The following is a 57671-nucleotide window of genomic DNA, read 5'->3' on the forward strand; positions in this document are numbered from 1 at the left end:
ATGTCCAATATTGTACCTCATCCAAATTGAATAAATCCGTCTGAGAATTATCCTGTACGAAAAAACATAGTCAGGAAATTTGCGATGGACTGCATTCGCCCGGTTAACCGGGTCATTCTTTTCGAGCCTCGGGCATTAGTACAAAAAGGGATATGTCTCTTTTTACGCGATCAGCAGTGTGAAATTGTTCACTGCTGGTCTTTGGAACAACTTTCCGCAGCGCTTTACGATCGTACCGATGCCAGAAAAATTCTCCTTGCAGGTATCGGCGGCCTTGGAAAGATGCTCCCTGGCTTTATCCGCACTTTGCATTATCCCCGGGCAATGCTTTTGACCTCATTTGTTTATTTGTCCTCCCGGGATGCGTTACTGACAAAGATGCTGTTGGGCGCAGGCGCCGATGTATGCCTTGACGAGGCTGAGCTTGAAAGCTCGCTGCTTGCACAGCTTGCTGCGCCTGTAACCGCTCAACGTCGCGATGAGCGGCTTACCGCATCAGAGCTTAATATACTGCTGGATTACGCCTGCGGCATGCAGGCCCGGGAGATTGCGGCACACCGCAAGTGTAGCTACAAAACGGTGTTCACTTTTAAGCGTAATGCTCGACTGCGGCTCAATATAGAGAACGGCTTCGGATGGAGACGTTTAATGCTGCATCTCTCCCTGCTCATCTCACGGTATGAATGAGGCTTCCATGTTTACATTTCAGATTCGCTATATTGCTCATCCAGGTATTTATCTGTCAGGTATACGAGGATGTCTGGACAATATTGTCCACAATCAATCGCACCGGGAGTACTGTTTTTCTCCATATGTTTTTAACAAAAAGGAAGAGATACACCTTCTGGTTATTGATGCCACGTGCCACGAAACGATTAATGATTTTCCGGTTGCCGTGTTGAATTTATTAAAGCGAAGAACCACGTTAATGCTGGTTAACGCGTTACAGAAAACGCTCATAGAACAGCTTGAGAAAGCGCATTGCTGCTCTGTGCTATGCGTCGATGAAATGACTTTCGACATGCGGGACATCCTGGAAATGACGATGCATAACAAACGATACCTGAGCCCTTTGGTGATGCGTATCGGGCAGCAACGCGATCCGGAAGATGAGATTGCGCTTACGCCTTCTGAATACCAGGTCATGAAATATTTCGGCAATGGATTGAGTGGCGTAGAAATATCGAAGCGCTTGTTTCGCAGTGAAAAAACGATCAGCAGCCATAAGCGCAGGATCATGAAAAAGCTTGGCGCAAGGAGTGACGTTGAGCTTTGCCAAAAAATTGATTCGCTGAAAAATAAGCTACGTTTTGCGAGCGTCAGAGCCGGAGAGAAATAGCGAAGGTGGGAGCGCCGGGTAACTTACTGCCGCCCGGCGCCGTTAATCAGTGGGTCGCTTCACCAATCAGCGCGCCCGTGCCCGCGCCAACGGCTGCACCTTTCAGCACGCTGTTGCCCGTCACCGCAGCCGCGCCCGCGCCAACGACGGCACCCACGGCACCGCCCTTACGCGCGTCTTTGCCTTTTTCGCCGTTTTTGAACATTGCCCCCGTGCCTGCGCCAACCACGGCACCGCCCACGGTTGATTTCAGATCTTTGCCCGTGGCTGCGCCAATAGCGGCGCCTGCTACCGCGCCGGCAGCGGTTTTGTCGATGGCCATTCCCGAGGTGGAAAACATGAGGGCGCTGATAACCAGCGTTGTTTTAATAAGTTTCATAACAGATCCTTTGTGACTGCTGTCAGTTGATACGTCATTTCTCACGCTGAGGCGAGAAAAACGTCCAGATAGTGCCAGCAATAGCCACTCAACCTTTAGGCTAATCATGCCCTGGTCAAGGTTCCTGATTGCCGGGCGGGGCTCCGCCCGGCGAAACGTTACGCCTGACGCTTGTCTTCCGTATTGGTATCGAAGTCGCTCGCCGCGTGGCGTTCGTGGAGCTGCTCGTTCAGCTCGCCGCTGGTGCGGTTAACGATGCGACCGCGCTTAACCGCATGGCGGTTCGCCACGTCCTTCGCCCAGCGCTGGACGTTGGTGTACTTCTCCGCGTCCAGGAACTCGGCGGCGTTATAGACGCTGCCCAGCGCCACGCAGCCGAACCATGGCCAGATCGCCATATCCGCGATGGTGTACTCCTCACCCGCCACGTAGCGGCCGCGCGCCAGCTGTTTATCCAGCACGTCAAACAGGCGCTTGGCTTCCATGGTGAAGCGGTCAATCGCGTACTCTATTTTTACTGGCGCGTAGTTGTAGAAGTGGCCAAAGCCGCCGCCGAGGAACGGAGCCGCACCCTGCAGCCAGAACAGCCAGTTCAGGGTCTCGGTGCGGCCAGCCGGATCTTTCGGCAGGAAGTGACCAAATTTTTCTGCCAGATAAAGCAGGATGCTGCCGGATTCAAATACGCGCGTTGGCGGGTTTGTAGAGTAGTCACGCAGCGCCGGAATTTTCGAGTTCGGGTTTACGTCAACAAACCCGCTGGAGAACTGATCGCCCTCGCCGATGCGGATCAACCAGGCGTCATACTCCGCGCCCGTCACGCCCAGCGCCAGCAGCTCTTCGAGCATAATCGTCACTTTCTGGCCGTTCGGTGTGCCCAGCGAGTAGAGCTGCAACGGGTGAGAGCCGACAGGAAGATCTTTCTCATGCGTTGCGCCGGAAATCGGACGGTTGATGTTGGCGAACGCGCCGCCGCCGTTCTTTTTCCATTCCCACACTTTTGGTGGCTGATACGTGTTGTCTGACATGTTGGCCTGCCTTTTCGGTGTTGTGTTGAGGCAGTGTAGCAGGAGATGAATGAACCGTTTAACGATGTGAGCGTAATGGACAGGGCAGGTGTATGATAAACCCACCTCTGTCAGGTTAATTACAACGTGCAGACGACGACAACCCTTCAAAAAATTGCCGCCTGCCTGTTTTAGGTTGGATACATGCGTAAAGGAAAGTTAAGCAGTGATGCGCCATTCGGGACGTTGTTAGGCTATGCGCCGGGTGGCGTGGCGATTTACTCATCAAATTACGGCAGTCTGGATCCGCGAAAATACCCGGAAGACGCGGATTTCCGCAGCTATATTGGCAACGAATACATGGGCCACAAGTGGCAGTGCGTTGAGTTTGCCCGCCGTTTCCTGTTCCTCAACTATGGCTTCGTGTTTACCGACGTCGGCATGGCGTGGGAGATCTTCTCCCTGCGCTTTTTACGCCAGGTGGTGAACGATAACATTCTGCCGCTACAGGCGTTTGCCAACGGCTCAAAACGCGCGCCGCGCGCCGGGGCGCTGCTGATCTGGCAGAAGGGCGGCGAGTTTCATGAGACCGGCCACGTGGCGGTGATTACCCAGCTTCTGGACGATAAGGTGCGTATTGCGGAGCAGAACGTCATTCACTCCCCGCTGCCGCTCGGGCAGCAGTGGACGCGCGAGCTGCGCATGACCGTGGAGAACGGCTGCTACACCCTTCATGACACCTTCAGCGATACCGAAATTCTCGGCTGGATGATCCAGACGGACGACACGGAGCACAGCATTCCCCAGCCTGAACCGGACGGTGAACTGCTGAAAATCCGCGGCGCGCGGCTGAAAAACAAACGTCAGTTCGACGGGAAATGGCTTAACGAGGACGATGCGCTTCAGCAGGCGTATATTCGGGCAAACGGGCATGTGATCAACAAAGATCCCTGCCAGTATTTCACCATCACCGAAAGCGCCGAGCAGGAGCTGATCAAGGCCACCAACGAACTGCACCTGATGTACCTCCACGCCACCGACAAAGTGCTGAAAGACGACAGCCTGCTGGCGCTGTTCGACATCCCGAAAATCCTCTGGCCGCGCCTGCGTCTCTCCTGGCAGTGGCGTCGCCACCACATGATCACCGGTCGTATGGATTTCTGCATGGATGAGCGCGGCATTAAGGTTTACGAATACAACGCCGATTCCGCGTCCTGTCACACTGAAGGCGGGCTCATTCTTGAAGAGTGGGTGAAAAACGGCTATCGCGGTAACGGGCATAACCCGGCGGAAGGGCTGCTGGAAGAGCTGACCGGCGCATGGAAGCACAGCCACGCGCGGCCTTTCGTGCACATCATGCAGGACAACGATGTCGAAGAGGACTACCACGCCCTCTTTATTCAGCGCTCGCTGATGCAGGCCGGGTTCGAGACCAAAATCCTGCACGGTCTGGAGGCGCTGAGCTGGGATGCCGCCGGGCAGCTGATTGACGACGAAGGCCGCCACGTCAACTGCGTGTGGAAAACCTGGGCGTGGGAGACGGCGATAGAGCAGATCCGCGAGGTGAGCGAAACCGAATACGCCGCCGTGCCGATCCGCACCGGACATCCCGAGGGCGAGGTGCGCCTGATTGACGTCCTGCTGCGCCCGGAAGTGCTGGTCTTTGAGCCGCTGTGGACCGTTATTCCCGGCAACAAAGCGATTCTCCCGGTGCTGTGGCAGCTGTTCCCGAACCACCGCTACCTGCTCGACACCGATTTTGAGGTTAACGACCTGCTGAAGCAGACCGGGTACGCCGTCAAGCCGATTGCCGGACGCTGCGGCAGCAATATCGATCTCATCAGCGCCCAGGACGAACTGCTGGATAAATCCAGCGGCAAGTTTGTTGACCGCAAAAATATCTACCAGCAGCTGTGGTGCTTGCCGAACGTCGACGGCAAGTACATTCAGGTTTGTACCTTTACCGTGGGCGGGAACTACGGCGGGACCTGCCTGCGCGGGGACGATTCGCTGGTGGTGAAAAAAGAGAGCGATATCGAGCCGCTGATTGTACTTAAGGATAAGTAACGTCCATTTGCGGTAAAAAAGCCCCCGCCGGGCATCCAGCGGGGGCTTTTTGTTACTGAGCTTCCTCGTCCTGCTGCGCGCTGGTTTTCAATTCGATAATGCGTCCAATCTGGTCATGATAAACCGTCAGCAGGTTGTGCTGGCTCATCTCCGAGATGAGCTGCGGTGAGACGTTAAAGCTGCGGGCAAGTTCGTCATGAGGCAACAGGCCCGGCTGACGCCGCCTTGCGTGCGTGCGGCGGCGGTTGTACTGATACCACAAAATCAGCAGCCAGCCGTTGAGCGCGGCGAACAGCAAATAGATCAACACCGTATTAAAGGAGGCAATAATCACGCTCCACCGGTGGTCGCTCTCCTCGGTTAACTGCATCCACAGCCTGGCATACAGGAAAAACAGAAATCCGCCCCAGGCCACCACGGTTAACGCGGCATCAAAAAGACGCGGCAGCAGCCGATGTTCAGTCAAAATTAAGGTATTTTCGTTCATTGAAGGCTTCCTTTTCCCCGGTCCGGACTGATCCAGCGCGCGCGGGCACGCTGACGTTTAAGCATGACTTTTGGAAATGCGACGAGGGTGGTGAACAGGCCAATCATCCAGTAGACCATCGGGAACCAAATCACCCAGAAAAGCGAGCTTGCCACCTTGCGCTCATAGCGCCGCTCGATGTACAAGCTGACCAGGAACTGCAGCAGGCACATCACGCCCAGCAGCAGCCCGGTAAACGCCGGGGGAAACAGGGTTTCAACGGTCAGCCTGGCGGGAATGGGCGCGACGTGGCTGATGATGTACAGCAGCACCGTTATCGCATACGCGAAGGCCCACAGCGTTGACAGCGCGTACTCCAGAAACAGAGGCCACATGCGGTGATGCTCCCAGCGCACCATCTTGCGCAGGTTGACCAGAAACACCTCCGCGCCGCCCTGGGCCCAGCGCAGGCGCTGCTTCCACAGGCCCTTCAGCGTCTCCGGCATCAGGATCCAGCACAGCGCCCGCGGCTCGAAAAAGATATCCCAGTGGCGCAGCTGGAGCTTCCAGCTGATGTCGATGTCTTCGGTGATCATGTCCGGGCTCCAGTACCCGACGTCCGCCAGCGCCTGCCGACGAAAGGCGGCGATGACGCCGGAGACGGTAAAGACCCGGCCATAGATCCGCTGCGTCCGCTTGATGAGCCCAATGATGGACGAAAACTCGCCCACCTGAATGCGGCCAATCAGCGTGGAGCGCGTGCGAATGCGCGGGTTCCCGGTAACCGCCCCGACGTGGGGATACTGAATCAGCGGCGCGACCAGATAGGCAGCGGTGTCGCGGTCGAGCAGGGCGTCGCCGTCAATGCAGACCAGCAGATCGCCCCGGGCCGCCGCCGCCCCGGCTTTGAGCGCCACGGCTTTTCCCTGGTTCTCCGCGAGGTTAATCACCCGCAGGCGCGGCTGCTCCAGCGCCAGCTGCTGCAGCACCTGCGCGGTGTTGTCAGACGAGCCGTCGTTGATGGCGATCACTTCAATATTCTCGTACCGCTGAGCCAGCGCGGCGCTGATGGTCTCTCTGGCGTTTCTTTCCTCATTGAAGCAGGGGATCAGAATAGAGATGAGCGGCTCGCCGGCGAGCGTCGGGGCGGGCGTGTCTTTATCCCACGACCAGCGGCGTTCAAGCTGAAACCAGAAATAGAGCCCGCCGGTGACCCAGAGCACGGACATAAACAGCGGCCAGAAGAAGACAAAATCCAGAATCAGCTCGCCGGTAAAGAGGGCTGCTACCCCTAACGGCAACCCGAATACCAGACATAAAATTGAAAAGGCGATTATGCGATCAGTCATTGTCAGGGTACCAGTAGGAAGAAAATACGGGCCTGATGCGCGAAATATCAGGCTGGTTGTTGATGAAATCGTCAGGGTAGTAGCCGTAGTTTTTGATGCCGTTCAGCTGGAGGACGCGCATCCACGCCGCAAGCTGGCTGTCGGAAACGGCGCGCTGCGGCTTCTGCTCCCAGTCTCTGGCCTGCAGCTCGAAAATGGTTTTATCCAGCGCGCCGGGCCGCGCGGCGACGGCCTTGATCAAACGCGTCAGCCACGCGTTGCTCTCGTTCGCCGGAACGGACTCCATCAGCGGCATCGCCATGGGCACCGTCCAGTCATAGGCCGCCAGAAAATCATCGAGATTCTGCGCAAACCACGCTTCGCTTTCGGGCTGCAGAATGGGCAGGACGAACATATTGCGCGCGGTTTTTATCTGCGGGCCGCGGATGTGCTTCACCGCCTGGCCCAGGGCACGGGTAAACCCGATAAGCCTCCGGCTTTTCTGACGCGTCGTGTCCTGCCCGGCATCGTCAACGTCCGTCAGCACCGCATCGTCATGGAACAGGATCCCGTTGAAGCTGGCGTAGCGGGCCAGATCTTCATAGATTTCCGTCACCTGCTGGCGAACCTGCGGGTCCCACGGGGAGAGCCTGATGTAGGGCTCATTGGCCTCGCGCAGCTGTCCTGTCCGATCGTCCCGGCGCTGAACGCGCGGCAGGGCAGGATCGAGATCGAACGAGAGCACCGGCATCCACGCGAAGACCTTCACCCCCGCCCGGGTTTGCAGCTGCCAGGAGACGAAGTTAAAGAGATCGGCCCGGACCGGAAGTCGGCTATTGGGGAAATAGAGCGCCTTGATCCTGCCGTCGCCCTGCGGGTCGGCAAACGCCTGCAGGAAGACGTGGCTGATCTTCATGTCGTAGACCCGCTGGATCAGCCTGTTGATGTTTTGGGTCTGCTGAGCCGGATCGGGATCGTAAACGTAGTCGAGATCGACGTGCATCACGCGCACGGGATCGCGCTCCTGAACCCGGCTGACCGTACTGGCAAACGCTTTGAGTGAGGGATTCCCGGCAATCAGCAGACGGGGAATGTTGCCCAGTTGATGAACGTCCCCCAGACCGTCTTCCAGGGTAAAAGCCAGCTGGTAGCCCTGCTGCCTGGCGATGGCGAGCGACGTACCGCTGGCGGCACCGTAAGGCCAGACCCAGGCGCGCGGCGCTTTGCCCGTCACCTGCGCGATTTTCTCTGTCACCTTGCGGACGTCATCGCCGATCCGCTGGCTGAACTGCTGGTCAGTTTCATAGCGCCCCGTCGCTTTATCATAAAAGCGGTTGGCGATAGCCGGTTCGCGGCTGCCCTGCGGGTTGGCGACGATCCCGTAATGCGAGGCCCAGGTATGCGATCCGATCTCAACCAGCGGAGACCGGCTGAGCTCGCGCACCATGTCCCAGGTCGCGAAGCGATCCCGGGGCGTCATCAGGCCGCCAAAGTTCACCTTCTGGTTTGCTGGCGTATCTACCCAACTGCCCACCGGCGCCCAGAGCGCAGGCACGTTCCAGGCCTTAAGCAGCGGCCAGACGCGGGTGTAGAAGCTGCTGTAGCCATCGTCAAAGCTGAGCAGAACGGCTTTCGGCGGCAGCGTTTTTTTCCCGTCACGCGCGTCCAGAATGTCCTGCACGCTGATGGCGTGATAGCCGTTGTGCAGCAGCCAGCTAATCTGCTCGTTTAGCGCGCTGGTGCGCACGGAGAGATAGCGCTGATCGGCGGCATCGTCTTCGACGTCGTGGTAGGCCAGCACCAGAAACTGGTTCTGCGGCCAGGGTTTGCTCGCCTCCGGCTGCGGCCGCTCGTTGGGCGCAACGAACGAGATCGCCTGCGCCCAGACGCTCGCGCTGAGGCATAGCCAGCCGGTGAGTATCAGGCTCACGGAAAAACGTGTGTTCAGCATATTCATCCTTAAAAGCGTAAAGTCGCGTCAAGCGTGACGGAGAGGTTGCTCTCGCGTTTGCCGTCGTAAGGGCGTTTGTCCCAGTTCAACATCACGCCGGTATCAATGACGTTATTCCACTGGACGCGTTGCCCGTAGCCCAGCAGGGCGATGGCGCCAGCGGACTGGTTTTTCTGCCAGTAGCTGCCGCCTCCCGCCACGAACTGCTGGCTCCAGAGGGTGTCGTAATGGCGGTACATCTCATGGTCAACGGACAGGACGGCCGTCACGGACAGATCCCGCGCCGGGTTGTAATAGAGCGTGTCCCGCAGGCTGTTTTTACTGGCGGCGATCCCTGGTTCAAGATCCAGCGTCAGGGTCGGGGTCTGCCAGAGACGCTCCTTACCCGTAAGGGTGTATTCCTGTCGGCGGTTATGGTCTGAGAAGCGGCTGACGGCGGCGCTGAACTGGTACTCGCGGCGCTCGTTTTGATACCAGCGGATCCCGCCTTCACCCCGGTTGGCGCTAATCCCGTTGCGTAATGCCCGGAGCGGCGTGGTGCGGGATAAGCGTTCAAGGCTGCCGCTGACCTGCCAGCTATCATTGAGAAAGTACGTGGTTGAGAGGCGAGCACCCGGCTTGTTTTCACCGTGATAGCGGTTGCTGGATACCTCGGCTTCGAGCTGAAGGTCGCGAGGACGCCACTCGACGCCGCCCAGGAGATGACGGCTGGTGCCTTTGCCTTCATCGAAATTACCCTGCGCATAGCGGGTACCCGCAAACAGCCGCCAGCTATCCGCTACCGGGGGACCATAGAGCGTGGCGTCCCCGTTCAGGTCGTGCGTCCCGCTGATGGGGTTATCGGAGTGCAAACCCTTGCTCGCGTTAAGGCGCAGCTCGGACATGTGGTGCACCGTTCTGAGCCTGTCCAGACGCCTGGCGCTGCGAGCGGTGGGCGCGCGGGCAAGCACGTCGTCGGCCAGTAAATCCATCTGGCGCCACTCCTGCAGATCCATGGCGACGTAAGCCTGCTGCTGCTCCAGCTCCAGGTTTGATGGCTCCAGCGCCTCCGCCCTTTTTAACGTTTGCTCCGCCGCGCGCGGCAGGCCCCGGGCCTGAAGCAGGGTGGCATAGTCAATCTGCAACCCCTGGTTGCCCGGCGCCGTTGTGGCCAGACGGTGCGCCAGCTTATCCGCGTCCGGCAGGGCGTTGGTTGAGAGCAAATAGTTAAATTTGAGCGACTGCCCGGTAAGCCACCGATCGTTGGGCTGCGGAGTGGGCGAGCCGAAATCGTAGCGGGTCCACGGAACGCTGCGGGTCTGGCGCTCTACGTACTGGCGAGCGGACTGATACTGTCCCGTGTCCAGCCAGGCGTAGAAAAGCGCGTGCTCCTCGTCCTGCGGGTCGGCGGCGTATTGCGGATAGCGTTGCAGCAGCGCGAAGGCGGCAGCCGCGTTTTTCTCCTGCAGATACGCGGAGATGACCCAGCCGATGGCCCAGCCCGGCACCGGATGCTGGGCTGCCGTAAGATCCTGATATTCGCTAATCACCCGTGGGTAATCAGCATGGGCGTACAGCGCGCCAAGCCTGTCGATACGTGCAAGGACGACGTCTTCCGCCGCCTGCGGTTCGTTTTTCCAGCGGGAGAGCAGCGCGTCGTAACGATTCAGTGCCGTTTGCGCCAGCTGAAGGCGCTCTTTTTCCGTTCTGCCAGGCACGTCGGCAAGGCGAACCCATTCGGCGGCGGCATTAAGCTCAAGACGACGGCGCTGCGCGGGAGTCAGCGTTACCCTTTGTGACAGCATCAGCGCGGGAGTGCTCACCCGGCTATCCGTTAGCGCGTCAATCTGCTCGCTAAGGAGCGCTTTATTTTCCGGCGCGAGGGCCAGCGCGCGCGTGTCCGCTAAAAGCCGATCCCAGCTTTTTCCCTGGCGAAACCAGACGTACGACAGCGCCTGAAGATGCGCCGGAGAGGGATCCTCCGTTACCAGCTGACGGGCTTCATGCAGAGCGAGCGTATCCATGCGGGCATCGGCCAGGGTTTTGATATAGCCGATACGATAATCGTCATTATTTGGCGCAAGGCTACGCGCCTCTTTCCAGAGCGATAAGGCAGGCTGCCACGCTTTTTGATTTCTTCTGGCCTGCGCGACAGCCGCAACGCCGCGAGCGGGCAGCGGCATATAAATGCCATAGCGCTGCCAGACCTGAATCACCTCGTCATCACGACCTGCCCACGCAGCCACCTGTAACCAGTCCGCCACTTGCTCGGGCGTCAGAGCATGCTGTTGCTGGTAACGCTGAAGGTAATTGAGGAACGGCGCGTAATTGCCGTTACGTGCCTGTTGAATCTGTTGCTCATAAACGGATTCCGTTGCCTGAACGAGAACAGGAAACAGAAATAGCAGAAACAATAATCCTGGGACGCGATAAAAGAATAACGTATTGAAGCGAAGCGATCTTTCCATATCTATTTGCCATTTGTTTATCATGAATCCATTGCATAACACGGCCGCCTTTTAACTCTGCGTTAAAGGCCATAAATGAGAACGTTAAATCTGAATGCAGTAGCGTTATGGGGTACTTACTTTAAGGTAATTATGGATCCTCCTCGTTGTGGACTGAATGGAAGGTAATGTACACCTGATATGTTGCCGGATAAATATGGTGAAAAGCGGATGGGTGGTTTTGGGATAATTCTGGAATGAGATGGCTTTGATGATTATTTTGAATTGAGAAGGTATTTGCAACTATATGATATTAATGCTTTTTGTTTATATTTTTTTGGGTTTGCTTATATTTTAAATGTGGTTTGATTGTAGCAATTAAAGTACTTTCTGGTGCATGTTTGGGAAGTTTCATGACAAAAAGTCTTAATGTTCAGCGAAGTGACTTTTCTGCGATTGTTTTTTATTTATAATTAACGCCAGCCATTGAATGAAAGTCTACAGGAAGTCTTACTCATCAATGTCAGTATTGAGGGATGTTCAACGCCAGAATACATATTGTCGTTAATATTACAGCGCTATAAAACGAAGGCGGCCTTCTTTCTGAAGGCGCGTTCTTGCTTTAATCTAAAAGGGATGGTTAGTGGCAACTTCAATAGTGTTAGTGACCCAGGATCGCTATCTTGTCAGGGGGATGAGGCTATTTTTCCCGGATATTATCCTGCTCGACTCGATTGACAGAAACATATTTGATAACGGCGCAGATGAATATTCTGTGTTGATTGATAGTCGTTCTCCGCTCCGTTTATATGATTACCTGATACGCCATCCGGCCAGAACAAAAAAAACGATCTGCTGCGTTATGCTGGATATGCGACATCGCGAGGAGAATCTACTCAGTATGAAGTTGTTTATGAACGCGTCGCTTACGGCGCCGGATATGGCGTCGTTATTTAACCTGGTGCTCAATATGAAGGGCAGGCGTCTGACCACCAAATGGCTGCTTAACTTACGGCTTAGCACGCACGAAGCGATCATGCTGCGGTTGCTGAGGGCAGGTATGTCGATGGAAGCGATTGCCGATGAGCTGAACACATCGGTGAAAAGCCTCTATCGCAAACGTACGGCACTGTCGGAACGCCTGGGGGCGGAGAACTTCAACGAGGCGTGTTTATTTATCTTTAAAAACAAACTGCTGGACGCAGATGGGAACGATCCCTGACTTAGTCAGAAGCCAAAAGCGAAAACCCGCCACGAGGGCGGGTTCATTAAATGGACATAATTCAGAATGACCAGCGCAGATTCGCATTAACCGAGTTGACGCGGGTATCCGCTCCATATTGCCCCTGATAACCCACATCCAGCGTTGCAGCACGAGAAAGCTGTACGCTCACGCCGATATCACCCACCATCACGTCCTCATCCACGGCCTGACCCTGAGTAATGAACGCGTCGCTGCCCGCAAACGCCATGCGCGAAGAGGTATTCTTATCGCCATAGGCGTGCTGCCAGCCCAACGAACCGTAGAGGTTAACGTTCTTCGGCAGCTCGGTCACACCACGAACCCCGAGGGTGGAGTAGAAGGTGTTCATCGTTTCGTTACGTACGCTCAGCGCTGCGGCGCCGCCGTCTTCCCTGAAGCTGTCGGTATGCAGTCGAACGTACGATAAATTGACGAACGGCTCGATATTCATATCAGGCTGGCCGAAACGGTAGCCCGCTTCGGTGAACGCCAGCAGCGAGTTGGCGTCGTAATCCGACTTCAGCCGGTCAGAAAAGCCGCTGAAATCAACGCTGCGCTCGCCTTCAATCTTGTGCCAGGTGTAACCCAGCGCGCCGCGAAGGGAGAACGCATCCTGTTGACCCGCCGCATACAGGCCAAGATGGTAGTTATCGGTATCCGTTGAGGAACGACGGCTATCGACGTCGTAATCACCGCGGCTGTAGCCGAAGTAGCCGCCGACACGCACGTTATGGTCCGCCAGCTTGCGATCGCCCCCCAGCAGGAAGCCGGTGGTGTTGCCGTCCAGCTTGCCCACGTTACCGTCGCCGCTGTTTCGGCTCCAGGAGCTGAAGGTCTGGCCCCAGACGCCGTTGTTTTGCGGCTCCGGCTGCTGCACCAGCGACATCGCCAACGGTGGTATCGGCAGGCTGTCGTTATCAAACGCGCGCTGCATGCGCTGGTTTAACACGTTAAACACCTGCGTGCTGCCGGCGATCAGGTTGGACTGTACTGATGGATAAACTTCACCGGAAAGCTGGTTGAACGCCTCGCGCGCTTCCGGCGCGCTCAGCACCAGCAGCGAGTTGTACAGCGCCAGCGACGGGCCGCTTTGCGTCAGCGTGGAGAGCGCGCCGGCGGTATTCCACTGGTTGCTGCTTTCGGCGACGGTCTGGAAAATCCCCGGCTTGCCGCTGCCCGGGTTCTCACCGCCAGGGTTTCCTCCGCCCGGGTTCTCACCGCCTGGGTTTCCTCCACCCGGATTCTCACCCCCCGGGTTTTCGCCTCCCGGATTCTCGCCGCCGGTCTCTTTCTGCGCGATGGTCAGATCGACGGCGTTGGTGCTCTGGTTGAGCGCCACGTCCAGGAAGGCGGATTTAGATATCGCCCCTGCGAACTGACCGTCAATTCCGCCGTCGGAGGTTAAAATGCGGTAGCTTTGGCCCGTTTTGTAGCTGGTTTGCGGATCCAGCGCGGTGACCAGTACCTGAGCCCGATCGCTGATGGTCGTTTTGCCTGCTACCAGCAGCTGGTCGCTGCGGCCATCACCGGCGATGTCGACGTCATAGAAAGACTCGCCCACAAAATTCAGATAACGTTTCAGCGTCAGCGTGCCGATATCGCCATCCCCGGGTGAGATATGCCCGCCGGACAGGATCTCGGTCTGGCCCAGCGTGCCGTTCCCCCCCAGCGTGCCGCCGGCCTTGATTGACGCGGCGCTGCTGTAGCCAAGCCCGTTGCTAACGTCGGATCCCGCCGTCGCGTTGAGGATCAGCGTCCCGCCGTTCTCGGCGCTAAGGGTCTGAATATCAAAAATATCGTCTTCTGGCTGGGTGTTGATGTTGCTGGCGATAATCACTTTGCCACCGCGCGCGGTCACGTTCGCCTGAAGGGCTGAAAGATCGCCGTTCAGCGTTGTCTGCCCGGAGGTATTGATCACCTCACCTTCGCCGCTCATCGTGTTGCTGAAGACGTAATTTCCGTCGGTATGGTTGAAGTAGACATAGCTGCCGAACAGCCCGCCGCGCAGGCTGATTGCCGTATTCGCATCGAGAGTACCCGCGCCGCCCGCCGCGCCAAGCGTTGGCTCAGTTAAACCGGTGCCGGTGTCCATATTGCCGCGGCTGCCGATGATGAGCGCACCCCGGTTAGAGCCGGAACCCGAGGTCCCCACGATCAGCGTATTGCTGCCAGCGGAAAATGAACCGCCGTCAATCACCGACAGCACGCCATTGCCATAATCGCCCACGCTCACGCTGCTGCCGCTGGTAAAGCGCGAGTCTTTGCCCGCAATAACCAGCTCGGCGGTTTTACCTGCCCCGGAGACGCCGGCTACCTGCACGCCGCCAACGTTAACCGCACCGCCGTTCAGCACGTCCAGGTCGCCATAAAGCGTCAACGTACGGCCAACGTTCCACTGTGAGCCGCCCCCCGTGACGGTGGCTTTCGGGCTCAGCGTGTCGGTTTCACCCGGCCCGGTACCGTTGCCGATGCGCGCATCGTAGGCGGTGCTGAGCGCCGCGCCGTCCTCAATCGCCAGCGTGGAGCGTGCCCCCAGATCGGTGCCTACGCTGAGAAAATTACTGGTCACGCGAGAGCCGGCGCCCGTGGCGATAAGGTGGCTGTCGTAGCCGCGGGTGGTGCCGACAACGATCTCCTTTGCGCTGGCCAGCGCGCCCTCTTCGACTCGTAGGGTGCCGAGGCCAAGATTCAGGTCGCCGCGCAGGACGTACTGATCGTTCACCGCGTTAAGCTCGGCGTTTGGCCCACGGACCGTGACCACGCTTTCATAAATTTGGCCGTCGAACAGCCGACCGATGTTGATGTTATAGGCGGTGATTTTGCCATTATCGATTAGCAGGTTTCCGGGTTGATTACGCCCAACGTAAACATCTCCGGTGTAACCCAGCGTTTCGGTAATACGCGAATCGCCATCAAAAATTGCATCGGCTGCGCGTGCGAAATCGGCAGGTGAAAGCAGTAACAGCGGCGCGGAAAATAGAGCGAGGTAAAGTCTGGAAAGCGGCGTCTTAACCGCTAAAGCATGCGATGTAGAGTTATTCACGGGCTATCTCCGTACTCATTAGCGTGATGTCTGGAAAATCGTTTTTATGAAAACTCAGATACGTCAGAAAATATAAAAGGCGTTATTTATGTACGCCTTTTATTTGCCGTTAATTATTTATGAGTGACAACAGGGGTACAGGTTGGCGCGCTCAGCGTCGGGGCGGATCCTAAAATCCCCGGCATCATCATTGATGAGCAATCGAAAATACGCCCTTTTTCCGTCGTCGCGCGATAAGACAGTTTTTGCCCTCCCAGTGCGTCCGGCTGGGCGCCATTAACATTGGTCACGGTTATTTCATCCGATGAGCCCAGCCCCAGCATTTTAGCGGTCTCCGCCTGCAGGAGTGGAATAGCCTGATCGGTTTTTAGCGTGGAACAACCGGCTAGCATCAACGTAACGGTTAAAAAGACGAGAGGTTTTTTCATAAATTATCCTTGATATCCAATCAGTTAATTTCACTGATTGTATTTATGTTTTCAATTACCCAAATCAGCGAATAATATATTTCCCTTTCCTAATCGTTAAAACCCTCCTAAAGTAGGGTGGGTAGATAATAATTCATCTGTACTCTCAGATATGCGAAGGTAAAAGGAGGATCCTTTGGGGCAGAATTATGCGTTGGTCGTTGATGACCATCCATTGGTAGCAAGCGGCATCGCCAATTTTCTGATTTCACATTGCCAGTTCAAGCAGGCGTGCGTGGTGACGAATGAGGAAGATTGCTACCGTCAAATTAGGGATAATGGCCCACCGCGTTTGCTGGTAATCGATTTTTGGCTTTCGTCCGGAACGGCATTGAAATTACTCAAAGAAGTAAAACAACTTTACCCACAGGTGCGGTTCCTGGTGGTCAGCGGAGATGACAATAATGACATCTGGCAGAAAGTTCACGCCGCCGGGGGACACGGTTTCGTATTGAAAAGCGAGCCACCTGAAATGTTCTCACGGGCCGTTTGTGCACTCCTTGATAATCTGACCTGGTTTCCTGAAAGAAACGATTTTTCCGCTGAGGCGAATAATGAGAAGTTAAGTAAATTTAACTTAACGCCGCGACAAATAGACGTATTAAATATGATTATGCGCGGCCTGCCAAATAAACGAATCGCCGCGCAGCTTTCAATTTCTGAGCCTACGGTCAAAGAACACATTAGCAATATATTGAAAAAGATAGGCGTTAACAGTCGAGTCGAAGCCATCACGCTTCTGCATGGCAAGCGGGAATCATCAGAATGAGGTTTTTCCAGAGCTTACAGAAAGATGGCATCTCTTCTCCCGCGCAGATCCGTTTGCTAAACAACACTTTTTTGCGGCTGGTGTTCAGCTTTAGCGCGGTACCATTTGTTGGTATTCCTTTCGCCATCTGGATTTATTTGCTGGGCGATAAACTTGGCCCAACCATTACCTGGATAATTATTTACCTGTTATGTGCCGTGGCAATCCGAATATTGCACCGACGCTACCAGCGCGAAGTGAAAGAGCATGATGAAGAGGACGTCCTGCGCCGCTGGCTTCCGCGCATAAATAAGATCGCTTTTATTCACGGGCTGGGAATTTCATCTCTCTATTTAATTACTCCGCAGACGCAGAACTTTGACTTTTTCCTGCTCCTTAATATCAGTATTGCCGCCATCGTCGCCGCCAATGCGACGCATCTGACGCCGGTCATCAGCACCTTTACGTGTTTTTTCTTCGCCTCCTGGGGAGTATTGAATATCGGCATCATCTGGCGGCTGGACGATCTGATATTCATTGTGCTGATGCTAAACCTGCTGTACGGCTTCGCCATTTACCGCCATGCGTTAACGTCGCACGCGTACTTCATTCAGCAAGCGCTGCTTGAGGAAAAAAGCTCACGCCTTGCTGAACAGTTTCGCCAGGCCAAAGAGGAAGCGGAGCAGGCGCTGCTGGATAAAAACCAGTTCCTGACAACGGCCAGCCACGACCTGCGTCAGCCGGTACACGCCATGGGCTTTCTGATTGAAGCGATTATCCACCGAAACCGGGACGACAGCCTGACGCCCCAGCTGCTTGACCTGCAGCAGAGCGTACGCTCGGTGCATTTGATGTTCAATTCTCTGCTCGACCTCAGCAAGATTGAATCCGGGAAAGTGCTCACTGCCCCTACCAAAGTGGACATCGGCGCTCTGCTCGATTCGGTGATCACGCTGTTTCGCGAAGAGGCCAACAGCCGCGCACTTAGGCTGTCCACTCGTCGGCCCAAACGCCGCATCCACGTGATGGGCGACCCGCTGCTGGTGCGACAATCGCTGATTAACCTGATCCAAAACGCCCTCCGCTACACGCAGCAGGGCGGCGTGCTGGTCGCCATCCGACCGCGCGGTGACGAGTGCCTGGTGGAGGTGTGGGACACGGGTGTCGGTATCGCCGATGACGAGAAAGGTAAAATATTCTCCCCTTACTACCGCCTCGAACTGGCCTGGAAGATCGATAGCGCCGGACACGGGCTGGGCCTGGCCGTGGTTGCCCGCTGTGCCAGGCTGATGAAGGTGAAGTACGGAATGCAATCCATTGAAGGTAAAGGCTCACGCTTCTGGATGCGCTTTACTCAATATGCTGGCGAAGAGATCGCGACGGACATCCCGCCCGCCGATAACAACACCTCTTCGCCGGTACGCTATGCGCCGCTTCGCGGTTCTTGCCTGGTCGTCGATGACGACCCGCTGGTGACGTCTGCCTGGGAGAGCCTGATGAGCGTTTGGGGGATCAACGTGCGCTGCGCGGCCTCAGCTGACGAAGCGTTCGCCATCATCGACGACGGCTTCACGCCGTTCGCCGTGCTGTGCGACCAGCGCCTGCGATCCGGCGAAAGCGGCTTCGACATCCTGAAAGCGCTTTTTGAACGTCTGCCGGACATGAGCGGCGCGATGGTCAGCGGCGAATTTAACTCGCCGGTTCTGCTGGAGGCGGAGCAGGAAGGGTATCTGGTGCTGCGCAAGCCTCTGGAGCCGGCTAAACTGCATGCGCTGCTGACGCAGTGGTCCGGGTGTCGTTGAGGGAATGAAGAAGTGTTGATTCTGGTGGGCTCAGAATGCAAAAACGGACCTCCGTGGAGGTCCGTTAATATGAATTTGGTGCCCGGACTCGGAATCATATCCACGACTAATATACTGTTTGTTATTGGTTTTTTATGGCGTTTGTCATAAACAGCGCCCCCACGAAGGCCCCATAAAAAATCGCTTTGTTTTTGTGAGAATTATCACGAAAAAAAACGTTATTTTGCGAATAGGAACCTCGTTATATGTGGAGTCAGGTCCACATATAACGTGTTCTAAAAACACCGACTCACTTTCTGTTAGTTCTCCACCATCAATCGGGCAAGCTTGGTGAAAATCGAACACTTACTGCTTTCGCCGCTCCTGAGCATATCTAGCGTGAAGCTATTGAGATAAACGCCAGTTAATGGGTGGTTAAATACATCTACGGTATTACCTTGAGCGTCCCATATCAAAAGGTTTTCCACAAGGTTAGGTCGTGCAATTGAAGGATTTGTAGGTTGAGCGTCGCTAATAAGGACAAACACACCATGCTCATGTGGTTGCAAGTATGTATGGTGGTGTCTCATTTTTTGCTCTTTGGTTAGCGGGTCGTGTTTCGAACGGCCTGGTGATATTAAATAAGGCAGTATATTTTGCTCCGATTTTGCCGAGCGAGTGATGGTGTACTCATCAAAATTATCTCCTTTACGTTCCGTTCGCGCCTTTTCACTCTCTTGGTAGGCGTACCAATCGACCGCATCAAATTTAGTCGGGCCAATCAGGCGGGGCACACGTACGCTGTTATAGGTGGTAAGCAGGACATCTGCGGCATGGTCGTAAAGATAAAAGCTTTTGTCGAATATTTTCTTAAGTCTTCCCAGCGGTGGATGTTCAACCAATAGCCAGTCCAGTTTACCTTCAGTGATACCTGTATCGACCACTTTAAGCTGACCATGTTCTACTTTCAGTTCAACATGCCCAAGTAAGGAAGTATTGCTTTTCGTACTACGTACCGCATAGGCGGTATAGTGGCCATCTGTTAGGTCTGGTAGTGGGATGTGATGTTGGTTGAGTAAGCTCTCTTTGAACCACAACTCGGTTTTTGTTCGACGGATCTTGCTGTTTAGTAAGTTAACTGCCGACTTGAGACGACTACGAGGCTTTGCAAGATCAATGTTGTATTGTTCGGGATTATTTACTGATAGCTCATTAATAAGGTCGATCGCATCCAGTAATTTGCAATCAATGTTCATACCTTGCAAGACTACAGGCAGCGGCTTCAGATTTAGCCACCCTTGCAAACGATCCAGTTTAAGTTGGGTATAGGTATCCCAATTGAGTTCAGGTTGTTTTCGGGAGTCGGCAAAGGCAGCATAGAAATCACCATACTCAACAGATTCATTCTCTTGCTGCCGGATGCTGTTGCTTCGTTCTTCATCTACCGCATTGAGTACCAGAATAGATGTATTGGCAGGCAGCTCAGCAAATCCGGTTTGTCGGGAATGTTTAAGCGATGCCAGAGGCCAAAGTTGATACCCGGGGAACTGGATAGCCAATGTGTCAAAGAAATAAGCTTCTTGCGTGGCGCTGAATTCGACTCCGTTATTAACCACCAACAGCGTATTAGCCAGCTGTTGATCGAGGTCGGTAGCAAACTGATTGACCTCGTGTGTAGCCTGAAATGGGATAGGTTGATGGGGGATCTCTAGTTCACTGAGCCGTTCGCAGGCAGCATTCATGACCACGTTATAGGTATAGGCCTGGCATTCGCCATAACCGCTGCGCTCACGAAAAAAATCCAGTTTGCTATCACGGGCATCAAGTTTGCGCCGAGCTTTAAGCCGACGATTATCGATGTTAAACCACACGCTGGTATCGTCCAGGGATAGGTGCATCTCATCCGCCGGTTCGACCAGGAATTTTCGTTTGCGCAGGGTAAAAGCGAGTTCATTATATTCTGAGGCATAAATGTCGAGCTCAAAGGCTTCCATCACCCCGGTGCCTTTTTTTTGTGTGACGGGCTGACTCAGGCGAGCGTTAAGGTAAAGCGTTGAGTTGAAGTAAGCTGGCGATACCGAAAAGCGCTCACTGGCTTTTTCCAGCATTACCATTTTCAAATGCAGGCTAAATAATCCCTGAATCAGGCGAGATAGGTCATGATTTTCAGCGGCGAGTTGCTGACAAAGCGTTTCAATACGTTCTGCCAACGTCCTATGAACCTGACTGTTCGGGTTAGTTGCAGGCGCCAGGAAAAAAAAGACGTGATGGTAATTTGGTAAGCAATGCAGCTCATATTTTAACTCCTGCCCGGCCTCCAGCCCAAGCTTCTGCCGCACGCAAGATTTTACCTCCTGATGAATTCGCGCATAGTAATCAGCGGATTTTTCTTTTCGCTCTTTAGTAAAGCGCTGAACCATAAAGTCTATCGTATAGATATTAGATACAGGGGCCAATAGACGCTGGATGGTCGTCAGCTGATCTTCTTCAAGCTTGATCAAATTGGTTCGGGCAATCGGAGTATCCGTCAGTTCATTCAGATTAGGGATCATGAGACTTTTCCTTTAGTCGGCAACTTTTCTACACCCAGTAGGGTTAGTAACATTGGGTTAATGTCCAATGTCATGCTCAGTTTCGAGTTTTCCTGAGCTCGCCCGTTCTCTCTATTTTTGGGCTGATAGTACTGGTAGTCGGTTTGCAACAGGTTAAGGTAGTGGATCGTGTGATCCACGTTATCTTGCCACATCAGATTATTGGGGTTCTGGCTGTAGGCGACGTTCAGATAGACAAATCGAATGCGTTCGTAACGGCCTGCCAGCACAGCCTGAAGCTGTTTCTGCCCCTCTGTGTCTGCCTTTTGGCTGGTAATATTACGGATCTGGCGAATCTTGTTGTTGCTTTTCTCAAGCGTTTCTTCTGCCCGCGTTAAATCGTCCAACTGTGTCGCCCAACGTTTAACGTCGATGCAGAGCAGGTCGTCACCCACTTCAATAAAGCGGTCAAAAAACTCATATACCAGCGGTTCAAGGCGTTCAAACACCTGTTGGTCGGAGAGTGGGGTAACGCCATAACTTTTTAGCACTTTATCGAAGAGATATTCACCAACATTGCCTTTGAGCAATGGAACTAGCCTGGGATTGGGCACCCATTTTTTGAATGCCGTTTCCTGGATGTTGTCACATTCACGAATCAACTCGCCGACCAGGTTGCCGGGGGTAAAATCGACATCGTTTCTATACTGCGGAAAGAGGGTGAGCTCTGGCCGGTACTCTCTTGCGCCGCCAGCGAAATCCGACAGGGCGGAATAATCTCTGTGGACAAGTCCATCCGGGTCGCGTTTGTGGCAAAGTAAAATAGTTTGGTTGCCCTGTTGGCGATCGATAAACAGGGCGTGGTGGATAGATTGCATTTGCCGATTGGCGACATACAAGGAATTAGCCTGAAGTTTTTCCAGCCAACGCAGGGGATCGGTAAAGGAGTCAGAATCACGGAATAAATTACACAATTCGAGATATTCAAGGTTGCCGGCGCGTACCTGATTTATCCAGTCGGTTTTCAGGACACGCTTATGAACAGCATCGATGCGGCGACCATTTTCTAAGATAGCCTGCTCAAACGCATGCCGCTGTTCAACATCACTAAATGACTGGCTCTGGCTCAGCTTTTCGCACTCCTTCATGAGGCGGTTGTTAAGCAAGGACATGCTTTCTGATATGACCTCGTTAGCGCCATCTTCACTGAGGGCGGCGAACTGGAATGCAACATTACGGAACACATCGCGGGGTAAAAAGATTTCTGTTTTCAATAGAGTGTCGCGACGCTCGACTCGCCCTACGGCCTGCACGACGACTTTGAATAAGCTCATATCATGTTCGGCCATTAACAGGCGATAGTTTTCGCCGTGGGCGAAATTAACGTTGATATCGGCCAACTTGTGGACGGTAATATCGTCATCGGCGTAGTGTTTAAGCACGGTAACGTAGTTAGGTAATGTATTGAGGTTACCGCTGTTGTCCTTTACTTCGCTGTAAAACGAGGAGTTGATGAGCACTAAGCGCTCAAAATCGACATCCAGACGTGATGCATTGATATCATTAATATCGCCGTCATGGTATTTAACAAAGTAGTTGAGGCCGGTGCCCGCACTTTTGTAGCTGCTCATAAATACCAGTACGGTATTGCTGTTCTGGAGATAGGTTTCTTGCCTGATATCTTCGACATTAGCCAGTGGTGAATCGAAAAAGACCAAATGGATGGTATGACGCCCTTTGAATGGGGTAAAGGTCAGGATCTGGTCATGTTTCTTATCGTTATCCGTTTTTTCATCGCACCGGGAGTGCATACCGTAATGCTTGCGCCAGGTTGTCTTATGCGTGCGCCAGGCGCTGATAAAGGCCCACTTAAACGTCCCTGAAAGTGACAAAATCAGGCTGTTTTTACCCTCGTAGGCGGCAAGCAATAACGCTTCCAGCTCCCGGCAGTACTGGCGTCGTTTATAGGTATTTTTCAGGGCGTATTCCAGCGGTTCTTTTAGCGCTTTGAATAAATCGTTATATACCTTTCGAAAGGTTTCGCTGTTCTGGCAGATATCGGTCAATTGCATCTGTTCATCATCAAACACTCTGAAGTCGACTTTGCGGATACTGGCCCTCAACCCGCGTAATGCTTTAAGTGTGTCGATATCTGCCTTTTCGCGTTCAACGATTCGGTAGCCAAGGTCGCGGCTATAGCGTGCCAGGAAGCGACGATTGAAGTTACCGTTTTTGGTGTGGCTAAAACCGCTGGTGGCGCTAAGCCCTATTACTTTATTGTGCGTACCGGTTAATAAACGCAGCAGCATGGCTTCGGGCAACTCTTGTACCAGATCCATTTCGAACGCCAGAATAATTGTGCGCTCGGCTCCCCTGTTCACGTAATTGAGTTCAGCTATCGGCGTCATCGTGAATACGGTTTTGGGTTGCAGGTAAGTGTAGAAATGATCAATCAACAAGTTTTTATCGGTGGTGCGATCGAAGATGTGGCGCACCAAGCCGGCTACGTTATTGGCTGCGTCAACAAACTGGCCCAAAGGCGTATTCTGGCTGCTGGAGTTATCCTGGCCGCCATTCTTTACCCAGCGCTTAAAGTGTCGGTTGGTAATATCAGAACAGGCGGAGAGGATGACGGAGACCAACTGGAACAGATCGTGCAGGGTGGGGTTGGTGTCATTGGCATCATTTTCGACTTCGTAATACAGCTCGGTGCGCGTTATGTCGCCTTCGCTGTTGCGCATACGAATGCGTTTTAGCCCCTCTTCATTAACGTACATTTTGGGGTTAAAGCTGAACACATTGCGGGTGATGGAAATGATGCGTTCGGCGGCGTCGCCATTGACTTCGAATGCCCCTAACTGGTCGCGAAACATCTCCAGGATCGATCCCAGTGTTGTACCTGGGGATAGTTCGCACTTTTCTGCCAGTAAATTGCGCAGAGTAGTGATGAATTTGACCATCTCTTGCTCAAAGGTCGTTTGCGCTTCTTTGGGCTTGTTTCGGCGCTCTAAGCTGAGTACCGCGTTGTGAATACGTCCTGCGACGGAAATAACGTGCGCCAGGTTATTTTCCTGTGTGATTAGCTTTACATGGCACGTTTCTTCAAGGCGGGTGTAAGCTTCATGCAGTTCATCGATTATCACCGTGAAGCGGATATTTTTCTGGCGAAAAGGGCAGTCTAGATTACGTTTGAAGTGTTCGTCGCGAAGATAGGCAACCTGCCCGATATGACCGGCTGCCGCAACGGTGCTGATCTGTGGATCTTTGGGGCTCCGCTTGCCGCCAAGGAGCAGGTCAAAACCTACGGGCTCAAAATTCACACCTTCGCCTCGTTTACGAGGTGTCAGGCGATAAGTTGATGTATCGAATTTTTTGGTGGTCATTAACAGCACCGATGGGCGGTACTGACACACTTCGAAAGGCAATACCTGCTTGATAAGCTCGAAGTAGACTTCATGTACACTCATTTTTGACGCAGGCTTTCCCAGCATTGCGTTAAGCTCTCGCTTTCTGCGAGCAAGCAGCCCGCAGCGAATATATTCTTGAATCGACGTTTCACCATTACTCCGTTCAAATAATGACTTGCATGCCGATACAATGGTGTTGCGAAGACTATGACGGTAGTTCTTTAGCTGGTCTTTGATTATTTCTATATCAAAATCCGTATGCTGACTATTAAATGTTGCCAGTTGTTCTTCACAACGATCAATCTGCGAAACCAGGTGATTAAGTGAACGCATCGCAACACTGATAAGGGAGTTGTTATTGGCATTTTTATACCAACGGGTATAGCGGTCGCGGTTTTTCAGGCCAGAGGCCCAGTCCATAAAATCAAGGTCGGCAATATCATTACGGGAGAGAACGCAAATGAACTCGCCACCAGCGGCCAGAATTTTCTCTTTCTGGTTGCTGTCCAGATCGATTTGTGTTTTTTGCGGCGACATGAACAACAGGTTGGTAAAGCCGCCTTCGGGAAACAGGTAATTTGGCTGCTGGGTTTTGGCGAAACGTTCCAGATATTCAACATACCCTTGAATCACGCCATAGCTTTTGCCGAACCCCGTGCCGTCGGAACTGAAAATAACCTCCGCGCCATCACGTTCATGTACGTGGTAAAGTTGAGAGACTTGGGCGCGACAGGCGTTAATCTCTTTAATCAGCGTTATGTCAGGAATTTGCCTGGAAATGAGATCTTGCAGATTATTATTGATAGTTTTCTCTCCAACACGCTCACACTCACGGTAACTATTGATGGTTATTTGGTCACTTTCGATCAGAATCTTTTCCACCTGCATGGGGGCAAGATGCAAGGCTGTCGCGATTTCATTTATAGTATTGGACAGTGGTTCGTGTGGATTGCTAATCGTGAAGTGGTTTAGTGCTGCCGCAACGGTATCTGGATGCAATGCTTTTCTGAGGGTGGGAAAGGTGAGGCTGTAATCGTATAGCGCCAAATCATCGTTTATCAGGCAGCGAAACGGTTGTTTAGTGGGATCGCCACCAGGACGGCTGGCAAATCCCAAGATTTTTGCCTGTTCGAGGCGATAAAGCAATGCTGCGGCATCGCGGTCAGGTGAGTCAAATGCATCGTGGAGCTGCTGGCTAAATGGCATTGTGGCATTCAGCCGGTTATGGCTGACCAGCGCGGAAAAGTGCTGACGCACCAAGGTTAGCAGCTTACAATCTTCCTCTATAGTCCAGTTTTTTCTCATTCTTCTTCCCCTTAATATAAATGCCCCTGCAACCACTCCTCCACGCGCTCAACATTAAAAGCACGTAACCCATACTCCTGCGTCAGCAACGCCTCCGGTAAATACTCATCATATTTTTCGAGGCACTTTTCAGCGATGCTTTCGGCAAGAAGGGGTTCGGAAGGTAGCCCTTCCTGAAGTGCGCTGAATAACGCTTGTTTAACCTCCGAGACCGTAGTTTTTTCTACTTCAACCACACCTGCAAATGAGCCCGCCTTGAAACCGCGTTGGATAAGTAATGCCGACAACGTGTTTACGGTTTGATCGCCTAGCCAGGGAAGAATGTAGACATGCTGCCCCTGCTGAATAAAACATTCCGAAGCCAGATTATTGTTGCGAAAACAGTGCAGCCCTTCATCAAACAGGTTTCTGGCCGTGGTATCGGCAAAATCGGCTTTGCGATCGCCAACGGTGATACGGTAGTCGCCTTCCCGATAAATGGTGAGCATTTCCTGGCGGACGACATCATGAATGGACATCCCTTGTCCGCCAAATAACGGCGGCTGCCCGCCCTTTGTCGCTTCGACATAAATAACTTTTTTATCACTATCGATATCGGTTACCTTCCAGCGTCGACCGCCGAAAATAATGTGTTGGTCAGGCATCAGTGGGGAATCAACGGGAATGGAGCCCAGTGTTTTGCTCCCCGCCACAATGCGAAATTCTTCCGGTGTGCTGAACACGGCGTAGAAGGTGTATTGATTTACCTGACGTTCGCCCTCGACGCCCAGAACCAGTTCGCCGCTTGATAGCTGGGTCAGAAACTGGTGCTCTCCCATATGCTTCAATAACGTTTTGAAGTCATCGATTCGGACTTTCTGAAATGGCCCTTGTTGACATAGCTGTGACCAGATCTGATCCGTACGCACGCCTCCCCACTGCGCCACGATCGCCAGGATCTGATGGAACAGGGTGGAATAGTGCATCTGCCGGGTATCAGCTGGCTCAAACCATTTGCTGCCGATAAGTAAGCGGATCATGGCCAGCGACACAACAAGCTGAAGCCTGAGCTGGTCGACAATGCCTGATGTTGGCGTCAGTTCATGTTCGGCAATCAGCATTCTCAATACGGCAGGCGAGTCGCGCCGACCGGAGCGTCCCATTCGCTGGCGCAGGCTGGCTACGGAATGGGGGGCGGTAACTTGCACAACGGAGCTGACTTTACCGATGTCGATGCCAAGCTCTAACGTCATCGTACAGATGGCGGTGGTGGGTAAGTTGCCTTGTTGAAGCCTCTGTTCCAGCGTTTCACGCAGATCTCTGGACAGCGAGCCGTGATGGGGGAAGAACTCATTGGGAACGATGCTAGCTTCACTCAGATCGCTAAGCGTAGCGGCAATGCTTTCGGTCCGTTTGCGGCTATTAGCGAACACCAGATGGGAGTCACCGCGACAGAGGCGAAAGATATCATGACAGATTTGCGTCTCTGCCGACGGCGGCGGTTGTTGGCCCGAGTTGGTTAGCGGTTCCAGAAAACCTTTCACCTGTACTTTTAGCGTGGCGTGAGTCTGACTGTCGGTAATAATGTCGCAGGGCAGACGTTGATTTGGCCGCAGAGATAACGGTACTCGCTCCAGTTCCCCCAGCGTTGCGCTGAGTGCGACTCGGGGGACTGGATTGTCGATTCTTCCGAGCAGGTGATCGATTCGATTTAACAGAGAGAGAAGCTGCATACCCCGCTCAGAACCGATGAAAGCATGGAATTCATCAATGGCGATATAGGCCAGTGGCGCGAAAGCCTGCTTTAACCATCCCGCATTGCGGATCAGCATCGCTTCCAGCGACTCCGGGGTGATAAGCAAAATACCGGCAGGGTTTTTCTTCGCTTTCAGTTTTTTGCTCTGCGCAACGTCACCATGCCAGGGCGTGACCGGCATCTCCAGCCCATCGCCGAGGCTTTCCAGCCGTCGATACTGATCGTTAATCAGAGCCTTAAGTGGGCTAATGTATAGAATGCCAAAACCGCCCTGAATATCCGCAATGGCAGAACAGGCGGGCAGGAAAAAAGCTTCCGTTTTACCCGCGGCAGTCGCGGCGCTGATCAGGACATCCCGATCGCCCGCTAATATCGGTGGAACGGCTTTTTTTTGCAGTTCCCGGAGATCGGCCCATCCCTGCCGGTATATCCACTTCTGTATCCGTGGATCCAGCCGCTGGTATTCGTTCATCATAATCTGAAGTCGGCCAGACCATCCTCATCGGCATCTTCTGCCGACGTTATTTCATCCATATCGCTGGGTTTTTCTTCCGCGATCGCGACACCGGCGATTAACTGTGACCACTGAATGGACGGGTTTTGTTCCAGCACGGCCAGCATATCCAGGAAGGCTTTAATCGTGTTTCGTGGCGTACGGAAATAGGCATCGCCAATAGTGTTGCTACAGTGGTGTAAAAATGCCGTCAGCGCATCATCAGGAACCAGATACTTATCCGCATCGCCGCCGGAATAAACGTGACGAAGGTTTTTCAACAGAATATAGAGCTCTTCCGGCGTTAAGCTGGCTAAGTGTAGGGAAGGGGACGAATAATCAATCACCCCGGCACGCTGGGCGAAGCTGTTTTCCGCCAGCCGAGACTGGAGCGCTTCGTAGCTGTATAGCCCCTTGCGCGGATCGAACAGGAACTCTGGCGTACCGCCAAGTAAAAAGCCAATATACTCAGCCGTTCCTTGCAGACAATCATTCAGAATACGCAGTATCTGTTCATAGTTCGCAACCCTGGCCTGCGTATTGCTTAGTTTGTACAGATTGACCATCTCATCCAGATTAACCAACAGACCCGCGTATCCGGCCTGACGTACAAACAGGCTCATCAGCTTTAGCGAATCGTAGAAAGAGGCATCAGAGATAATGGTGCGCACACCCAGATCGTTACTGGCGTCGGTTTTCGTGGTGTATTCACCTCTTAGCCAGCGGATGGCATTTGATTTCAGTGTCTCATTATCCTGCTCGTGGCCCTGCCAGTAACATTCAATGACTTTGGCGAAATCGTAACCGCCAACCATATCAGACAGGTCAGCGAGCTTTTGGTGAATAATCGTCGGAACCGTCACGTTTGTACTTTCTGCTTCTTTTCTGGCTTCCGTAATAAAGCGCTCAACCACGCTTAATAATGCATTTCCGTCCGGCTTATTGCGCGTGGACAGATTTTTCATTAGCTCAGAATAGAGGTTACGCGCCTGTCCACCCGTCGCGTGGATACGCCTATCCGGGGATAAATCGGCACTGATTGTCACCAGCTTTTTCTCTAGTGCGATTGAGCGCACAACGCTTAAAAAGAATGTCTTACCGGAACCGTATTCCCCGATAACCAGCCGGAATCCAGCACCGCCATCAGCGATACGCTCAATATCCTGATACAGCGCTTTTATCTCGTTGACCCGACCAACCTGAATATGCTGAATGCCAATTTTAGGCGTAACGCCTGACTTCAGTGACTGAATAATGGCGTCTCTTTCTTTGAGACGAATACGAATGCCAGACATAAATTATCCTTTGAGTTCTTGTGCAATTTCCAGGTCAACGTAAATATCATCGTCATCATCAAGCACCGGGGCGTCAACCTGTTCGAAAGACCAGTCATTAATTGCTTCAATCGCGCCGCTCAGCATCAAATTAAACTGCTGGCATAGCTCAGCGACTTCGTTTCGCGCCCAGCGCTCTTTTTCCAGCAAACGTTGGTAAAGCTGGTGATGTGCTTCATCAAGACCTGCGCCAGTATGTGACGGGCTCTCCGCCGGGGATTCGTCAGCGGGTTCATCTTCGGTGAAGATGGTGCTCAGCAACTGGCGTACGTCCGTGGTATCAGATTCATGACGGGCAAGGATCCGTCCATCAAGAGAAAACGCGCCGCTCGTCGCTGATGGGGTTTGTAACGTAGCAGTCGGTGTTGTTTCTGCGGTTGACAGGCGGTGGATATCGCTGGTGACAGTACTGCTGTCCAGGCCGAGGCTGGTGTAGATTTTTTCCAGTTGCTTAATTTCAGCCGGATCGATTTTTCCATCTGCGCAGGCGACGCTGATGATAACGTTGCCAATAGTGGATTTTTCTTTATCGCTGAGTTGCTCAATTTTACCTTTCAGGCCGGCCTGATTTGCAGGCGTATTGAGCCGCCAGGTGAGGTAGGCGTGCAGCGAGCGTTTTTCTGTTGGCGACAACGCATCATTGTGATCAATGGTTTTTTCCAGCGTGACCTGTTCAGCATCGTCCACGCGCTTGTCTATTTGTGCAATCATGGCGCCCAACCGAAGCGCCACCGAGACTGACGTAAATTCCGCCGACGGTACGTAGAATTCCGCATGTCCTTCGGGAAACAAAACAATATGTCCTTCTGGTTCTGGCCGGACAAGGTGATAGCGCATATCCGGCGCAATGCCGTAGCCTGCTCGCCTGGCGAAATTTTGCATCAGCTCGGCTTCTTTCTTATTAATCTTATCCGGTACAGGCATACCCAGTCTGGCCCAGAAATCAGCTACAGTCGCCAGTCCTGAATGTTCACGGATTTTCTCATCTGCCCAGTGTTTAAATTCAGCAAACAGGTGTTCTGCATCTTCGGTTAGTATTTCATCGGGAAGCAGCATGATGGCGGCGACATCACTTGGTGAGGCATCTTTTTTACCGAGATAGCGACTGTAGGCATCCAGCGCATTGATACAGGATTCTGCAACAGGAATTAATTTCTGAACAGGGGCTTTTAAAACGCTGGGATCGGGAAGATCCATCTGTTTTTTTACCTGAAGTTCCCGAAGCGTACCACTGGCGGGGGTATAGCTTAAATACAACCGTGTTTTATTGGGTTTGACGACAATACCGTCACCGTATTTTTGGGTATAACGCTGTTTGAATAACGCGGAAAATTCAGAATGACATCGACGGGCAGGCGTGCGCAGGGTGTAATCAGGAAAATAGTGTATCCATGCCAGTGCCAGATCGGCACAAACAGGTTGTCCTTTATCGACCACCGTCGCCAGATTTAATCTGAACAGTATTGAACTCCTCGACGAAAAATACTCGCTTTCGCTGTGCATAGATAGCAGCTTTGGTCTGAGAATGCTCATCATTTCCAGCAACTGCGTTGCATAATGCTGGAAGGAGCCGCTTGCCTGAAATACGGTTCTCAGGCGCGATATCTCTTCAAATAATGCTTTGAATTCATTGTCAGAAATGGATTCTTGTGTGCCATCTGCCAGTACGCGGCGTTCAAGACCATAAAAATAGATAAAAACATAGCCAACAGGGCAACTCGCATCGCTGCGATCGCTTGCCAGCCAGTCAAGATAGGCACCACGGCAGCGAGGGGAGAGTGTGGCAAAGGTGGGCCAATATCCTAGAGATTCATCATAATAATGGCGTGAAATGGGTTCGATGGGGAAAGCGTCGTTAACCAGCGAAGCATCGGAACCATCGTTATAAAGATAGCCATATTCTCCTGATGAATGTGTTTTTAACCGCCCGCCGAAATAAAAATGACCGTGATTAATAACGACGTTTTGAATGGTGATGCTTTCTCCCGGTTTGACCCATCGCGCTGGCGTGGTATTGCTACGGGCGGCGCTTTCTCGCGATGGCTGGCGGCTGGCGCTGTATTCAACCGCCTGTCCATTAACGAAGCTGAAGGTTGCTAGTTCATCATCATCGTCGACCTGAGAATGCATATTTATCACGCTGCTGTCTGGATTATTGAGGGATTTCTGTTTGGATGAATGATTTATCTTGGTGATAGTTTTGCTGTTTACTTTGCAGGGCGGCGACTTTTTCTTTTTTGTAAACAGAAGCCAGATAACAGCCAGCATAATAACAAATATCCAAAAACCCATTCCGTGCCCTTAATCGCTGATAACGCTTTCCGGCATTGTTCAACTATCGGCAAAGACGGTAAGCATAAAACTGGAAGAGAGATCGTAAAATGATACCGCGAATGGGCTGGAGTACAAGCATAAAAACCATATCATTCACAAGGTTTATGCCATATATATGGGGGCGTAATTGGGTGGGCAGGTTATTCCCGTGAATCATGCTTAAAACGATTGATTACAACTTGCTCATGATGAAGATGATCGGCAATTTCAGCAAATCCGTCAGGCTTAAGAAAGAACATCCAACTTCCACCGCCGTTTGATGATCCCTAGCAACCTCGGCGGGAGTATGTTCTCGATCCAGACTCAGCGAACCGCGAATCAACTCTCCCCCAGGCTGATTCAGGCAATGTAACCAACTATATGCTTTACGCTGGATCCGTATTAGCTCATTACCGACGCTTGCGTTTGCAGTTCTAATAGGTAAGCGGTTTCCAGCCCTATGAAGACTGACTCGCGTTCAACCCGGACCGACTACCAGACGGCTCATTACCTGTTTGGCTTTCCAGCTAATAAAAACAGCTGATGTAAAAGGGGGGGCACGCATTCAGCGATAAACCTGTTGGCACTTGAAGCAGATAGAGTCAACACTGATTTGCTCTACAAACAGGTAGGATATTACACCGACACCATCAAGGCACCTTGTGAGCTAAGGACGGAAACAGGGGCGTATCAAGTTGCTGAATTAGCCAAAAAGCAAAAACCCGCCTTTTGGGCGGGTTTTTTAAATAGTGGTGCCCGGACTCGGAATCGAACCAAGGACACGGGGATTTTCAATCCCCTGCTCTACCGACTGAGCTATCCGGGCAACGGGGCGCATTAAACCCGATCTGCCCGTTGCCGTCAACGAAAAATGTTGTTTTCGTTACAGACTGCGCAATCTCTCACCATTTCGCCGCATCCTTAAGCGAAAAAGTGCGTCCAGAGCGCGGAGAGCGGCATGGCGAGCAGCAATGCGGGCAGCATATTCACCACCGCGAACATCTTGATCCCGCAAATACGTAGGCCCGTCGCCAGCAGCAGCAGGCCGCCGACGGCGGTGAAGTCCGCCATCATCGCCGGCGTGGTCAGCGGAAGAATCAAGGTGGCGCAGGTGGCAAGCGCCAGCTGGATCAGCAGCATCGGGACGCAAATCGCCGCTACGGCAATGCCGAGCGTGGTGGCGAAAATAGTGGCGGTGAAGAAGTCGAGAAACGCTTTTGCAATCAATATGCTCGGGTCGCCCGTCATCCCTTCCTGCATCGAACCGAAAATCCCGGTGCCGCTGGCGCAAAACAGAATAATGATGGCAACGTAGTTCTGAATAAACGACTCGTGCGTGCCGTGCTTCGCCTTGCCCGGCCGGGCAATCAGGTTTTTGGCTTTGCCTACCGCGCTATTGATGCCTTTTTCCAGATAGCAAAACTCGCCAATCAGCGCGCCGAGCAGGGTGGCCAGCACCATGACGGGCAGGTTGGCGCATTTGATCACTAAAAGGATGCCGATGCCTAAGGATGCCAGGCCGAATATAGAGGGCATGGATGAGCGGATACGCTCCGGCAGCCGCTGACTCAACACTGCGCCCAGTACGCCGCCCAGCAATACGGCTCCGGCGTTAATAAATGGCCCGATAACCACGGTTAACTCCTGTTATTTACTCATTGATATTGCATTATTATGGCACGTCAGGGCTGCGCGGGCCTTAGCTTTGGGTGGTTTCGTGCATACTGATTCCTTCTTGCGCCTAAAAATAAAAGGTGACATGATTGCGCGAATTTTCTCCTCCCTGTCTCACCGTTCGGTGAGGGTATTTGCGCTTATGAAAACCATGAAAATTGCCGTCAGCCATGAGCTGGTATCCAAAGTTTCTACGCACCGTGAAAAGGTGACGCTGGATAACACCGATTTCACCGATGTGGCGGCAGTCGTCATTACGGTTGTTGAAAGCTACAGCGGCATTCTCGCATTGCTGAAGCGTACGGGCTTTCAGCTACCGGTGTTTATGTTCTCGCAAGAGCCTGGAGAGATGCCTGATGGCGTCACGGCGATTATCTCGGGTAAAGCTCAGGAGTTTCTGGAACTGGAGAGCGCCGCCTGCCGTTACGAAGAGGATCTGCTGCCGCCTTTTTTCGACACCCTGAGCCAGTACGTGGAGATGGGCAACAGCACCTTCGCCTGTCCGGGCCACCAGCACGGGGCGTTTTTCAAAAAACACCCGGCAGGGCGACAGTTCTATGATTTCTTCGGTGAGAACGTGTTTCGCGCCGACATGTGCAACGCCGACGTAAAGCTGGGCGATCTGCTGATCCACGAAGGCTCCGCCAAGCACGCGCAAAAGTTCGCGGCGAAAGTGTTCAACGCGGACAAAACCTACTTTGTGCTGAACGGTACGTCAGCGGCCAACAAGGTAGTGACCAACGCGCTGCTGACGCGCGGGGACCTGGTGCTGTTCGACCGCAACAACCATAAATCTAACCACCACGGGGCGCTGATCCAGGCGGGCGCCACGCCGGTGTATCTTGAGGCAGCGCGCAATCCGTTTGGCTTTATCGGCGGGATTGACGAGCACTGCTTTAATAACGCGTATCTTCGGGATCTGATCCGCGAGGCTGCGCCGGAGAAGGCCGACGAGGCGCGCCCGTTCCGCCTGGCGATCATTCAACTTGGCACCTACGACGGGACGATCTACAACGCTCGTCAGGTGATCGACAAGATCGGCCATCTGTGTGACTACATTCTCTTTGACTCAGCCTGGGTGGGCTATGAGCAGTTTATCCCGATGATGGCGGAAACGTCCCCGTTGTTGCTGGAGCTGAACGAGAACGATCCGGGCATTTTCGTGACCCAGTCGGTGCATAAGCAGCAGGCCGGGTTCTCGCAAACGTCGCAGATCCATAAAAAGGATAACCACATTCGCGGTCAGGCACGCTTCTGCCCGCACAAGCGGCTGAACAACGCGTTTATGCTGCACGCCTCCACCAGCCCGTTTTATCCGCTGTTCGCGGCGCTGGACGTGAACGCCAAAATCCACGAAGGGGAGAGCGGGCGCAGGCTGTGGGCGGAGTGCGTCGAGCTGGGCATTGAGGCGCGCAAGGCTATCATTGCCAACTGCCATATGATCAAACCGTTTATCCCGCCGGTGGTGGCGGGACGGCCGTGGCAGGATCATCCGACTCACGCTATCGCCAGCGAGCTTCGCTTCTTCAGCTTCGAGCCGGGGGCCAAATGGCACGGATTTGAGGGCTATGCGAGCGAGCAGTACTTTGTCGACCCGTGCAAGCTGCTGCTGACCACGCCGGGCATTGATGCCGAAACCGGGGAGTACACGGATTTCGGTATCCCGGCGACGATTCTGGCGCACTACCTGCGTGAAAACGGCATCGTGCCGGAGAAGTGCGATCTCAACTCGATCCTGTTCCTGCTGACGCCTGCCGAAAGCAGCGAGAAGCTGGCGCAGCTGGTGGCGATGCTGGGGCAGTTTGAGCAGCATATTGAAGACGACACGCCGCTGGCGGACGTGCTGCCGACGATCTTCCAGAAATACCCGGTGCGCTACCGGGATTACACGCTCCGCCAGCTGTGCCAGGAGATGCACGATCTCTACGTCAGCTTTGACGTGAAGGATCTGCAGAAGGCGATGTTCCGTAAGGAGAGCCTGCCTGCGGTGGTGATGAACCCGCAGGATGCGAACCGGGCCTATATTCGCGGAGAGGTGGAGCTGGTGCGCATACGGGATGCCGCAGGGCGCATTGCTGCAGAAGGGGCGCTGCCCTATCCGCCGGGCGTGCTGTGCGTGGTGCCGGGTGAAGTCTGGGGCGGGGCGGTACAGCGCTACTTCCTGGCGCTGGAGGAGGGCATCAACCTGCTGCCGGGCTTCTCGCCGGAATTGCAGGGCGTGTATAGCGAGAAAGATGCCGACGGGATCAAGCGGCTGTATGGGTATGTGTTGAAGTAGTGTGGGACGTTGCCCCTCACCCTAACCCTCTCCCCAAAGGGGCGAGGGTGAAAAGACGGCTCCGTGCCATCCCCTCTCCCCTTTGGGGAGAGGGTTAGGGTGAGGGGGAGAATTTCATCAAACCGCACTACGCTTGTACATCCTCCTCGGGTGCCCAATCTTGCCGTACAGCATCTCCACGCTCAGAAAACCCGTTTCCACGCAGTGTTCCAGATAGCGCCGGGTGGTGGTTTTACTCAATCCCGTCTCGCTCACCACTTCATCTACCGAAAAGCAGTGGGTTGCCTTGTCGTTAAACAGCGCCTGAACCCGCGCCAGCGTATTCTCCTCAATGCCCTTGCTGCCGCTGTCCTGGCGGTAGTTTTTCGCCTGTAGCTGATAGAGCGAATCGACGTTCTGCTGGTCGACAATCTTCCAGACCCGCTGCTGTTCGGCAAACTGCACAAAGCGCTCCAGCGACTGGCTGAGCCGCTTCCAGGAAACCGGCTTGAGGATATAATCAAACGCGCCGTTGCGAATCGCCTGGCTGCAGGTGTCCATATCGCTGGCGGCGGTGATGAAAATCACCGAGCAGTTGGCGCGGGTCAGCATCGGGTTGCTGATAAGGGTGATGCCTTTGCCGTCAGGCAGATAGTTATCCAGCAGCATCAGCTGCGGCTGTTTACTCTCAAGCTGAACCTGCGCGTCGGCCAGCGACGAGGCAATCCCGACCAGCCGCAGGCGCGGGTGTTTACCTATCAGCTCCGCGTGCAGCTGTGCCAGTTCGTTCTCGTCTTCAACAATCAGTACGTCGATAAGTTCATGTTGCATAGTCGGTATCTTCCAGTTGCCGGACGGTTCCCGAGGCCGGGATAAACAGTGAGAAAATGGCACCGTGCGGCGTGTTATCGGCAACTTCTATTGTGCCGCCAGCCTGCGTGACGTAGCTTTCGATCAGATACAGGCCAATCCCGTGATCGCCCCGCGTTTTGGTGGTGATGCCGCGTTCAAAGATCCGATCACGGATCGCCGGTGTAATGCCAACGCCCTGGTCGGCCACTTCAATAATCAGCTCCTGTTCGCTGAGTTTTATCAGCACTTCCACCGGCGCATGGGGAAGCGGCGACCGCTGTGTCGCTTCGATGGCGTTATCCAGCAGGTTGCCAATAATCGAAATCAGCTCTTGCTCCCCCAGCGGCAGGAACGGTTTGTCCAGCCGACACGCCGGATCGAAACTCAACTCGACGCCTTTCTCCCGCGCGCGGGCGGCTTTCCCCAGCAGCAGGCCGCAAAGTGTCGGGGAACTAAAGCGGGAGGAGATAAAGTCCAGCAGCTCCTGAGCATGCTCCGACTGCGCCTGAATGTAGCGAATGGCCTCTTCATAGCGGCCCATATGCAGCAGGCCGGAGAGGGTGGTCATCCGGTTTAACTGCTCATGGCGCATAATGCGCAGGTTATCGACGTAGCGTTTTACCTGGCTGAGCTGGGCGCTCAGCGAGTCGATCTCGTTGCGATCGCGGAAGGTGATCACCCAGCCCTGCAGCGACCCCTCAAGCATGATGTGTACCCGGCTGGCAATGACCGTGAGATCGTTAAAGCGGCAAATCTCGTCATGGGTATCTTTCGCCAGCATCGTCTGGGTGTCGAAGAACGGGACCGGATCGATCACCTGGCTTATCAGCTGCCCGCGCAGTTCCCGGGCCGGCTGGCTCAGGCCCAGCAGCTTGCGCGCCGCCTGGTTGATCACCTCTATGCGCCGTTCGTTATCAATGGCGATCACGCCTTCGTAGATGGACTCCATCATCGCCTTTTGCTGGCGCACCAGCAGGCCGATCTCTCGTGGCTCCAGGGAGAAGATCTGCTTCTTGATGCTGCGGGTAAAGAACCAGGAGAAGACAAAGAGGGCGACCAGCAGCAGCACGGCGGCAATAAGGATATTGACCACTTTACTGACGGTAATGGTGTCCAGGTAGCTGGTGAGATAGCCCACCGAAACAATGCCGACTACCTGCCCGGCGTCGTTGAAAATGGGCGCTTTACTGCGCAGCGAAATGCCCAGCCCGCCTTTACGAATGGTTGTCGTGCTCTTTCCATGCAGCACGGCTTCATTGTCGCCGCCGACCAGCGTCGTGCCCACCCTGTCGGCAAAGACGGAGTGAAAAAGATGCCGTCCCGTATTATCGCCAATGACAATAAAGCTGGCGTCGCTGTGTGCGGCCATTTTCTGCATAAAATCATGAATGGCGTTGATATCTTTTTGTTCAACTTCAGTACGCAATGACGGAATAAGCGCAATCTCTTCCGCCTGTATTTTGGCGCGCGCGCTCATTTCCTGATATAGCTGTTTTCCGACATCGGCATAATAATATCCGCCCAGCAGCGCAAAAAGCACTGAGAAAAAGGCAACCAGCGAAATAAACAGCTTAATCTGGAAAGAGACTTTCATAACTATCACGCAAAGTAGCGGCAAAGATCGTCAATATATCATCTTTTTTCATGCGGATGTCCGCTTTGCGGGAAACTTGTGATCCCTTGCACAGCAAGGGCTGTAAATGATTTATCCTGAAGGCTTAGGCTCTTCATGCCGCTAAGTTAAATGTTATTTGCTTGTTCACTTCAGAAAAGAAACCATAAAAACCACGATAATAAATAAGGCATAAATCACATTAAATAAAAGAAACCATTAAAACCATAGCTGCCATTAAAACTTCGCTTTTAATATGCCATTCCTCACATAAAGTAAGCCTTTGTGACTCTAAGCTGAACGCACAAAATAACTAAGGGGCTTATTATGAGCACAACTGACGATTCTTTCTCTGTTACCCACGACCCGATTGAAATTCAGCGGCCTTCGCTTAAGGAGCGCTGGTGGCATATTATGGATACCTGGAAAATCGGGATTATTCCTCTGCCGCTGTTCGTTCTGGCGGGCGCGCTGATTGCGATTGACTGCCTGGGCGGAAAGCTGCCGAGCGACATCGTGGTGATGGTCGCGACGCTGGCCTTCTTTGGCTTTGCCTGCGGCGAGTTTGGCAAACGTCTGCCGATTGTCGGCAAGCTCGGCGCGGCGGCGATTTGCGCCACCTTTATCCCTTCCGCGCTGGTCTATTACGGCCTGCTGCCGGACGTGGTGGTCGAGTCCACCACTAAGTTCTACAAATCCACCAACATTCTCTATCTCTACATCTGCTGCATTATTGTCGGCAGCATCATGAGCATGAACCGCACCGTGCTGATTCAGGGCTTCCTGCGCATCTTCTTCCCGATGCTGTGCGGTGAAATCGTCGGCATGCTGGTGGGGATGGGCGTCGGCCTGGCGCTGGGCCTTGAGCCGTTCCAGATCTTCTTCTTTATCATTCTGCCGATTATGGCGGGCGGCGTCGGGGAAGGGGCAATTCCGCTTTCCATCGGCTATGCCACCCTGCTGCACATGGACCAGGGCGTGGCGCTCGGCCGCGTGCTGCCGATGGTGATGCTCGGCGGCCTGACGGCAATCATCATCTCCGGCTGCCTGAACCAGCTCGGTAAACGCTACCCGCACCTGACCGGTGAAGGCCAACTGATGCCTAACCGCGCGAATGCCGATGCCACCGTCTCGCAGCCTGCGTTTTCCGGCAAAGCGGACGTCACCACCATCGCCTCCGGCGCGCTGCTGGCGGTGCTGCTCTACATGCTCGGCATGCTCGGCCACAAGCTGATTGGCCTGCCTGCTCCGGTCGGCATGCTGTTTATGGCGGTGCTGGTGAAGCTCTGCAACGGCGCCTCTCCGCGCCTGCTGGAAGGCTCGCAGGTGGTGTACAAATTCTTCCAGACCTCCGTGACCTACCCCATCCTCTTCGCCGTTGGCGTGGCCATCACCCCGTGGCATGAGCTGGTGGCGGCCTTCACCGTCAGCAACCTGCTGGTGATCGTCAGCACCGTCTCCGCGCTGGTGGCGACCGGCTTCTTCGTCGGCAAAAAGATTGGTATGCACCCGATTGACGTCGCCATCGTCTCCTGCTGCCAGAGCGGGCAGGGTGGTACCGGCGACGTGGCGATCCTGACCGCAGGCAACCGCATGAGCCTGATGCCGTTCGCCCAGATTGCAACCCGAATCGGCGGGGCAATTAACGTCTCTATTTCACTGCTGATTCTGGGCAACTTCCTCGTTTAAGTATTCAGGAAAGAACAATGAAACTCGCAAGCTTTTTATACCAGGGAAAACGCAGCTACGGCATCGTCCAGGCCGACGGCGTGATTGATTTAGGCCGCCGTCTGGGCGACCGCTACGGCGACCTCAAGGCGCTGCTGCAGGGCAACGGGCTGGCGCTGGCCACCCGTTACCTGAACGACGCGGTGGACGTGCCGATGAGCGCCATCACCTTCTTGCCGGTGATTGTGCAGCCGGAAAAAATCCTCTGCGTGGGCATGAACTATGCCGACAAGCGCAAGGAGTTTGACCAGCACAACCCGGCCCCGACGCTGTTCGTCCGCTTCCCGGATTCACAGACCGGCCACAACGAGCCGGTGCTGAAGCCGCGCCACTCCAGCGAATTCGACTACGAAGGCGAGCTGGCGGTGATCATCGGCAAAGGCGGGGAGAACATCAGCCGCGACGACGCCCTGCGCCACGTGGCGGGCTACAGCTGCTACATGGACGGCTCCGCACGCGACTGGCAGCACACCTGGTTCACCGCCGGAAAAAACTGGCGCCAGACCGGGGCGTTTGGTCCGTGGATGGCGACGGCGGATGAAATTCCTGACCCGCACCAGCTGGCGATCCGCACCTGGCTGAACGGCCGCATGGTGCAGGAAGACAATACCAGCAGCATGATCCACAAGGTCGCGGAGCTGATCGAGTACATCAGCACCTTCACACGCCTCAGCCCGGGGGACGTGATAATCACCGGCTCCCCTGGCGGGGTGGGTAAAAAGCGTAACCCGCCGCTGTTTATGAAGGAGGGGGATCGCATTGAGGTGGAGATCGAGCATATCGGTCATCTGAGCAACGTGATCGTGGAAGCGCCAGCCGTCGGGCTTGCGGCGGCTCACTGAGAAAGGCGGCATGAACAGTCAACCCATCGATTTTCGCCACACCCTCGTGGCGAAACACCCGGAACGCTTAAGCCAGATCCGCTACCTGCTGGCAGACAGCGGCCTTGGCCTGGACAACGACATCACGCTGTTTGTCGAAGCCTGGTCCGGCGCGCAGCTGGTGGGTTGCGCAGGGCTTGCCGCCAACGTCATCAAATGCGTGGCGGTCAACGAGCAGCTTCGCGGCGAGAACCTCAGCGCGCGGCTGCTGGCAGAGGTGGAAAATGCGGCGCTGGAGCGCGGCCATTTTCACCTCTTCCTCTGCACCCGTCCGTGCAACCGGGAGCGCTTTGCCCGCAGCGGCTTCTGGCCGATTGCCCAGAGCGGGAACAACGCGGTGCTGATGGAGAACACCCCGCAGGGGATCGAACGCTACTGCCGTTCCCTGCGCGCGAAGCGCAGGTGCGGGGAGAACATTGGCGCGATAGTGATGAACGCCAATCCGTTCACCCTCGGGCACCGCCATCTGGTGGAGCAGGCGGCGCAGCGGTGCGATACCCTGCATCTGTTCGTGGTGCGTGAAGACGCCTCGTTCTTCCCGTTCAGCGCGCGTCTTGAGATGGTGCGCGCGGGCGTGGCGCATCTGCCAAACGTGGTGGTGCATGAAGGCTCGCAGTACATCATCTCCCGCGCCACCTTCCCGGCCTACTTCCTGAAGGAGACCGGCAAAGTGCAGCAGGCGTGGAGCGAGATCGACGTGCTGATCTTCCGGGACTTCATCGCCCCGGCGCTCGGCATCACCCACCGCTTCATCGGCTCGGAGCCGTTTTGCGATATCACCCGCCAGTACAACCAGACGCTGCACGACCTGCTTGCCTCGCACATCGAAGTGGTGGAAATGCCGCGCATCAAGGCCACCGGCAACGCCATTTCGGCGTCCGAAGTGCGCCGTTTACTCAAGACACAGCAGTTTTCCCGGATCCGCGAGATCGTCCCGGACTCCACCTTCACGCATCTTGAAGCACATTATCGTGCGAGTGCGGAAGTCGCATAACTATCAGGAATTTATCATGAAAATTGTAAGGGAGGCGCTGGCCGGAACGCAGGAGTCCAGCGACCTGATGGTGAAAATCGCTCCCGCTCACGGCGAGCTGGAGATTGTCATCCACAGTGAAGTGATTAAGCAGTTTGGCGAGCAGATTCGCCAGGTGGTCAACGACACGCTGTGCGCCATGAACGTGCGCCAGGGACTTATCATTATTGAAGACAAAGGGGCGCTGGACTGTGTGATCCGCGCCCGCCTGCAGAGCGCGCTTCTGCGCGCTGCCGATGAGCAGGCCATCAACTGGGGGGCGCTGAAATGAGCAAACTCCGCCGCAGTATGTTGTTTCTGCCGGGCGCCAACGCCGCCATGCTTTCCACCGCGTTTATCTACCGCCCCGACTCCATCATGTTTGACCTTGAGGACGCCGTCGCCCTGCGCGAGAAGGATACCGCGCGCATGCTGGTTTTCCACGCGCTTCAGCACCCGATGTATCAGGATATTGAAACCGTGGTGCGCATTAACCCGCTCAGCACGCCGTTTGGCCTGCTGGATCTGGAGGCCGCCGTGCGCGCGGGCGTGGACGTTATTCGTCTACCGAAAACCGACACCCCGGACGACATCTACGAGCTGGAAGGCCACCTCGAGCGCATTGAGCGCGAGTGCGGCCGGGAGGTTGGCTCCACCCGCGTGATGGCAGCGATTGAGTCAGCCGTTGGCGTCATCAACGCCGTGGCGATTGCCCGCAGCTCTGTGCGCCTCATCGGCATTGCGCTGGCCGCCTTTGACTACGTGATGGACATGCAGACCGAGCGCGGCGACGGCACCGAGCTGTTCTACGCCCGCTGCGCCGTGCTGCACGCCGCCCGCGCGGCGGGCATCGACGCGTTCGACGTGGTGTGGTCAGACGTTAACGACGAGGCCGGGTTCCTGCGCGAGGTCGATCTGATCCGCAAGATGGGCTTCAACGGCAAATCGCTGATTAACCCGCGCCAGATTGACCTGCTGCACAACGCCTACGCCCCGACTCAGGAAGAGGTGGATCACGCCAAAAGGGTGATTGAGGCGGCAGAAGAGGGCGAGCGTAACGGCCTGGGCGTGGTGTCGCTCAACGGCAAAATGGTGGATGCACCGATTATTAACCACGCGCAGGTGGTGCTGGAGCGCGCGGCGGCCTCAGGCGTGCGTCGGTAAGGATGAGATGATGAATCAGACAGAACTTCTCCACGTGAATTTTCCCCATCTGCGGGATCTCAAACCCTTTGATACCGCCCACAGCGCCACGCCGTGGCTGGCGGACAGCGACGCGAAGCACGGCCGCAAGCTCTGCGCCTCCATTGAAGAGGCGGTTAAGCGCTGCGGCCTGCAGGACGGGATGACCATTTCCTTCCACCACGCGTTTCGCGAAGGCGACCGGGTGATCAACACCGTCGTGGCGCTGCTGGCGCGGATGGGATTCAAAAACCTGACCCTGGCCTCCAGCTCGCTGATGACCTGCAACGACGCGCTGATCGAGCATATCGAAAGCGGCGTCATCACCCGGATTTACACCTCGGGCATGCGCGGCAGGCTGGCGGACGCCATCTCCCACGGGCTGATGGACGAGCCGGTGCAGATTCACTCCCACGGCGGGCGCGTGAAGCTGCTCCAGGACGGCGAGCTGAATATCGACGTGGCGTTTCTCGGCGTGCCGTGCAGCGATGAGTTTGGCAACGCCAACGGGACGCACGGTAAATCGTGCTGCGGTTCCCTGGGCTACGCGATGGTGGACGCGCACTTTGCCCGCAAGGTGGTACTGCTGACCGAAGAGCTGGTGCCGTTCCCCAATATGCCCGCCAGCCTGGTGCAGGACCAGGTGGACTACATCGTGCAGGTGGAGAGCGTGGGCGACCCGGCGAAAATCAGCGTCGGCGCGGCGCGCGTCACCAGCAACCCGCGCGAGCTGATGATTGCCCGCTATGCGGCGGACGTGATTGAACACTCCGGCTACTTCAAACCGGGCTTCTCGATGCAGACCGGCTCCGGCGCGGCGGCCACCGCCTGCACCCGCTTTATGGAAGAGAAGATGGAGCGCAGCGGCGTGAAGGCGCGCTTTGCGCTCGGCGGCATCACCGGCAGCCTGGTGGATCTGCACGAGAAGGGGCTCATTGAAAAGCTGCTCGACACCCAGTGCTTTGACGGCCAGGCGGCGGCCTCGCTGGCGCGCAACCCGGACCACGTGGAGATCTCCACCAACGTTTACGCCAACCCCGGCAGCAAGGCGGCAAGCTGCGACCAGCTCGACGTGGTGATCCTCAGCGCCCTCGAAATCGACGTTGATTTCAACGTTAACGTTATTACCGGCTCCGACGGCGTGATGCGCGGCGCGTCCGGCGGACACTGCGACGTGGCCGCCGCGGCGAACCTGACCATTGTGGTCGCGCCGCTACTGCGCAGCCGTATTCCGACGGTCGTGAAGCGGGTTACCACGCGCCTCACGCCGGGCGAAAGCATCGACGTGCTGGTCACCGACCACGGCATTGCGGTCAATCCGGCGCGCGCGGAGATCCGCGAGCGGCTGCTGGAAGCCGGGCTGAAGGTTGTGGACATCACCGCACTTTACGAGCGGGCGATTTCCCTGACCGGCGTACCGAAACCGATTGAATTTACCGACAAAATCGTCGGGGTGATCCGCTACCGCGACGGCAGCGTTATCGACACCGTGCGACAGGTGAAGGAGTAGTTATGACAATAGCGACACCCGTGCGGGCGGGTGTCAGCCTGGACGAACTGCTGGCGGCGAAAGAGCGCCGCGCAGCCCGTCAGGCTGACGTGCTTGAGCACTATAAACAGCCGGTGATCTCCCTCACGCTGGTCACGCCGGGGGAAATTAAGGACAGCCTGCGCTATCGCAATACCATGGGCGTGGCGCTACAAACGTGCGACCAGCTGCTGTGGGAGAACCGCTGGCAGGTGCTGGATCGTCAGGTGCTGTGGCTGCCCACCGGGCCTGAGGCCATCTGGTGCGTGGCGCATCCGGCGGTGGAAATCAAAGCGCACTGTGCGGAGCTGGAGCAGACGCACGCGCTCGGCAGGCTGTGGGATCTGGACGTGATTTGCCCTCAGAACGGCCACGTCGGGCGCCAGTCGCTGGGGGCGAACCTCAGACGCTGCCTGATCTGCGACGAGCCCGCTCACGCCTGCTCCCGTTCACGAAAGCATCCTGTTGAGGCGGTGGTTTCCCGCGTGGAGAAGATGATTGATGACTGGTTTGCTCGCGACTAAGCCGCGCCCGGCTGACGTGCCCTCGCTTGCCGAAGCGGCGCTGTGGCAGGAGCTGGAGCTGACGCCCAAGCCGGGGCTGGTGGACACGCTTAACAGCGGTTCCCATCGCGATATGGACCACGCGCTGTTTTCCCGCAGCATCGCGGCGATTGCGCCCTGGTTTTCACGCTTTGCTGAACTCGGTAACGCGCATGCGGATAAGCCCGCTGACGCACAGCTACGGATTATCCGCCCGATGGGGATGGCCTGCGAGCAGGCGATGTACGCCGCGACGAACGGCGTGAACACCCACAAGGGCGGGATTTTTGCTCTGGGTTTACTGTGCTTCGCCGCCGGGCGTGTGAAAAACGTCTCGGCAGACAGTCTCTGCTGTGAGGTGAGTAACATCTGCCGCGGGCTGGTGTCGCGGGAGCTGGCCGCGCGCAGCGGACGGGCGACGGCGGGCGAGCGGCAGTATCAGCAGTACGGCTTAACCGGGGCGCGCGGCGAGGCGGAGAGCGGCTTTGCGACGGCGCGTAAGGCGCTGAGGCAGTGGAACGGACGGTCGCTTCACGGCCTGCTGTTGCGCCTGATGGCGGTCAATCAGGACAGTAATCTCGTGTCGCGCGGCGGCATTGAAGGGTTGCGCTACGTGCAGGGCTACGCGCGGGAACTGCTGGCTAACGGCTGGGACCGCGAGGCGTTGCGTAGAATGGATAATGCATTGATCGAACGGAATTTAAGCCCTGGAGGCAGCGCGGATTTGCTGTCGGTGGGGTGGGTACTTGCTGCAATAAAATAGCCGGGCGGTGGCTTCGCCTGCCCGGCACAACAATTAATGCGCGACTGGCTGTACGCCGTGCGGTTCGCGTACATGCTTGTACTGGAACAGCACGATAAACGCGAAGAACAGCACCAGCGAGTACCCCGCGAAGATCAGCCACACCGGCTGCCAGTTGGTGATGCCGTTGGTGGTGTACATCTCAACCACTTTTCCGCTCACCACGCCGCCCAGAATACAGCCGAAGCCGTTGGTCATCATCAGGAACATACCCTGCGCGCTGGCGCGGATTTCAGGCTTCACCTCTTTTTCCACAAACACCGAACCGGAGATGTTGAAGAAGTCGAAGGCGCAGCCGTAAACAATCATCGACAGCACCAGCAGCACGGTACCGAACGCGCTCGGGTCGCCGTAGGCGAACAGGCCGAAGCGCAGCATCCACGCGGCGATACTGATCAGCATAACGTTCTTGATGCCGTAGCGGCTCAGGAAGAACGGGATGGTCAGGATGAACAGCGTCTCGGAGATCTGCGAGATGGACATCATCACCGACGCGTGCTCAACGATAAAGCTGCCGGCAAACAGCGGATCGTTATCGAAGCTGTGCAGGAAGGTGTTGCCGAACATGTTGGTGATCTGCAGCTCCGCGCCCAGCAGCATGGAGAAGATAAAGAAGATCGCCATGCGTTTGTTTTTGAACAGCGCGAACGCGTCCAGGCCGAGCATGGTGCTCCAGCTCTGGTTTTTCTGCTGGTTAGACACCGGAATGGTTGGCAGCGTCAGGGTGAACAGCGCCAGCAGCACGGAGAGCGCCGCGCCGATGTACAGCTGCATATGGCTCAGCTCGAAGCCCGCGAAGCTCACGCCCCACATCGCCATGATAAAGCCGATGGTGCCCCAGATACGGATTGGCGGGAAATCGGTGACGATATCCAGGCCGGCAGATTTCAGGCGGTAGTAGGAGATGGTGTTGATCAGCCCAAGCGTTGGCATATAGGCCAGCGAGTTAAGCAGGATCACCATAAACATCGCCCCCGGCGTGGTCACTTCGGCCGCCATAAACAGCGTCCCCGCACCCACCAGATGGCAAAGCATGTACAGCCATTTCGCGCTTAACCACTTATCCGCCACGATACCGAGCAGCGTTGGCATAAAGACAGCCGCAATACCCAGCGAGCTGTATACGGCACCGATTGACGCACCGTCGAACTTGAGCGTCACAAACATATAGGAGCCGAGTGTAGTCAGCCAGCTACCCCACAGGCAGAACTGCAGAAACGACAATATTTTAAGCTGCAGCTTAAGGTTCATGTTACTTTCCTCACAAGTGAGCGGGAGATATGTTGTTTTGGGAACATTCAGGGTTGTTATTTGATGCAATTCTATCAGTTGGCAACGATATGTTTTGTTACCTCCCGCAAAAAAATGCAATCCACATTAATTTGCAGTTTGGATTGTGATGCAAATAACATTTTCGTATGGGTGGGGAAAAGCAGAACACCTTCTCCTTGCAGGAGAAGGTGTGTTGATTATCGACGACGATAGTTCTTCTGCGCCGTATTCACCTTGTACAGATAGCGGCGGGATTCCGCAGACGGGTGGCGGGTGGTGAGGGTTGAGTAGACATCCCCCGGCGCCATGCTGTTAATGATGTTCGCGGCCTGCACTTTGTCATTCGAGAACACGCGCAGCACGCTGCCCGCGCCGCCGTTGTAGGCGGTGATTACCGCGTAGCGGCGTGAGGTCGGGTTATCAATTCCGCCAAGATAGACATTGTTCAGCATCGCCAGATAGGCCGTGCCGGTATCAATGTTGCTTTGCGGGTCGAACAGGTAGCTGCGGCTCGGCGTGCCGGATTTGCCCTGCGAGCGGAAGACGTCTTTACCGGCGCTGTGCTGGACAACCTGCATCAGCCCCAGCGCGTCAGAACGGCTGACCGCGTATGGGTTGAACGACGATTCGGTCTGCATAATCGCCAGGATCAGCGACTCATCCACGCCGTACTTGCGCGAGGCCTGACGCACCATGCCGAGGTACTTGTGCGCACGCTTGTCGAGGTGGTTCGGCACGAGATTAATGGTGACGCTGTAGATAATCTTCAGGCCGTTAGAGCGGCTTTTCAGGCGCGTCTGCAGCAGGTAGTCGGCAAATTTCGTGGCGCGGCCTTCCCAGCGGATCGGCTGTCCGGTCTGGTCAACTACCTGACCGTACAGGAACGGCTCTTTTGAGATGGTGATGTCGTCCGCATCGGAGTAGAGATCGATAGATCCCGGATCGTCACCCATCAACAGGGTTTTGACGATCGCCTGACGCAGCCGTGCCGCAGGGTCGGTGCCTGCGATGGTTTCAATGGTGATCGTACCCTCATCAAAGTTGATGTGGCTACGGGTCAGATAGGCGTCGGTGTACTTAACGTAGTCCTTCGGTCCGGCAATAAGAACTTCGTTAAATCCCCATATGTTTTCGATGTTATGGGCAAACTGCCCCATCAAAATGTCAAAACCGTTGGTGTCCTTGACCCAGGCTTCGTTGTATTCATCGCCTTTTTTGGACGAACACGAGACCAGCAACGGCGCAACAAGGGCTAGCGCTAAAAGTTTTTTCATCATTCCGGGAGTGCGTGTTGTGTTTGCTTTAACGGCGGGGTTTCACCCGCACGCTGTTATTTTTCCGGCGGCGTATAGCCTTCGATGTGTACGTCTTTGCCTTCGAACAGGAAGCTCACCATCTCCTGCTCCAGCAGCTTGCGGTGCTCCGGGTTCATCATGCTGAGCTTTTTCTCGTTGATCAGCATGGTCTGCTTTTTCTGCCACTGTCCCCAGGCTTCTTTGGAGATCTCGTTGTAGATGCGCTTACCCAGATCCCCTGGATAAAGCTGGAAATCCTGGCCCTCAGCGTCGCGCTGCAGGAAAGTACAAAAAATGGTTCTGGCCATACGTATTCCTCTTTTTTAGCCGATGCTAAACCATTGCACCGGCACGTAATTGCTGTAACAGGCGCTCCACGGGAGCCGCCAGCCCGACTGATGGCGGTTGCGCTAAGTTATACCAGAGAGCGGTGCCTTCATCCATGCAGGAGGTGAATGAGGACACGGGAAGCCACATAGGCACAATATCCAGATGGAAATGGCTGAAAGTATGGCGGAACGCGTTCAGCTGCGTCAGGGTATCTGCCGCAATGCCGCGCTGTTTAAGCCATTCACGCAGCAAATCTTCATCTTCAAACTGTGGGAAGCAGTATAGACCACCCCACAGGCCGCTTGGCGGACGCTGGGCGAGGAACACCTCGTTGCCGTGCTGCATCAGCAGCATATAGCCGGTGCGCTCCGGCAGCGTCTGTTTGGGTTTTTTACCTGGATACTGCGCCCATGAATGGTTGGCGTAGGCCACGCAGAGGTTATTCACCGGGCAGAGTTCGCACTTTGGTTTTGAGCGCGTGCAGACCATTGCGCCAAGATCCATCATCGCCTGGTTGAAACGCTCGACGCCTTTCGCCGGAGTGACCGCTTCGCCGATCTCCCACAGCCGTTTTTCTACGTCCTTCTTCCCCGGCCAGCCGTCGACGGCATAGCAGCGCGCGAGCACGCGCTTCACGTTGCCGTCGAGGATCGGGAAATGTTTGCCCAAAGACAGGGAGAGAATGGCGCCTGCGGTTGAACGCCCGACGCCGGGTAAGTCCGCCACCTCGTCGAAGGTTTCCGGGAATTTACCGTTATGGCGCGTCGCGACCTGCTGTGCGGCCTTGTGCAGGTTACGCGCGCGGGCGTAATAGCCAAGACCGGTCCACAGGTGCAGGACCTCGTCCAGCGGGGCGTTGGCCAGATCGGTCACCGTCGGGAAGCGCGCCATAAAACGCTCGAAGTAAGGGATCACCGTGGCGACCTGCGTTTGTTGCAACATCACCTCGGAGAGCCATACTTTGTACGGCGTTTTTTCAATTTGCCAGGGCAGGGTTTTACGCCCGTATTTGTCGTACCAGTCCAGCACCTGGGCTGAAAATTGAGAGGCTTGCATGGTCATCGATTCGCATAATCAGGGACGCAGATTGCAGCACAGCGTCAATCTGCTGTAAACCGGATCTTTCCCATGCTTGCATAGAAGCCTTAACTTTGGATAATGCCCGTTTCCCGAACACTCTCACAAGCAGACAACTCTTTTATGAAAAACGACGTCATTTCACCGGAATTTGATGAAAACGGCCGCCCGCTGCGCCGTATTCGCAGCTTTGTCCGTCGTCAGGGCCGCCTGACAAAAGGGCAGCAACATGCGCTGAACAACTACTGGCCGGTGATGGGCGTTGAGTTTAGCGAGCAGCCACTCGACTTTACTGAGCTGTTTGGTCGCGACGCGCCCGTCACGCTGGAGATCGGCTTTGGTATGGGCACATCGCTGGTGACCATGGCGAAGGCGCGTCCTGAGCAGAACTTCCTCGGCATTGAAGTACACTCGCCGGGCGTGGGCGCCTGTCTCGCAACCGCCCATGAAGAGGGCGTTGAGAACCTGCGCGTGATGTGTCACGACGCGGTGGAAGTGCTGCACAAAATGATTCCTGACAATTCTTTGAACATGGTTCAGCTCTTTTTCCCTGACCCGTGGCACAAAGCGCGTCATAATAAACGCCGTATCGTTCAGGCACCGTTTGCCGAGCTGGTGAAAAGTAAGCTTAAACTGGGCGGCGTCTTCCACATGGCGACCGACTGGGAACCTTATGCGGAACACATGCTGGAAGTGATGTCGTCGCTGGATGGTTATAAAAATCAGTCCGAGAGCAACGACTACGTACCGCGTCCGGAATCGCGTCCGGTAACGAAATTTGAACAGCGTGGCCATCGTCTTGGTCACGGCGTATGGGACTTAATGTTCGAGAGGGTGAAATAATGGCAAAGAATCGTAGCCGTCGTCTGCGTAAAAAGATGCACATCGAAGAATTCCAGGAAGTGGGCTTCTCCGTTGCCTGGCGTTTCCCGGAAGGCACCAGTGTAGAACAGATCGATCGGGACGTGGATGCGTTCATCAACGAGGTAATCGAGCCGAACAAGCTGGCCTTCGACGGTAGCGGCTACCTCGCGTGGGAAGGTCTGATCTGCACCCAGGAAGTGGGCAAATGCACCGAAGAACATCAGGCGCTGGTTCGCAAATGGCTTGAAGAGCACAAGCTGGAAGATGTCCGCATCAGCGAACTTTTCGACGTTTGGTGGGACTAATAAAGCAGTAAGCGGGCCAGCATTAGCTGGCCCATTTTGTCTGAGGGAGTGTTTAAGATGCGCAAAACGTTGCTGGCTGTTGCTTTGATGGCAACCGGATTCACCGCCCATGCGGATTATCAATGTAGCGTCACCCCGCGCGATGACGTGGTGTTAAGCCCGCAAACCGTGCAGGTCAAAGGCGAGAACGGCAATCTGGTGATTACGCCGGAAGGGAACGTCACCTTTAACGGCAAACAGTACACCCTGACTGCCGCACAGCGTGAGCAGGCGAAAGATTATCAGGCCGATTTGCGTACCGCGCTGCCATGGATTAACGAAGGCGCCCTGACGCGCGTCGAAAAGAGCCGCGTCGCGCTGGACAAAATCATCACTAAAGAGGTGGGGGAGAGCAGCAACATGCGCTCCCGCCTGACCAGGCTCGACAAGCAGCTCAAAGAGCAGATGAACCGCATTATCGAGACGCGCTCCGACGGCATGACGTTCCACTACAAGGCGATCGATCAGGTTCGCGCTGACGGCCAGCAGCTGGTGAACCAGGCGATGGGCGGCATCCTGCAGGACAGCATCAACGAGATGGGCGCCAAAGCCGTGCTGAAAGGCGGCGGTAACCCGCTACAGGGCGTGCTGGGCAGCCTGGGCGGCCTGCAGACCTCGATTCAGAACGAGTGGAAGAACCAGGAAGATGATTTCCAGCAGTTCGGCAAAGACGTGTGTAAACGCGTGGTGTCGCTGGAAGATAGCCGGAAGGCGCTGGTGGGGACGTTGAAGTAGCCCTCTGCGCGCTGGGCCCCCCTCACCCCGGCCCTCTCCCCAAGGGAGAGGGAGTAACCAGTTCCCTCTCCCTGTGGGAGAGGGTTAGGGTGAGGGCATCAGGCATTGCAATCTTTGCAGAATTTCCATCAGCATCTCCTCCTCATTAGTCCTGAACTCATGATTCCAGAACCGTACGACTTCCCAGCCGTTCGCATTTAAAAACTCGGTGCGACGAGAGTCATAGGCCTCTTTATCCTGATGTTGCCCCCCGTCCAGCTCAACAATCAGCTTCGCTTTAAAGCAGGCAAAATCCACGATGTACGGTCCAACCGGCATCTGTCGGCGAAACTTATACCCAAAGAAGCGGCGACCTCTGAGCAGATACCAGAGGCGTAATTCTTCGGGTGTCATTTGTTTGCGGAGTTGTTTTGATTTTTCCATCCCCACACTCTGCCAGCCTTTCCCTCAGCCGGCAGAACGGGATGCAAAATCCTGAATCAGGCTTCAGGAATCTTCGGCGAGGAACAGCTCAAGAAGGGAGTTTAAGAACAGCTTGCCGTGCTCGGTGATCTGCCAGTACTCATCACACTCGGTCAGATACCCCTGCGCCAGCGCCTCGTCAATCTGCGGGCGAATCACCGACTCCGCCAGCCCGGTGTACAGCGCAAACTCCTTGCGCGGTGCGGCTTCCAGAAGGCGGAAGCGGTTCATAAAGAACTCAAACGGCTTATCCGCCGCCTCAACGTCGTGCTGACGCTCCAGGTAGCGGCCTTCCATATACCCGCGCGGGTGGCGGGTTTTGGCGGTGCGCAGAATGCGTCCGTCCGGGAAGGTCACCTTGCCGTGCGCGCCGCAGCCAATGCCCAGATAGTCGCCAAAGCGCCAGTAGTTCAGGTTGTGCTGACACTGGTAGCCCGGCTTTGCGTACGCGGACGTTTCATACTGCTGATACCCGGCAGCGGTCAACAGCCTGTGGCCCTGCTCGAAGATATCCCACAGCGCATCGTCATCCGGCAGCACCGGCGGGCGGGAGCCGAACAGGGTGTTGGGTTCGATGGTGAGCTGATACCACGACAGGTGCGGCGGGTTCAGTTCAATTGCCTGGCGCAGGTCGTCCAGCGCCTCTTCGAGCGACTGATCCGGCAGGCCATGCATCAAATCAAGGTTAAAGCTGCGCAGGCCAAGCCCCGTTGCGAGGTTGGCCGCTCGCTTCGCCTCTTCCGGTCCGTGAATACGTCCCAGACGCTTCAGCTTCGGCTCGCTAAAGCTCTGCACGCCGATGGAGATGCGGTTCACGCCCGCGCGCTGATACTCAACAAAACGGTCGGCCTCAACGGTGCCGGGGTTGGCTTCCATTGTAATTTCGGCATCCGCCGCCAGGTTCAGGCGCGCGCGCACGCCGTCAAGCAGCGTCTGCATTGCCGGGCCTGACAGCAGGCTCGGCGTACCGCCACCAATGAAAATGGTCTTAACTTCACGTCCCTGTGCGTAAGGTACATCGGCATCCAGGTCGGCCAGCAGATGCGCGACGTAGTCATCGTGCGGCACTTCGCCCTTCAGCGCGTGCGAGTTGAAATCGCAGTACGGGCATTTCTGCACGCACCACGGGATGTGAATATAAAGACTCAGAGGCGGCAAATTAGCCATTACGCAGTGCTTCCAGTAACAGTTTCAGCGCGCGTCCACGGTGGGAAATCGCGCTTTTCTCTTCGCGGGTCAGTTCCGCAGCGGTTTTGCCCTCGGTCGGGACAAAGAAGATCGGGTCGTAGCCAAAGCCGCCGCTGCCAGCCGCTTCACGGGTAATCACGCCCGGCCAGCTGCCGTGGCAGACGACAGGCGTTGGGTCCTCCGCGTGGCGCATATAGACCAGCACGCAGTGGAACTGCGCGGTGCGCTGTTCGTCCGGCACGTCTTTCAGGGCCACAAGCAGCTTTTCCAGATTCTGCTGGTCGGTGGCGTCCACGCCGGAATAGCGCGCGGAGTAAATTCCCGGCGCGCCGCCGAGGAAATCGACGGCCAGACCGGAGTCGTCGGCAATCGCGGGCAGGCCGGTTACCTGCGCCGCATGGCGCGCTTTCAGGATGGCGTTTTCGATAAACGTCAGCCCCGTCTCTTCGGCGGACTCCACGCCCAGCTCGGTCTGAGCCACCACGTCCAGCCCAAAATCATTTAACAGCGAGGCCAGCTCGCGCACTTTACCGGCGTTACCGGTCGCGAGAACAACTTTTTGCATGGTTTAGTCCTGTTCTGTCAGAGCCGCGACTTCCGTCGGGATAGATTGCGGATTAAGGATTTTTACCTGTTTATGCCGCCCAAGTTCACCTTTTTCAATGATGACCTGGCTTTTGGCGACGCGAAACTGTTTTGCCAGATATTTGGTCAGATGCGCGTTCGCCTGGCCATCGACCGGCGGGGCGGTGATGGCGACCTTTAGCTCGTCGCCATGCAGCCCAACAATACAGTCACGGCTGGCTTTTGGCTGAATATACAGCCGTAAAACCAGCCCGTCGGCGCAGGTGCTTACGGCACTCATAGCGCCATCCACAGCCCCGGCAGCAGCATATCGCCCGTAGACTGGAGCAGCTCGGCGATCCCCATGTTGATTACATAGAGCAGCAGAACCAGAATCATCGGGGAGAAGTCGATGCCGCCCATGGACGGAAGCAGGTTCCGGATCGGACGCAGCAGCGGCTCGGCCAGCTGAATTAAGGCGTACTCCACCGGGCTACGGCCCTGGCTCACCCAGCTCATGATCGCCATAACCAGCAGCACCCAGAAGATCAGCAAACCGACGGTTTTGATCAGAATCAGGACGGCGGCAATCCAGATAATCGGCTGGAAGGTGATGACCATAAACAGCACGATGGCTTTGATCACGCTCAGAATAAACGCCACCAGCAGCGAAGCGCTGTCGATGGGGCCCATGGCCGGGATAATACGGCGCAGCGGTCCGACAACAGGTTGCGTGATTTTCACGACAAACTGGGAGAACGGATTGTAAAAGTCACAGCGGGCCCACTGCATCCAGACGCGCAGCAAAAGCGCCATCGTGTACAGCTCAATGACCGTTGAGAGCAGGAAAGTCAACGTCTTCATGGCGTTCCTCAGGTTTCCTTATTATTTGGTGTAGTCGCGCGCACCGAAAATGGCTGTGCCGATGCGCACCATAGTGCTGCCTGCCGCGATGGCGGCTTCCATATCATCCGACATGCCCAGTGAAAGCGTGTCTACCGTTTCATAGCGCGTTTTAAGCGCCTCAAATGCTACAGCCATTTGCTGTGCCACGGCAAACTGCCTTTCATAACTTGACTCAGGTGCCGGGATTGCCATCAGCCCGCGCAGGGTTAAGCGCGGCAGGGCGGCCACCTCTGCGGCCAGCGCATCCAGCTCGCTCAGCGCAATGCCGGACTTGCTGTTTTCATCGCTGATGTTGATTTGAATCAGCACGTTAAGCGCGGGCATCTCTGCCGGGCGCTGGTCATTCAGACGGGAAGCAATACGCAGACGGTCAACGGTATGGCACCAGTCGAAGTGCTCTGCCACCAGACGGCTTTTGTTCGACTGCAGCGGTCCAATAAAGTGCCATTGCAGGTTGGTTTTACCCTGTTCCCGGAAATAGCGAATTTTATCCACGCCTTCCTGCACGTAGTTTTCGCCAAACGCCCGGTGACCTGCAGCAATGGCTTCTGCGATGGCGCTCGCAGGCTTGGTTTTACTGACTGCAAGTAGCGTAATTTCTTCTGAAGCACGGCCGCAACGCGTTGCAGCGGCTGAGATTTTGTTCCGGACCTGTGCCAGGTTATGCGCAATGTCGTTCATTTTCCGAGGAGTAGTCTATGGATGTGGAAGAAATTGTGGCCCTTAGTGTAAAGCATAACGTCTCCGATCTACACCTGTGCAGTGATTCACCACCCCGCTGGCGCAGATTAGGCCGCCTTGAGCCGGCGCCGTTTCCGCCGCCCGATGTCGGGGCGTTATTGAAAGCGTGGCTCAACGACGAGCAGCAGGGAGCCTGGTGGGCAAGCGGGCAGGTCGATTTTGCCGTGACCGTCGCAGGAGACCAGCGTCTGCGCGGCAGTGCGTTTAAGCAGATGAAGGGCATCTCCGTTACCCTGCGGCTGTTGCCGCGCACCTGTCCGCAGCTCTCGTCGCTGGGCGTGCCGCGAGCCATTCCCGAACTGTTGTCCAGCGACAACGGGTTGATTCTGGTTACGGGCGCGACCGGCAGCGGCAAATCCACCACGCTGGCCGCAATGGTCGATTTTCTCAACCGCCATACTGACGGCCATATCCTCACCCTCGAAGATCCGGTGGAGTTTATGTACCAGAGTGAACGTTGCCTGATTCAGCAGCGGGAGATAGGCCAGCATAGCCCGTCATTTGCAGAGGCGCTGCGCAGTGCCTTACGCGAGGACCCGGACGTTATTTTGCTGGGCGAGCTGCGCGACAGCGAAACGATCCGCCTGGCGCTGACGGCGGCGGAGACCGGGCATCTGGTGCTGGCGACGCTGCATACGCGCGGGGCAGCACAGGCGATTGAACGGCTGGTCGATACGTTCCCGGCGCAGGAGAAAGATCCGGTGCGTAACCAGCTGGCCGGCAGCCTGCGGGCGGTGCTGGCGCAAAAGCTGCTCCCCGATCTTCAGGGCGGGCGCGTCGCGCTGTATGAGCTGCTGGTAAACACCGCGGCGGCGGCGAATCTGATTCGTGAGGGGAAGACGTGGCAGCTGCCCGGCATCATTCAAACCGGTCAGCAGGCGGGAATGCAGAACTTTGACCAGAGCCTGGCGGAGAGGCGGGCGCAGGGGCGGCTGTAGGCCCCTGCGTTTAAAAGCCCTGTTCGAAATAGCTTTCGAGGATGATGACGGCTGAGGCGGAGTCCACGCTGCCCTTGTTGAGCGCCCGAAAGCCGCCGTGCTCAAACAGGCCTGCACGCGCTTCGACGGTGCTGAGACGCTCGTCGTGAAGCTTCACGGAGACGCCAAAGCGGCCATGGATTTTATTGGCGAACTTACGCGCCCGGGCGGTCAGCGGCTGTTCCGTGCCGTCCATGTTCAGCGGCAGCCCAACGATGACGTCATCCGGCTGCCACTCTTTGAGCAAGCGCTCGATAAGGTTCCAGTCTGGCGTGCCGTCGTTGGCCTTCAGGGCCGTGAGCGGACGCGCGGTACCGGTGATGCGCTGACCCACGGCGACGCCGATGCTTTTAGTGCCAAAATCGAAGGCCAGCAGTGTTCCGCTCATCAGGCGTGCCCCGCTACGCCAGGCATCGTCAGGATATCGATGCCAATCAGCTTTGCCGCGTCACGCCAGCGATCGGCAATCGGGGTTTTAAACAGAATATTCATGTCCGCAGGCGCGGTAAGCCAGGCGTTATCGAGGATCTCTTGCTCAAGCTGGCCTTTCTCCCACGACGAATAGCCCAGCGCCACCAGCACTTCGGAAGGCTGCTCGGCGGTGCCCAGCGTTTCAAGCACGTCGCGCGAGGTGGTGATCACGGTGTTGTCGGAGATGCGAATGCTGGAAGAGAATACCGGCGGGGTATGGAGGATAAAGCCGCGATCTTCGGCAAGAGGACCACCCAGCATCACCGGTTTATCAAGCCGAATTTCCGGCAGGCGCGCTTCAGCCGAGATTTTCAGCTTGTCCAGAATCCCTTCAACCTGCAGGTTTTCCAGCGGTTTGTTGATGATAATACCCATCGCGCCGTCTTCATTGTATTCACAAATATAAACCACGGCGCGGCGAAAAATCGGATCCTGGAGAGCAGGCATGGCAATAAGAAAGTGATGCTGTAAATTCATTGTCAGAGGTACTGTTTCCTGGTTTAAAAAGCGACAGCGCCCAGTATGGGGATAAACACAGGCGCTGTCACAGGTTATTTCTGTAAACGTTTTTCTATGGCGTTCATCAGCATTCCGGTGATCGAGATCGGGAACTCCGCCTCAATTTCGCGAATGCAGGTTGGGCTGGTGACGTTCACTTCAGTCAGGCGATCGCCGATGATATCCAGGCCAACGAAGATCAGGCCTTTGGCTTTCAGCGTAGGTCCAACGCGGCGGGCAATTTCCCAGTCGCTTTCGGTCAGCGGACGGGGTTCACCACGACCGCCGGCCGCCAGGTTACCGCGCGTTTCACCACCCTGCGGGATACGCGCCAGGCAGTAAGGCACCGGCTCACCGTCCACGACCAGCACGCGCTTATCGCCATCTTTAATGGCTGGCAGATAGTTCTGCGCCATGCAGTAGCGGGTGCCCAGCTCGGTCAGCGTTTCGGCAATCACGCCGATGTTCGGGTCGCCCTCTTTCACGCGGAAAATAGACGCGCCGCCCATGCCGTCCA

48 protein-coding genes and 1 tRNA gene (1 of these 49 only partly in view) are annotated in these 57671 nt (G+C 55.4%); 19 read left to right on the forward strand and 30 right to left on the reverse strand.

All coding sequences use genetic code 11. From position 1 onward, the window contains the following. The first annotated feature begins 84 nt into the window (after positions 1-84). Complete coding sequence (locus tag OSH03_RS11105; RefSeq protein ID WP_266179052.1) at positions 85-687, forward strand: helix-turn-helix transcriptional regulator; 603 nt, start codon at positions 85-87, stop codon at positions 685-687. Positions 688-694: 7 nt separating this feature from the next. Next, entirely contained in the window at positions 695-1339 is a 645-nt protein-coding gene (locus OSH03_RS11110) for a response regulator transcription factor (RefSeq protein WP_266179053.1), read from the forward strand. 46 nt (positions 1340-1385) lie between these two features. Here the strand turns inward: OSH03_RS11110 and OSH03_RS11115 are convergent, their stop codons facing one another. Further along, positions 1386-1718, reverse strand: coding sequence for a YMGG-like glycine zipper-containing protein (locus tag OSH03_RS11115; RefSeq protein ID WP_061097074.1), 333 nt, complete (start codon positions 1716-1718; stop codon positions 1386-1388). A 158-nt stretch (positions 1719-1876) separates the two neighbouring features. Next, complete coding sequence (gene yghU, locus OSH03_RS11120; RefSeq protein ID WP_266179054.1) at positions 1877-2743, reverse strand: glutathione-dependent disulfide-bond oxidoreductase; 867 nt, start codon at positions 2741-2743, stop codon at positions 1877-1879. 183 nt (positions 2744-2926) lie between these two features. On the opposite strand from yghU, the gene gss reads away from it, so the two are divergent. Next, positions 2927-4789 (forward strand): bifunctional glutathionylspermidine amidase/synthase, encoded by a 1863-nt coding sequence (gss, locus tag OSH03_RS11125; protein WP_266179055.1) that lies wholly within the window; start codon positions 2927-2929, stop codon positions 4787-4789. A gap of 52 nt (positions 4790-4841) precedes the next feature. On the opposite strand, the gene pgaD is transcribed toward gss, so the two are convergent. The 4 genes from pgaD to pgaA are packed head-to-tail and all read right to left on the reverse strand — an operon-like array spanning position 4842 to position 10981. Beyond that, positions 4842-5276 carry a poly-beta-1,6-N-acetyl-D-glucosamine biosynthesis protein PgaD gene (pgaD, locus tag OSH03_RS11130; protein WP_266179056.1) on the reverse strand — a complete coding sequence of 145 codons (435 nt, stop codon included), beginning with the start codon at positions 5274-5276 and terminating at the stop codon, positions 4842-4844. Beyond that, positions 5273-6604 (reverse strand): poly-beta-1,6-N-acetyl-D-glucosamine synthase, encoded by a 1332-nt coding sequence (gene pgaC, locus OSH03_RS11135; RefSeq protein WP_028014399.1) that lies wholly within the window; start codon positions 6602-6604, stop codon positions 5273-5275. The genes pgaD and pgaC overlap by 4 nt, the downstream gene beginning before the upstream one ends. Then, a complete protein-coding gene (gene pgaB / locus OSH03_RS11140) occupies positions 6597-8534 on the reverse strand; it encodes a poly-beta-1,6-N-acetyl-D-glucosamine N-deacetylase PgaB (protein WP_266179057.1) in 1938 nt (645 codons plus the stop codon). The genes pgaC and pgaB overlap by 8 nt, the downstream gene beginning before the upstream one ends. 8 nt (positions 8535-8542) lie before the next feature. After that, on the reverse strand, positions 8543-10981 hold the full coding sequence (gene pgaA / locus OSH03_RS11145) for a poly-beta-1,6 N-acetyl-D-glucosamine export porin PgaA (RefSeq protein WP_266179058.1): 2439 nt from the start codon (positions 10979-10981) through the stop codon (positions 8543-8545). Positions 10982-11654: 673 nt separating this feature from the next. Here pgaA and OSH03_RS11150 point away from each other — a divergent pair. Beyond that, positions 11655-12182 carry a helix-turn-helix domain-containing protein gene (locus OSH03_RS11150; protein WP_266179214.1) on the forward strand — a complete coding sequence of 176 codons (528 nt, stop codon included), beginning with the start codon at positions 11655-11657 and terminating at the stop codon, positions 12180-12182. A 61-nt stretch (positions 12183-12243) separates the two neighbouring features. Here OSH03_RS11150 and OSH03_RS11155 read toward each other — a convergent pair whose 3' ends face one another. Then, entirely contained in the window at positions 12244-15246 is a 3003-nt protein-coding gene (locus tag OSH03_RS11155; RefSeq protein ID WP_266179059.1) for an autotransporter outer membrane beta-barrel domain-containing protein, read from the reverse strand. A 113-nt stretch (positions 15247-15359) separates the two neighbouring features. After that, positions 15360-15674 (reverse strand): lipoprotein, encoded by a 315-nt coding sequence (locus tag OSH03_RS11160; protein ID WP_061097082.1) that lies wholly within the window; start codon positions 15672-15674, stop codon positions 15360-15362. A gap of 175 nt (positions 15675-15849) precedes the next feature. Between OSH03_RS11160 and OSH03_RS11165 the strand changes: the two genes are divergently transcribed. Together OSH03_RS11165 and OSH03_RS11170 are read left to right on the forward strand one after the other, a co-directional pair. Further along, positions 15850-16482 carry a response regulator transcription factor gene (locus OSH03_RS11165; RefSeq protein ID WP_266179060.1) on the forward strand — a complete coding sequence of 211 codons (633 nt, stop codon included), beginning with the start codon at positions 15850-15852 and terminating at the stop codon, positions 16480-16482. Next, complete coding sequence (locus tag OSH03_RS11170; RefSeq protein WP_266179061.1) at positions 16479-18263, forward strand: hybrid sensor histidine kinase/response regulator; 1785 nt, start codon at positions 16479-16481, stop codon at positions 18261-18263. Before OSH03_RS11165 ends, OSH03_RS11170 begins: the two co-directional genes overlap by 4 nt. Before the next feature lie 299 nt (positions 18264-18562). Here the strand turns inward: OSH03_RS11170 and OSH03_RS11175 are convergent, their stop codons facing one another. From OSH03_RS11175 to OSH03_RS11205, 7 genes are all read right to left on the reverse strand, one after another. Beyond that, on the reverse strand, positions 18563-20794 hold the full coding sequence (locus tag OSH03_RS11175) for a hypothetical protein (RefSeq protein ID WP_266179062.1): 2232 nt from the start codon (positions 20792-20794) through the stop codon (positions 18563-18565). Continuing rightward, positions 20791-25485: a hypothetical protein gene (locus tag OSH03_RS11180; RefSeq protein WP_266179063.1), complete on the reverse strand. Its 4695-nt coding sequence runs from the start codon at positions 25483-25485 to the stop codon at positions 20791-20793. Before OSH03_RS11180 ends, OSH03_RS11175 begins: the two co-directional genes overlap by 4 nt. Positions 25486-25496: 11 nt before the next feature. After that, on the reverse strand, positions 25497-27695 hold the full coding sequence (locus OSH03_RS11185) for a DEAD/DEAH box helicase (protein ID WP_266179064.1): 2199 nt from the start codon (positions 27693-27695) through the stop codon (positions 25497-25499). Next, the gene (locus OSH03_RS11190) at positions 27692-29008 is read right to left on the reverse strand and encodes an ATP-binding protein (protein WP_266179065.1); all 1317 of its coding nucleotides are present in this window, start codon (positions 29006-29008) and stop codon (positions 27692-27694) included. Before OSH03_RS11190 ends, OSH03_RS11185 begins: the two co-directional genes overlap by 4 nt. Positions 29009-29011: 3 nt before the next feature. Then, positions 29012-31339 (reverse strand): tellurite resistance TerB family protein, encoded by a 2328-nt coding sequence (locus OSH03_RS11195; RefSeq protein WP_266179066.1) that lies wholly within the window; start codon positions 31337-31339, stop codon positions 29012-29014. A gap of 771 nt (positions 31340-32110) precedes the next feature. Next, positions 32111-32186: transfer RNA gene (locus OSH03_RS11200), tRNA-Phe, on the reverse strand. 95 nt (positions 32187-32281) lie between these two features. Continuing rightward, complete coding sequence (locus OSH03_RS11205; RefSeq protein WP_045260780.1) at positions 32282-32995, reverse strand: DUF554 domain-containing protein; 714 nt, start codon at positions 32993-32995, stop codon at positions 32282-32284. A 181-nt stretch (positions 32996-33176) separates the two neighbouring features. Here OSH03_RS11205 and OSH03_RS11210 point away from each other — a divergent pair, with 181 nt between their 5' ends. After that, entirely contained in the window at positions 33177-35312 is a 2136-nt protein-coding gene (locus tag OSH03_RS11210) for an ornithine decarboxylase (RefSeq protein ID WP_266179067.1), read from the forward strand. A gap of 117 nt (positions 35313-35429) precedes the next feature. Here OSH03_RS11210 and OSH03_RS11215 read toward each other — a convergent pair whose 3' ends face one another. Next, a complete protein-coding gene (locus OSH03_RS11215) occupies positions 35430-36122 on the reverse strand; it encodes a response regulator (RefSeq protein WP_266179068.1) in 693 nt (230 codons plus the stop codon). After that, complete coding sequence (locus tag OSH03_RS11220) at positions 36112-37737, reverse strand: ATP-binding protein (protein ID WP_266179069.1); 1626 nt, start codon at positions 37735-37737, stop codon at positions 36112-36114. The genes OSH03_RS11215 and OSH03_RS11220 overlap by 11 nt, the downstream gene beginning before the upstream one ends. A gap of 345 nt (positions 37738-38082) precedes the next feature. On the opposite strand from OSH03_RS11220, the gene OSH03_RS11225 reads away from it, so the two are divergent. From OSH03_RS11225 to citG, 8 genes are read left to right on the forward strand one after another with little or no spacing between them, the layout of a single operon-like run. Further along, on the forward strand, positions 38083-39444 hold the full coding sequence (locus OSH03_RS11225) for a 2-hydroxycarboxylate transporter family protein (RefSeq protein ID WP_023333366.1): 1362 nt from the start codon (positions 38083-38085) through the stop codon (positions 39442-39444). Positions 39445-39461: 17 nt separating this feature from the next. Continuing rightward, positions 39462-40325, forward strand: a complete 864-nt coding sequence (locus OSH03_RS11230; RefSeq protein WP_061097091.1) for a fumarylacetoacetate hydrolase family protein — start codon at positions 39462-39464, stop codon at positions 40323-40325. 10 nt (positions 40326-40335) lie between these two features. Beyond that, a complete protein-coding gene (gene citC / locus OSH03_RS11235; RefSeq protein WP_266179070.1) occupies positions 40336-41358 on the forward strand; it encodes a [citrate (pro-3S)-lyase] ligase in 1023 nt (340 codons plus the stop codon). A 16-nt stretch (positions 41359-41374) separates the two neighbouring features. Next, positions 41375-41668 (forward strand): citrate lyase acyl carrier protein, encoded by a 294-nt coding sequence (gene citD / locus OSH03_RS11240; RefSeq protein ID WP_266179071.1) that lies wholly within the window; start codon positions 41375-41377, stop codon positions 41666-41668. Then, positions 41665-42540, forward strand: coding sequence for a citrate (pro-3S)-lyase subunit beta (citE, locus tag OSH03_RS11245; protein ID WP_266179072.1), 876 nt, complete (start codon positions 41665-41667; stop codon positions 42538-42540). Before citD ends, citE begins: the two co-directional genes overlap by 4 nt. 10 nt (positions 42541-42550) lie before the next feature. Continuing rightward, positions 42551-44068: a citrate lyase subunit alpha gene (gene citF / locus OSH03_RS11250; protein WP_266179215.1), complete on the forward strand. Its 1518-nt coding sequence runs from the start codon at positions 42551-42553 to the stop codon at positions 44066-44068. 2 nt (positions 44069-44070) lie between these two features. Next, positions 44071-44610 carry a citrate lyase holo-[acyl-carrier protein] synthase gene (citX, locus tag OSH03_RS11255; protein ID WP_266179073.1) on the forward strand — a complete coding sequence of 180 codons (540 nt, stop codon included), beginning with the start codon at positions 44071-44073 and terminating at the stop codon, positions 44608-44610. Beyond that, positions 44588-45391 carry a triphosphoribosyl-dephospho-CoA synthase CitG gene (gene citG / locus OSH03_RS11260; protein ID WP_266179074.1) on the forward strand — a complete coding sequence of 268 codons (804 nt, stop codon included), beginning with the start codon at positions 44588-44590 and terminating at the stop codon, positions 45389-45391. Before citX ends, citG begins: the two co-directional genes overlap by 23 nt. Before the next feature lie 33 nt (positions 45392-45424). On the opposite strand, the gene OSH03_RS11265 is transcribed toward citG, so the two are convergent. The 4 genes from OSH03_RS11265 to mutY all read right to left on the reverse strand — a co-directional run bounded on the left by OSH03_RS11265 (position 45425) and on the right by mutY (position 49383). Then, positions 45425-46681 (reverse strand): nucleoside permease, encoded by a 1257-nt coding sequence (locus OSH03_RS11265; RefSeq protein ID WP_151412641.1) that lies wholly within the window; start codon positions 46679-46681, stop codon positions 45425-45427. A gap of 218 nt (positions 46682-46899) precedes the next feature. Further along, positions 46900-47976 carry a membrane-bound lytic murein transglycosylase MltC gene (mltC, locus tag OSH03_RS11270; RefSeq protein ID WP_061097099.1) on the reverse strand — a complete coding sequence of 359 codons (1077 nt, stop codon included), beginning with the start codon at positions 47974-47976 and terminating at the stop codon, positions 46900-46902. A gap of 56 nt (positions 47977-48032) precedes the next feature. Further along, positions 48033-48305 (reverse strand): oxidative damage protection protein, encoded by a 273-nt coding sequence (locus OSH03_RS11275; protein WP_023309138.1) that lies wholly within the window; start codon positions 48303-48305, stop codon positions 48033-48035. Positions 48306-48330: 25 nt separating this feature from the next. Next, on the reverse strand, positions 48331-49383 hold the full coding sequence (mutY, locus tag OSH03_RS11280; protein ID WP_266179075.1) for an A/G-specific adenine glycosylase: 1053 nt from the start codon (positions 49381-49383) through the stop codon (positions 48331-48333). 144 nt (positions 49384-49527) lie between these two features. Here mutY and trmB point away from each other — a divergent pair, with 144 nt between their 5' ends. From trmB to OSH03_RS11295, 3 genes are read left to right on the forward strand one after another with little or no spacing between them, the layout of a single operon-like run. After that, complete coding sequence (gene trmB / locus OSH03_RS11285; protein WP_266179076.1) at positions 49528-50247, forward strand: tRNA (guanosine(46)-N7)-methyltransferase TrmB; 720 nt, start codon at positions 49528-49530, stop codon at positions 50245-50247. Further along, positions 50247-50573, forward strand: a complete 327-nt coding sequence (locus tag OSH03_RS11290) for a YggL family protein (protein ID WP_151412639.1) — start codon at positions 50247-50249, stop codon at positions 50571-50573. Before trmB ends, OSH03_RS11290 begins: the two co-directional genes overlap by 1 nt. Positions 50574-50630: 57 nt before the next feature. Next, a complete protein-coding gene (locus OSH03_RS11295) occupies positions 50631-51347 on the forward strand; it encodes a YggN family protein (RefSeq protein ID WP_151412638.1) in 717 nt (238 codons plus the stop codon). An 84-nt stretch (positions 51348-51431) separates the two neighbouring features. On the opposite strand, the gene OSH03_RS11300 is transcribed toward OSH03_RS11295, so the two are convergent. The 6 genes from OSH03_RS11300 to OSH03_RS11325 all read right to left on the reverse strand — a co-directional run bounded on the left by OSH03_RS11300 (position 51432) and on the right by OSH03_RS11325 (position 55148). After that, entirely contained in the window at positions 51432-51770 is a 339-nt protein-coding gene (locus tag OSH03_RS11300; RefSeq protein ID WP_151412637.1) for an endonuclease domain-containing protein, read from the reverse strand. Between the two features lie 63 nt (positions 51771-51833). Continuing rightward, the gene (gene hemW / locus OSH03_RS11305) at positions 51834-52976 is read right to left on the reverse strand and encodes a radical SAM family heme chaperone HemW (RefSeq protein ID WP_266179077.1); all 1143 of its coding nucleotides are present in this window, start codon (positions 52974-52976) and stop codon (positions 51834-51836) included. Beyond that, a complete protein-coding gene (locus tag OSH03_RS11310; protein ID WP_266179078.1) occupies positions 52969-53562 on the reverse strand; it encodes an XTP/dITP diphosphatase in 594 nt (197 codons plus the stop codon). Before OSH03_RS11310 ends, hemW begins: the two co-directional genes overlap by 8 nt. Before the next feature lie 3 nt (positions 53563-53565). Beyond that, positions 53566-53862, reverse strand: a complete 297-nt coding sequence (gene yggU, locus OSH03_RS11315; RefSeq protein ID WP_114979898.1) for a DUF167 family protein YggU — start codon at positions 53860-53862, stop codon at positions 53566-53568. Continuing rightward, positions 53859-54425: a YggT family protein gene (locus OSH03_RS11320; RefSeq protein WP_116341962.1), complete on the reverse strand. Its 567-nt coding sequence runs from the start codon at positions 54423-54425 to the stop codon at positions 53859-53861. Before OSH03_RS11320 ends, yggU begins: the two co-directional genes overlap by 4 nt. Before the next feature lie 21 nt (positions 54426-54446). Beyond that, positions 54447-55148 (reverse strand): YggS family pyridoxal phosphate-dependent enzyme, encoded by a 702-nt coding sequence (locus OSH03_RS11325; RefSeq protein WP_266179079.1) that lies wholly within the window; start codon positions 55146-55148, stop codon positions 54447-54449. Between the two features lie 17 nt (positions 55149-55165). Here OSH03_RS11325 and OSH03_RS11330 point away from each other — a divergent pair, with 17 nt between their 5' ends. Then, a complete protein-coding gene (locus OSH03_RS11330; RefSeq protein WP_061097107.1) occupies positions 55166-56146 on the forward strand; it encodes a type IV pilus twitching motility protein PilT in 981 nt (326 codons plus the stop codon). A 10-nt stretch (positions 56147-56156) separates the two neighbouring features. Here the strand turns inward: OSH03_RS11330 and ruvX are convergent, their stop codons facing one another. The 3 genes from ruvX to gshB all read right to left on the reverse strand — a co-directional run. Further along, positions 56157-56573 (reverse strand): Holliday junction resolvase RuvX, encoded by a 417-nt coding sequence (gene ruvX, locus OSH03_RS11335; RefSeq protein ID WP_021242076.1) that lies wholly within the window; start codon positions 56571-56573, stop codon positions 56157-56159. After that, positions 56573-57133 carry a YqgE/AlgH family protein gene (locus OSH03_RS11340; RefSeq protein WP_028014368.1) on the reverse strand — a complete coding sequence of 187 codons (561 nt, stop codon included), beginning with the start codon at positions 57131-57133 and terminating at the stop codon, positions 56573-56575. Before OSH03_RS11340 ends, ruvX begins: the two co-directional genes overlap by 1 nt. Positions 57134-57207: 74 nt before the next feature. Beyond that, positions 57208-57671: the 3' end of a glutathione synthase gene (gene gshB / locus OSH03_RS11345; RefSeq protein ID WP_266179080.1), read on the reverse strand. 484 nt of this gene lie beyond the right edge of the window; 464 of the gene's 948 nt are visible here — the last part of the coding sequence; the start codon falls outside the window, past its right edge; it ends in the stop codon at positions 57208-57210.

Origin of the sequence: Enterobacter nematophilus (genome assembly GCF_026344075.1) — a bacterium.
Lineage (GTDB): Bacteria > Pseudomonadota > Gammaproteobacteria > Enterobacterales > Enterobacteriaceae > Enterobacter > Enterobacter nematophilus.

Bases quoted from the DNA above. Each gene is read 5' to 3' on its own strand.
- OSH03_RS11105 (WP_266179052.1), top strand. From the start codon at position 85: ATGGACTGCATTCGCCCGGTTAACCGGGTCATTCTTTTCGAGCCTCGG.
- OSH03_RS11110 (WP_266179053.1), top strand. From the start codon at position 695: ATGTTTACATTTCAGATTCGCTATATTGCTCATCCAGGTATTTATCTG.
- OSH03_RS11115 (WP_061097074.1), bottom strand. From the start codon at position 1,718: ATGAAACTTATTAAAACAACGCTGGTTATCAGCGCCCTCATGTTTTCC.
- yghU (WP_266179054.1), bottom strand. From the start codon at position 2,743: ATGTCAGACAACACGTATCAGCCACCAAAAGTGTGGGAATGGAAAAAG.
- gss (WP_266179055.1), top strand. From the start codon at position 2,927: ATGCGTAAAGGAAAGTTAAGCAGTGATGCGCCATTCGGGACGTTGTTA.
- pgaD (WP_266179056.1), bottom strand. From the start codon at position 5,276: ATGAACGAAAATACCTTAATTTTGACTGAACATCGGCTGCTGCCGCGT.
- pgaC (WP_028014399.1), bottom strand. From the start codon at position 6,604: ATGACTGATCGCATAATCGCCTTTTCAATTTTATGTCTGGTATTCGGG.
- pgaB (WP_266179057.1), bottom strand. From the start codon at position 8,534: ATGCTGAACACACGTTTTTCCGTGAGCCTGATACTCACCGGCTGGCTA.
- pgaA (WP_266179058.1), bottom strand. From the start codon at position 10,981: ATGGAAAGATCGCTTCGCTTCAATACGTTATTCTTTTATCGCGTCCCA.
- OSH03_RS11150 (WP_266179214.1), top strand. From the start codon at position 11,655: ATGAGGCTATTTTTCCCGGATATTATCCTGCTCGACTCGATTGACAGA.
- OSH03_RS11160 (WP_061097082.1), bottom strand. From the start codon at position 15,674: ATGAAAAAACCTCTCGTCTTTTTAACCGTTACGTTGATGCTAGCCGGT.
- OSH03_RS11170 (WP_266179061.1), top strand. From the start codon at position 16,479: ATGAGGTTTTTCCAGAGCTTACAGAAAGATGGCATCTCTTCTCCCGCG.
- OSH03_RS11175 (WP_266179062.1), bottom strand. From the start codon at position 20,794: ATGATCCCTAATCTGAATGAACTGACGGATACTCCGATTGCCCGAACC.
- OSH03_RS11180 (WP_266179063.1), bottom strand. From the start codon at position 25,485: ATGAGAAAAAACTGGACTATAGAGGAAGATTGTAAGCTGCTAACCTTG.
- OSH03_RS11185 (WP_266179064.1), bottom strand. From the start codon at position 27,695: ATGATGAACGAATACCAGCGGCTGGATCCACGGATACAGAAGTGGATA.
- OSH03_RS11190 (WP_266179065.1), bottom strand. From the start codon at position 29,008: ATGTCTGGCATTCGTATTCGTCTCAAAGAAAGAGACGCCATTATTCAG.
- OSH03_RS11195 (WP_266179066.1), bottom strand. From the start codon at position 31,339: ATGGGTTTTTGGATATTTGTTATTATGCTGGCTGTTATCTGGCTTCTG.
- OSH03_RS11210 (WP_266179067.1), top strand. From the start codon at position 33,177: ATGAAAACCATGAAAATTGCCGTCAGCCATGAGCTGGTATCCAAAGTT.
- OSH03_RS11215 (WP_266179068.1), bottom strand. From the start codon at position 36,122: ATGCAACATGAACTTATCGACGTACTGATTGTTGAAGACGAGAACGAA.
- OSH03_RS11220 (WP_266179069.1), bottom strand. From the start codon at position 37,737: ATGAAAGTCTCTTTCCAGATTAAGCTGTTTATTTCGCTGGTTGCCTTT.
- OSH03_RS11225 (WP_023333366.1), top strand. From the start codon at position 38,083: ATGAGCACAACTGACGATTCTTTCTCTGTTACCCACGACCCGATTGAA.
- OSH03_RS11230 (WP_061097091.1), top strand. From the start codon at position 39,462: ATGAAACTCGCAAGCTTTTTATACCAGGGAAAACGCAGCTACGGCATC.
- citC (WP_266179070.1), top strand. From the start codon at position 40,336: ATGAACAGTCAACCCATCGATTTTCGCCACACCCTCGTGGCGAAACAC.
- citD (WP_266179071.1), top strand. From the start codon at position 41,375: ATGAAAATTGTAAGGGAGGCGCTGGCCGGAACGCAGGAGTCCAGCGAC.
- citE (WP_266179072.1), top strand. From the start codon at position 41,665: ATGAGCAAACTCCGCCGCAGTATGTTGTTTCTGCCGGGCGCCAACGCC.
- citF (WP_266179215.1), top strand. From the start codon at position 42,551: ATGAATCAGACAGAACTTCTCCACGTGAATTTTCCCCATCTGCGGGAT.
- citX (WP_266179073.1), top strand. From the start codon at position 44,071: ATGACAATAGCGACACCCGTGCGGGCGGGTGTCAGCCTGGACGAACTG.
- citG (WP_266179074.1), top strand. From the start codon at position 44,588: ATGACTGGTTTGCTCGCGACTAAGCCGCGCCCGGCTGACGTGCCCTCG.
- OSH03_RS11265 (WP_151412641.1), bottom strand. From the start codon at position 46,681: ATGAACCTTAAGCTGCAGCTTAAAATATTGTCGTTTCTGCAGTTCTGC.
- mltC (WP_061097099.1), bottom strand. From the start codon at position 47,976: ATGAAAAAACTTTTAGCGCTAGCCCTTGTTGCGCCGTTGCTGGTCTCG.
- OSH03_RS11275 (WP_023309138.1), bottom strand. From the start codon at position 48,305: ATGGCCAGAACCATTTTTTGTACTTTCCTGCAGCGCGACGCTGAGGGC.
- mutY (WP_266179075.1), bottom strand. From the start codon at position 49,383: ATGCAAGCCTCTCAATTTTCAGCCCAGGTGCTGGACTGGTACGACAAA.
- trmB (WP_266179076.1), top strand. From the start codon at position 49,528: ATGAAAAACGACGTCATTTCACCGGAATTTGATGAAAACGGCCGCCCG.
- OSH03_RS11290 (WP_151412639.1), top strand. From the start codon at position 50,247: ATGGCAAAGAATCGTAGCCGTCGTCTGCGTAAAAAGATGCACATCGAA.
- OSH03_RS11295 (WP_151412638.1), top strand. From the start codon at position 50,631: ATGCGCAAAACGTTGCTGGCTGTTGCTTTGATGGCAACCGGATTCACC.
- OSH03_RS11300 (WP_151412637.1), bottom strand. From the start codon at position 51,770: ATGGAAAAATCAAAACAACTCCGCAAACAAATGACACCCGAAGAATTA.
- hemW (WP_266179077.1), bottom strand. From the start codon at position 52,976: ATGGCTAATTTGCCGCCTCTGAGTCTTTATATTCACATCCCGTGGTGC.
- OSH03_RS11310 (WP_266179078.1), bottom strand. From the start codon at position 53,562: ATGCAAAAAGTTGTTCTCGCGACCGGTAACGCCGGTAAAGTGCGCGAG.
- yggU (WP_114979898.1), bottom strand. From the start codon at position 53,862: ATGAGTGCCGTAAGCACCTGCGCCGACGGGCTGGTTTTACGGCTGTAT.
- OSH03_RS11320 (WP_116341962.1), bottom strand. From the start codon at position 54,425: ATGAAGACGTTGACTTTCCTGCTCTCAACGGTCATTGAGCTGTACACG.
- OSH03_RS11325 (WP_266179079.1), bottom strand. From the start codon at position 55,148: ATGAACGACATTGCGCATAACCTGGCACAGGTCCGGAACAAAATCTCA.
- OSH03_RS11330 (WP_061097107.1), top strand. From the start codon at position 55,166: ATGGATGTGGAAGAAATTGTGGCCCTTAGTGTAAAGCATAACGTCTCC.
- ruvX (WP_021242076.1), bottom strand. From the start codon at position 56,573: ATGAGCGGAACACTGCTGGCCTTCGATTTTGGCACTAAAAGCATCGGC.
- OSH03_RS11340 (WP_028014368.1), bottom strand. From the start codon at position 57,133: ATGAATTTACAGCATCACTTTCTTATTGCCATGCCTGCTCTCCAGGAT.